This window comes from Micromonospora sp. NPDC049139 (assembly GCF_055586845.1).
In genome coordinates this window covers 1-56,447 of record NZ_JBVJHK010000019.1, presented here as the reverse complement: position 1 = coordinate 56,447, position 56,447 = coordinate 1, and the positions used below count along the sequence as shown (strand labels likewise).

At 75.0% G+C, this 56,447-nt stretch carries 50 protein-coding genes and 1 pseudogene (1 of these 51 running past the window's edge); 33 read left to right on the top strand and 18 right to left on the bottom strand.

Annotation, left to right across the window (positions count from 1 at the left end; all coding sequences use genetic code 11):
- The 3 genes from ACZ6Q9_RS26825 to ACZ6Q9_RS26815 form a co-directional block, all read left to right on the top strand.
- Window positions 1-516, top strand: partial view of a TlpA family protein disulfide reductase gene (locus ACZ6Q9_RS26825; protein ID WP_393457997.1) — the 3' portion only. It extends 111 nt beyond the left edge of the window; only the last 516 of its 627 coding nucleotides appear in the window; its start codon lies off the left edge, out of view; its stop codon occupies window positions 514-516.
- Between the two features lie 91 nt (window positions 517-607).
- Window positions 608-1,300: an NUDIX hydrolase gene (locus ACZ6Q9_RS26820; protein ID WP_357696116.1), complete on the top strand. Its 693-nt coding sequence runs from the start codon at window positions 608-610 to the stop codon at window positions 1,298-1,300.
- Window positions 1,301-1,363: 63 nt separating this feature from the next.
- Window positions 1,364-2,542: a MarP family serine protease gene (locus ACZ6Q9_RS26815; protein WP_350709467.1), complete on the top strand. Its 1,179-nt coding sequence runs from the start codon at window positions 1,364-1,366 to the stop codon at window positions 2,540-2,542.
- Between the two features lie 248 nt (window positions 2,543-2,790).
- On the opposite strand, the gene ACZ6Q9_RS26810 is transcribed toward ACZ6Q9_RS26815, so the two are convergent.
- From ACZ6Q9_RS26810 to eccCa, 3 genes are all read right to left on the bottom strand, one after another.
- Window positions 2,791-3,525 (bottom strand): phosphatase PAP2 family protein, encoded by a 735-nt coding sequence (locus ACZ6Q9_RS26810; RefSeq protein WP_393458000.1) that lies wholly within the window; start codon window positions 3,523-3,525, stop codon window positions 2,791-2,793.
- Between the two features lie 151 nt (window positions 3,526-3,676).
- A complete protein-coding gene (gene mycP / locus ACZ6Q9_RS26805; protein ID WP_393458003.1) occupies window positions 3,677-5,059 on the bottom strand; it encodes a type VII secretion-associated serine protease mycosin in 1,383 nt (460 codons plus the stop codon).
- 88 nt (window positions 5,060-5,147) lie between these two features.
- Window positions 5,148-9,092, bottom strand: a complete 3,945-nt coding sequence (eccCa, locus tag ACZ6Q9_RS26800; RefSeq protein WP_393458006.1) for a type VII secretion protein EccCa — start codon at window positions 9,090-9,092, stop codon at window positions 5,148-5,150.
- Window positions 9,093-9,193: 101 nt separating this feature from the next.
- Here eccCa and eccD point away from each other — a divergent pair, with 101 nt between their 5' ends.
- Complete coding sequence (eccD, locus tag ACZ6Q9_RS26795; protein ID WP_396830110.1) at window positions 9,194-10,594, top strand: type VII secretion integral membrane protein EccD; 1,401 nt, start codon at window positions 9,194-9,196, stop codon at window positions 10,592-10,594.
- Window positions 10,595-10,628: 34 nt separating this feature from the next.
- Here eccD and ACZ6Q9_RS26790 read toward each other — a convergent pair whose 3' ends face one another.
- The gene (locus ACZ6Q9_RS26790) at window positions 10,629-11,135 is read right to left on the bottom strand and encodes an inorganic diphosphatase (protein WP_393268398.1); all 507 of its coding nucleotides are present in this window, start codon (window positions 11,133-11,135) and stop codon (window positions 10,629-10,631) included.
- Between the two features lie 481 nt (window positions 11,136-11,616).
- On the opposite strand from ACZ6Q9_RS26790, the gene dacB reads away from it, so the two are divergent.
- From dacB to tilS, 3 genes are all read left to right on the top strand, one after another.
- The gene (gene dacB, locus ACZ6Q9_RS26785) at window positions 11,617-13,044 is read left to right on the top strand and encodes a D-alanyl-D-alanine carboxypeptidase/D-alanyl-D-alanine endopeptidase (protein ID WP_396830126.1); all 1,428 of its coding nucleotides are present in this window, start codon (window positions 11,617-11,619) and stop codon (window positions 13,042-13,044) included.
- An 83-nt stretch (window positions 13,045-13,127) separates the two neighbouring features.
- The gene (locus ACZ6Q9_RS26780) at window positions 13,128-14,198 is read left to right on the top strand and encodes a zinc-dependent metalloprotease (protein WP_393268395.1); all 1,071 of its coding nucleotides are present in this window, start codon (window positions 13,128-13,130) and stop codon (window positions 14,196-14,198) included.
- Window positions 14,199-14,207: 9 nt separating this feature from the next.
- Window positions 14,208-15,200, top strand: a complete 993-nt coding sequence (gene tilS / locus ACZ6Q9_RS26775; protein ID WP_393458015.1) for a tRNA lysidine(34) synthetase TilS — start codon at window positions 14,208-14,210, stop codon at window positions 15,198-15,200.
- A 43-nt stretch (window positions 15,201-15,243) separates the two neighbouring features.
- Here tilS and ACZ6Q9_RS26770 read toward each other — a convergent pair whose 3' ends face one another.
- Entirely contained in the window at window positions 15,244-16,203 is a 960-nt protein-coding gene (locus ACZ6Q9_RS26770; RefSeq protein WP_396830111.1) for a GlxA family transcriptional regulator, read from the bottom strand.
- Between the two features lie 42 nt (window positions 16,204-16,245).
- Between ACZ6Q9_RS26770 and ACZ6Q9_RS26765 the strand changes: the two genes are divergently transcribed.
- From ACZ6Q9_RS26765 to folE, 4 genes are all read left to right on the top strand, one after another.
- Complete coding sequence (locus ACZ6Q9_RS26765; protein ID WP_393268594.1) at window positions 16,246-16,491, top strand: hypothetical protein; 246 nt, start codon at window positions 16,246-16,248, stop codon at window positions 16,489-16,491.
- 100 nt (window positions 16,492-16,591) lie between these two features.
- Window positions 16,592-17,167 (top strand): hypoxanthine phosphoribosyltransferase, encoded by a 576-nt coding sequence (gene hpt / locus ACZ6Q9_RS26760; RefSeq protein ID WP_357456518.1) that lies wholly within the window; start codon window positions 16,592-16,594, stop codon window positions 17,165-17,167.
- A gap of 434 nt (window positions 17,168-17,601) precedes the next feature.
- On the top strand, window positions 17,602-19,632 hold the full coding sequence (ftsH, locus tag ACZ6Q9_RS26755) for an ATP-dependent zinc metalloprotease FtsH (RefSeq protein ID WP_396830113.1): 2,031 nt from the start codon (window positions 17,602-17,604) through the stop codon (window positions 19,630-19,632).
- A 38-nt stretch (window positions 19,633-19,670) separates the two neighbouring features.
- Window positions 19,671-20,336: a GTP cyclohydrolase I FolE gene (gene folE, locus ACZ6Q9_RS26750; protein ID WP_393268581.1), complete on the top strand. Its 666-nt coding sequence runs from the start codon at window positions 19,671-19,673 to the stop codon at window positions 20,334-20,336.
- Window positions 20,337-20,466: 130 nt separating this feature from the next.
- Here the strand turns inward: folE and ACZ6Q9_RS26745 are convergent, their stop codons facing one another.
- Window positions 20,467-21,231 carry a hypothetical protein gene (locus tag ACZ6Q9_RS26745; protein WP_396830114.1) on the bottom strand — a complete coding sequence of 255 codons (765 nt, stop codon included), beginning with the start codon at window positions 21,229-21,231 and terminating at the stop codon, window positions 20,467-20,469.
- Window positions 21,228-23,786: an FtsK/SpoIIIE domain-containing protein gene (locus ACZ6Q9_RS26740; protein ID WP_396830115.1), complete on the bottom strand. Its 2,559-nt coding sequence runs from the start codon at window positions 23,784-23,786 to the stop codon at window positions 21,228-21,230. The genes ACZ6Q9_RS26745 and ACZ6Q9_RS26740 overlap by 4 nt, the downstream gene beginning before the upstream one ends.
- Window positions 23,787-23,981: 195 nt before the next feature.
- On the opposite strand from ACZ6Q9_RS26740, the gene ACZ6Q9_RS26735 reads away from it, so the two are divergent.
- Entirely contained in the window at window positions 23,982-24,536 is a 555-nt protein-coding gene (locus tag ACZ6Q9_RS26735) for a hypothetical protein (protein ID WP_393458099.1), read from the top strand.
- A gap of 4 nt (window positions 24,537-24,540) precedes the next feature.
- Here the strand turns inward: ACZ6Q9_RS26735 and ACZ6Q9_RS26730 are convergent, their stop codons facing one another.
- The 7 genes and pseudogenes from ACZ6Q9_RS26730 to ACZ6Q9_RS26700 form a co-directional block, all read right to left on the bottom strand.
- Window positions 24,541-25,143: a hypothetical protein gene (locus ACZ6Q9_RS26730; protein WP_393458029.1), complete on the bottom strand. Its 603-nt coding sequence runs from the start codon at window positions 25,141-25,143 to the stop codon at window positions 24,541-24,543.
- Window positions 25,144-25,156: 13 nt separating this feature from the next.
- The gene (locus ACZ6Q9_RS26725) at window positions 25,157-26,326 is read right to left on the bottom strand and encodes a M23 family metallopeptidase (protein WP_393458032.1); all 1,170 of its coding nucleotides are present in this window, start codon (window positions 26,324-26,326) and stop codon (window positions 25,157-25,159) included.
- Window positions 26,323-26,880, bottom strand: a complete 558-nt coding sequence (locus ACZ6Q9_RS26720) for a hypothetical protein (RefSeq protein ID WP_393458035.1) — start codon at window positions 26,878-26,880, stop codon at window positions 26,323-26,325. Before ACZ6Q9_RS26720 ends, ACZ6Q9_RS26725 begins: the two co-directional genes overlap by 4 nt.
- Window positions 26,877-28,814, bottom strand: a complete 1,938-nt coding sequence (locus ACZ6Q9_RS26715) for an MFS transporter (RefSeq protein ID WP_393458038.1) — start codon at window positions 28,812-28,814, stop codon at window positions 26,877-26,879. Before ACZ6Q9_RS26715 ends, ACZ6Q9_RS26720 begins: the two co-directional genes overlap by 4 nt.
- Before the next feature lies 1 nt (window position 28,815).
- Window positions 28,816-32,211, bottom strand: a pseudogene (locus ACZ6Q9_RS26710) (ATP-binding protein).
- Between the two features lie 49 nt (window positions 32,212-32,260).
- A complete protein-coding gene (locus tag ACZ6Q9_RS26705; protein ID WP_088976442.1) occupies window positions 32,261-32,623 on the bottom strand; it encodes a hypothetical protein in 363 nt (120 codons plus the stop codon).
- A gap of 13 nt (window positions 32,624-32,636) precedes the next feature.
- A complete protein-coding gene (locus ACZ6Q9_RS26700; RefSeq protein ID WP_121401588.1) occupies window positions 32,637-32,951 on the bottom strand; it encodes a hypothetical protein in 315 nt (104 codons plus the stop codon).
- A gap of 343 nt (window positions 32,952-33,294) precedes the next feature.
- On the opposite strand from ACZ6Q9_RS26700, the gene folP reads away from it, so the two are divergent.
- The 7 genes from folP (at window position 33,295) to ACZ6Q9_RS26665 (ending at window position 37,964) form a co-directional block, all read left to right on the top strand.
- The gene (gene folP, locus ACZ6Q9_RS26695; protein WP_396830116.1) at window positions 33,295-34,215 is read left to right on the top strand and encodes a dihydropteroate synthase; all 921 of its coding nucleotides are present in this window, start codon (window positions 33,295-33,297) and stop codon (window positions 34,213-34,215) included.
- The gene (folB, locus tag ACZ6Q9_RS26690) at window positions 34,212-34,577 is read left to right on the top strand and encodes a dihydroneopterin aldolase (protein ID WP_357703493.1); all 366 of its coding nucleotides are present in this window, start codon (window positions 34,212-34,214) and stop codon (window positions 34,575-34,577) included. The genes folP and folB overlap by 4 nt, the downstream gene beginning before the upstream one ends.
- Window positions 34,574-35,098 carry a 2-amino-4-hydroxy-6-hydroxymethyldihydropteridine diphosphokinase gene (folK, locus tag ACZ6Q9_RS26685; RefSeq protein WP_393458044.1) on the top strand — a complete coding sequence of 175 codons (525 nt, stop codon included), beginning with the start codon at window positions 34,574-34,576 and terminating at the stop codon, window positions 35,096-35,098. Before folB ends, folK begins: the two co-directional genes overlap by 4 nt.
- Window positions 35,099-35,117: 19 nt before the next feature.
- Window positions 35,118-35,660, top strand: coding sequence for a DUF3180 domain-containing protein (locus ACZ6Q9_RS26680; protein WP_357703488.1), 543 nt, complete (start codon window positions 35,118-35,120; stop codon window positions 35,658-35,660).
- A gap of 119 nt (window positions 35,661-35,779) precedes the next feature.
- On the top strand, window positions 35,780-36,994 hold the full coding sequence (locus ACZ6Q9_RS26675; RefSeq protein WP_393458047.1) for an ABC transporter permease: 1,215 nt from the start codon (window positions 35,780-35,782) through the stop codon (window positions 36,992-36,994).
- A gap of 97 nt (window positions 36,995-37,091) precedes the next feature.
- On the top strand, window positions 37,092-37,406 hold the full coding sequence (locus ACZ6Q9_RS26670; protein WP_393268358.1) for a hypothetical protein: 315 nt from the start codon (window positions 37,092-37,094) through the stop codon (window positions 37,404-37,406).
- A 60-nt stretch (window positions 37,407-37,466) separates the two neighbouring features.
- The gene (locus tag ACZ6Q9_RS26665; RefSeq protein ID WP_396830117.1) at window positions 37,467-37,964 is read left to right on the top strand and encodes a hypothetical protein; all 498 of its coding nucleotides are present in this window, start codon (window positions 37,467-37,469) and stop codon (window positions 37,962-37,964) included.
- 70 nt (window positions 37,965-38,034) lie between these two features.
- Here ACZ6Q9_RS26665 and ACZ6Q9_RS26660 read toward each other — a convergent pair whose 3' ends face one another.
- The gene (locus ACZ6Q9_RS26660) at window positions 38,035-39,036 is read right to left on the bottom strand and encodes an ABC transporter ATP-binding protein (RefSeq protein WP_393268353.1); all 1,002 of its coding nucleotides are present in this window, start codon (window positions 39,034-39,036) and stop codon (window positions 38,035-38,037) included.
- A gap of 2 nt (window positions 39,037-39,038) precedes the next feature.
- Between ACZ6Q9_RS26660 and ACZ6Q9_RS26655 the strand changes: the two genes are divergently transcribed.
- From ACZ6Q9_RS26655 to ACZ6Q9_RS26640, 4 genes are all read left to right on the top strand, one after another.
- Window positions 39,039-39,725: an ABC transporter permease gene (locus ACZ6Q9_RS26655; RefSeq protein ID WP_393268350.1), complete on the top strand. Its 687-nt coding sequence runs from the start codon at window positions 39,039-39,041 to the stop codon at window positions 39,723-39,725.
- A 55-nt stretch (window positions 39,726-39,780) separates the two neighbouring features.
- Entirely contained in the window at window positions 39,781-40,503 is a 723-nt protein-coding gene (locus ACZ6Q9_RS26650) for an ABC transporter permease (RefSeq protein ID WP_357703475.1), read from the top strand.
- Window positions 40,504-40,783: 280 nt separating this feature from the next.
- Entirely contained in the window at window positions 40,784-41,788 is a 1,005-nt protein-coding gene (locus tag ACZ6Q9_RS26645; RefSeq protein WP_393268347.1) for a glycine betaine ABC transporter substrate-binding protein, read from the top strand.
- A 114-nt stretch (window positions 41,789-41,902) separates the two neighbouring features.
- On the top strand, window positions 41,903-43,576 hold the full coding sequence (locus tag ACZ6Q9_RS26640; protein ID WP_396830118.1) for a hypothetical protein: 1,674 nt from the start codon (window positions 41,903-41,905) through the stop codon (window positions 43,574-43,576).
- A gap of 22 nt (window positions 43,577-43,598) precedes the next feature.
- Here the strand turns inward: ACZ6Q9_RS26640 and ACZ6Q9_RS26635 are convergent, their stop codons facing one another.
- A complete protein-coding gene (locus tag ACZ6Q9_RS26635) occupies window positions 43,599-44,786 on the bottom strand; it encodes an NADH-quinone oxidoreductase subunit D (protein ID WP_393268343.1) in 1,188 nt (395 codons plus the stop codon).
- The gene (locus tag ACZ6Q9_RS26630) at window positions 44,783-45,946 is read right to left on the bottom strand and encodes an SAM-dependent methyltransferase (RefSeq protein ID WP_466021440.1); all 1,164 of its coding nucleotides are present in this window, start codon (window positions 45,944-45,946) and stop codon (window positions 44,783-44,785) included. Before ACZ6Q9_RS26630 ends, ACZ6Q9_RS26635 begins: the two co-directional genes overlap by 4 nt.
- Before the next feature lie 213 nt (window positions 45,947-46,159).
- On the opposite strand from ACZ6Q9_RS26630, the gene ACZ6Q9_RS26625 reads away from it, so the two are divergent.
- From ACZ6Q9_RS26625 to ACZ6Q9_RS26595, 7 genes are all read left to right on the top strand, one after another.
- Window positions 46,160-47,137: a Rossmann-like and DUF2520 domain-containing protein gene (locus ACZ6Q9_RS26625; RefSeq protein ID WP_396830121.1), complete on the top strand. Its 978-nt coding sequence runs from the start codon at window positions 46,160-46,162 to the stop codon at window positions 47,135-47,137.
- A gap of 29 nt (window positions 47,138-47,166) precedes the next feature.
- Window positions 47,167-48,015: a pantoate--beta-alanine ligase gene (panC, locus tag ACZ6Q9_RS26620; protein ID WP_357703458.1), complete on the top strand. Its 849-nt coding sequence runs from the start codon at window positions 47,167-47,169 to the stop codon at window positions 48,013-48,015.
- 36 nt (window positions 48,016-48,051) lie between these two features.
- Window positions 48,052-48,474, top strand: coding sequence for an aspartate 1-decarboxylase (gene panD / locus ACZ6Q9_RS26615; protein ID WP_396830122.1), 423 nt, complete (start codon window positions 48,052-48,054; stop codon window positions 48,472-48,474).
- 210 nt (window positions 48,475-48,684) lie between these two features.
- Entirely contained in the window at window positions 48,685-49,578 is an 894-nt protein-coding gene (locus ACZ6Q9_RS26610; protein WP_396830123.1) for a septum formation family protein, read from the top strand.
- A 90-nt stretch (window positions 49,579-49,668) separates the two neighbouring features.
- Window positions 49,669-51,363: an L-aspartate oxidase gene (locus ACZ6Q9_RS26605; protein ID WP_396830124.1), complete on the top strand. Its 1,695-nt coding sequence runs from the start codon at window positions 49,669-49,671 to the stop codon at window positions 51,361-51,363.
- Window positions 51,360-52,256, top strand: a complete 897-nt coding sequence (nadC, locus tag ACZ6Q9_RS26600; protein ID WP_393458074.1) for a carboxylating nicotinate-nucleotide diphosphorylase — start codon at window positions 51,360-51,362, stop codon at window positions 52,254-52,256. Before ACZ6Q9_RS26605 ends, nadC begins: the two co-directional genes overlap by 4 nt.
- Window positions 52,257-52,288: 32 nt before the next feature.
- Complete coding sequence (locus ACZ6Q9_RS26595) at window positions 52,289-53,047, top strand: type III pantothenate kinase (RefSeq protein ID WP_350709398.1); 759 nt, start codon at window positions 52,289-52,291, stop codon at window positions 53,045-53,047.
- 53 nt (window positions 53,048-53,100) lie between these two features.
- On the opposite strand, the gene ACZ6Q9_RS26590 is transcribed toward ACZ6Q9_RS26595, so the two are convergent.
- On the bottom strand, window positions 53,101-53,841 hold the full coding sequence (locus ACZ6Q9_RS26590) for a class I SAM-dependent methyltransferase (RefSeq protein WP_393458077.1): 741 nt from the start codon (window positions 53,839-53,841) through the stop codon (window positions 53,101-53,103).
- 91 nt (window positions 53,842-53,932) lie between these two features.
- On the opposite strand from ACZ6Q9_RS26590, the gene lysS reads away from it, so the two are divergent.
- The 3 genes from lysS to ACZ6Q9_RS26575 form a co-directional block, all read left to right on the top strand.
- Complete coding sequence (gene lysS / locus ACZ6Q9_RS26585) at window positions 53,933-55,441, top strand: lysine--tRNA ligase (RefSeq protein ID WP_393268321.1); 1,509 nt, start codon at window positions 53,933-53,935, stop codon at window positions 55,439-55,441.
- A 110-nt stretch (window positions 55,442-55,551) separates the two neighbouring features.
- The gene (locus tag ACZ6Q9_RS26580; protein WP_342672168.1) at window positions 55,552-55,902 is read left to right on the top strand and encodes a histone-like nucleoid-structuring protein Lsr2; all 351 of its coding nucleotides are present in this window, start codon (window positions 55,552-55,554) and stop codon (window positions 55,900-55,902) included.
- Window positions 55,903-56,353: 451 nt separating this feature from the next.
- On the top strand, window positions 56,354-56,447 hold a 94-nt coding region (locus tag ACZ6Q9_RS26575; RefSeq protein ID WP_425454139.1), incomplete at its 3' end, for a Clp protease N-terminal domain-containing protein.

Genomic DNA, 56,447 nt, shown 5'->3' with positions numbered 1-56,447 from the left:
GCCGCGAACCGGCCGTCGCCGTTCCAGGACTGCTCGGCGCTCGGCAGCCCGCCCGCGTCCGGCGCCCCGGCGTCGGCGTCGGGGGGCGCGGGGCAGGCACTGCCCGACCTGACCCTGGACTGCTTCACCGGCGGCGCGCCGGTCGCCCTCCGGGAGCTGCGCGGCCCGGCCGTGGTCAACGTCTGGGCCTCCTGGTGCCCGCCCTGCCGCGACGAGCTGCCCGCCTTCCAGCGGCTCAGCGACCGGGCCGCCGGCCAGCTCCGGGTGATCGGGGTGAACAGCGGGGACAGCCGCGAGGGCGCCCAGGCCATCGGCGAGGACTTCGGGGTCCGTTTCCCGGTGCTGGTCGACCGGGGCGAGCGGCTGAAGCAGGAGCTGCGGCGCAAGGCCATCCCCCTGACCGTCTTCGTCGACGGGCAGGGCAACGTCCGGCACGTCGACTCCTCCGGCACGCTCGACGACGCCCGCCTGGCGGAACTGGTCCGGCAGCACCTCGGCCTGGCGGTGTCGGCGTGAGCCGCGGGCGGGCAGGTGTCGGCGTGAGCCGCCGGTGGGCAGGTGCGGGCGTGCGTCGCCGGTGGGCGCGGTGGGGCGCGGAGGTGTCGGCGTGAGCCGACAGCCGCCGGGCTGGCTCGACCCGCTGCTCGCCCGGCTGGGCAGCGCGCGCAGCGAGGACTTCACCAGGCTGGCCACCCCGGAGACCGGCGGGCGGGAGAGCGCCGTGCTGGTGCTGCTCGGCGAGGAGCCCGGCGCCGGCCCGGACGTGCTGATCCTCCAGCGGGCGGCCACCCTGCGCAACCACGCCGGCCAGCCGGCCTTCCCCGGCGGCGCGGCCGACCCGGAGGACGCGGACGCCCCGGCGACCGCGCTGCGCGAGGCCAACGAGGAGGTCGGCCTCGACCCGGCCAGCGTCACCGTCCTGGCCGAGCTGCCGAAGCTCTGGATCCCGGTCAGCGACTTCGTGGTCACCCCCGTGCTCGCCTGGTGGCACGCCCCGCACCCGGTGCACCCCCGGGAGCCGGCCGAGGTGGCGCACGTGGCCCGGCTGCCGGTCAGCGAGCTGGTCGACCCGGAGAACCGGATGCGCGTACGCCACCCGAGCGGCTGGATCGGCCCGGCGTTCTCGGCGCGCGGGATGCTCGTCTGGGGCTTCACCGCCGGGGTCCTGGCCGCCCTGCTGGAGATGGGCGGCTGGGCCCGCCCGTGGCCGCGCGACCGGGTCGTCGACCTGCCGCCGACCGGGGCCACCCCGGCGCCCTCGGCCGGCACGGACGCGGTGGACGAGACTCCGGTGCGCTGAACGGACGGTCACCTTCCGCACGCGATGGTCATTCCGCGGGCCGGGTGCCCGTACGCTTGACGCGTGTCCGCCGTGGATCTCGTACTGCTGCTGCTCATGCTCGTGTTCGCGATCAGCGGATACCGCCAGGGCTTCGTCATCGGGGTGCTGTCGTTCAGCGGCTTCTTCCTGGGCGCGCTGGTGGGTCTCCAGGTCGGGCCGCTGCTGGCGCAGCAGTTCGTCGACAGCGGCACCCGCGTGCTGATCTCCCTGGTGGCGGTCTTCGGGCTCGCGGTGGTCGGCCAGGCGCTCGCCGGCTGGGTTGGTTCCCACCTGCGCAAGGTGATCACCAGCGACGTGGGCAGGCGGGCCGACGACGTCGGCGGGGCGTTCGTCTCGCTCTTCGCCGTGCTGCTGGTCGCCTGGCTCGTCGCGGTGCCGCTGGGCTCGTCGTCGCTGCCCTGGCTGGCCTCCTCGGTCCGCAACAGCGCGCTGCTCACCGTCGTGGACCGGGTCCTGCCGGACCAGGCGCAGCAGCTCTCCACGGCGCTGCGGGACACCGTCGACACCAACGGCTTCCCCGACGTCTTCGGCGACCTGGCGCCCACCCGCGCCCGGCAGGTGTCCCCGCCCGACCCGGCGCTCGCCGGCTCGCAGGTGGTGGTCAACAGCCAGCGGTCGGTCGTCAAGGTGCTCGGCTCCGCCCCGAGCTGCTCGCGCCGCATCGAGGGCTCCGGCTTCGTCTACGCGGACGACCGGGTCATGACCAACGCGCACGTCGTCGCCGGCACCCGCTCCACCGTCGTCGAGCTGAACGGCGACCGGTACGACAGCAAGGTGGTCGTCTACGACCCCGACCGGGACCTGGCCGTGCTGCACGTGCCCGGGCTGCCCGGCCCCTCGATGCGCTTCGCCGCCGGCAACGCGGGTAGCGGCGCGGACGCCATCGTCCTGGGCTTCCCGCTCGACGGGCCGTACAACGCCCAGTCGGCGCGGGTCCGGGACGTCGACCGGATCACCGGGCCGGACATCTACTCCGCCGGCAACGTGACCCGGGAGATCTACACGATCCGGGCCCTCGTGCAGAGCGGCAACTCCGGCGGCCCGCTGGTCTCGTCGAACGGGCTGGTCCTCGGGGTGATCTTCGCGGCGGCGGCCGACGACCCGAACACCGGGTTCGCGGTGACCGCGGCCGAGGCCCGCCCGGTCGCCCTGGCCGGCGCCGAGCGCACCCGCGCCGTCGGCACCGGCGAGTGCACCTGACCCTGCCCGCCGGGTCGCGGGGGCGACGGGAGGCAGTCGCGTGCTCTCCCGGTCGGCGTCGGCGCGGAGACCCGTCAGCGCGGTGCCACACCGCCCATACCGCCCGCCGGCCCGGGTTCCGACGACGGTCCCGGGCGCCCGGCGCGCGCCGGCCCAGGTCCTGACGGCCGTTCCCGGCGGTCGGCGCCCGATGGGCCGGGCTCTGCCGGCCGCCCCGGGCCGTCCGTGCCCGGCGGGCGCTGCCCGCGTCAGGACGGGCGGCTGGGCGGGGTGGCCCGCCAGACGGTGAGGGCGGCGGCGGTCGCGGCGACCACGGCCACGCCGAGGAGCCAGCCGGCCAGCACGTCGCTGGTCCAGTGCACGCCGAGAGCGACCCGGCTGAAGCCGGTCACCAGGGCGAGCAGCAGCGCGGCCGCGACCACCACCCGGCGGGCGACCGGCCCGGCGTGCGGGAGGAACACCACCAGCAGCACCCCGGCGGCCAGGGCGGCGTTGAGCGCGTGCCCCGACGGGAAGGCCAGGCCGGGCGCCTGGGCCACCGGGTCGGGCAGGTCGGGCCGCGACCGGCCGAAGAGCAGCTTGAGCAGCGGGCTGAGCAGGCCGCCCACCGTCATCGTGACGGCGACCCAGACCGCCAGTTGCCGGGCCCCCCGCCGCACCAGCCAGAGGACCAGGACCAGTGCGCCGACACGCAGCGGCATCGGGGCGAACACGTCGGTCCAGAGGGACATCAGGCGTACCCAGGCCGGGTGGTCGGCGGCGTAGCCGGCCAGCGCGTCGGTCGCCGCCGTGTCCAGCCGGCGCAGCGGGGGCCAGTCTCCCCGGACCAGGAGCGCCAGCAGCGTGAACGGCACCACCACCAGGAACGCGGCCCCGACGGCGAGGGTGAGCCGCAGGCCGCGGGAGTGGTCCGGGTGCAGGCGGCGGCTGCGCCACGAGGGTCGCGGCGGCGCGGCGAGGGTACGCGGGCCCGGCGTGCTCATGACATCCGTTCTACCCGGTACCCGGGCCGGCCAGACGCGGACCGGGCAGTCGGATCGCCCTCGCCGTGCGGGTGCTGGTCGGGTCGGCCCGGCCGCCGCCCCAACCCGCCGGCTCGGGCTGCCAACTCGCCCGCCGGCTCGGATCGCCGGCTCAGCTCGCGGGCGGGCGGCGCTCCACCCGGGCCGGGCGAGGCGGGGCGGCCGGTGGAGTCCACTGGCGGAACCGGCGCGCCATCAACGCCGCCCCGGTGAGCAGGGCGACGAAGAGGGCGGCCCCGGTCCAGAGCCGCTCCGGCGTGGCCTCCTCGTGCGTGCCCGCCGGCTGCGCCGCCCAGCGGGTCTGCCCACGCGGCACGGTGAGGCCGAGCCGGTCGCTGCCGGCCCCGGAGACGTCGGCCTGCGCCGAGCCGGGCGCGGGACCGAACCCGACCACGCCCGGCGAGGACTGGTCGTCGAGCGGGTTGCGGCCCACCGGGGTCACCTCGGCGTCCAGCGCGGCGACCGGGTCGACCAGGCCGTACCCGAAGCGGTCGTCCCGACCGGTCGGGCCGATGTCGCGGGCGGTGGTCAGCAGCCGGTTCACCACGTCGCCGGCGGAGAGCTGCGGGTAGCGGGCCCGCACCAGCGCGGCGGTGGCGGCGACCAGCGGCGCCGCGAAGCTCGTGCCCTGCACGCGCCAGTAGCCGCCGGGGCGGGCCCCGACCAGGCTGGTGGCCGGGGCGGCGAGCGCCGTGGCCCGCCCCGTGATCGACCCGGACCAGAGGTTGTCGCTGTCGCGATCCAGCCCGGCGACCGCGATCACGCCGGGCTCCCGGGCCGGGTACCAGACCTCTGAGCTGGACGAGGTGGCCACGTTGCCGGTGCAGGCGATCACCACCACGTCCCGGGCGAAGGCGTAGTCGATCGCGGCGGCCAGGGCGGCGCTGTCGCCGCTGCCGCCGAGGGACAGGTTGATCACCTGGGCGCCGTTGTCCACGGCCCAGCGCACACCCTTGGCGACGATCATCGCGTCGTCGTAGCGGTTCTCGGCGTCGAGGACGCGGACCGGAAGGATCCGGGCGTCGGGCGCGAGGCCCACCGCGCCGCGCTTGTCGTCGTTCCGCCCGGCGATCAGCCCGGCCACGGTCGTGCCGTGGCCGACCGGGTCGGGCTCGTCGGCGGAGCCCCCGGGGTCGACCAGGTCGAGGCCGGGCAGCACCTGGCCGGCCAGGTCGGGGTGGGAGGCGTCCACCCCGGAGTCGATCACCGCGACGGTGACCCCGCGCCCGGTCGAGCTGCGCCAGGCCGCCTTCGCCTGCAACGCGTCGAGCTGCCACTGCTCGTCGCGGATCTGGTCGGGGCGGCTCTGGCTGTCGGTGGGCGCGAGCGGCACCGGGACGGCGGCGACCGGCTGGGCGGCGGCGACCGGTCGGGGGGCGGCGTCGGCCGGGGTGACCGGACCGGCAACCGAGGCGACGGCAGCCGCCACCCCGAGCAACGCGCGTCCGGCGATCCGCCGGCCCGCCGGCGGACAGCTGTGCCGCACCGTGGTCACATCCTCAAGCCGTTCATCCCAGACGCAAACATGACGATCGGAGATTACCGGTTCCCCGCGGCCTTGCGGGGCGATCCGGGGACACCCGTCATGGCGACGGCAGATACGCCAGTTGGACCAGCCGTACGCCCTCGCGCCGGGTGACGAGCCGGCCGCGCCCCGGGGGCAGCGGCCCGGGCCGGACCGGACCGACCAGCGCCCCCTCGTCCGGGCTGCCCGCCATCACCAGCCCGGCCGTGGACAGCTCGCGGAGACGCTGCACGATCGGCTCGTACTGGGCCCGGCCGGCGCCGCCGGAGCGTCGGACGAGCACCAGGTGCAGCCCGACGTCCCGGGCGTGCGGCAGGTGCTCCTCCAGCGCGCGCAGCGGGTTGGCCGGCCCGCCGGCCACGAGGTCGTAGTCGTCCACGAGCACGAACAGCTCCGGCCCGGACCACCACGACCGCTCCCGCAGTTGCGCGGGAGTGACCTCCGGCCCGGGAGCCCGGCCGTGCATGTAGCCGGCGGCCGAATCGATCAGCTCGGTGGTGTGCGCCGCGGCGGAGCCGTACCCGATCAGGTGCGGGGCCTCGGTGAGGTCCGACAGGCTGCGCCGGTAGTCGACCAGGATCACCCGGGCCTGCTCGGGGGTGAACCGGGTGATGATCGAGGTGGCCAGCGCGCGCAGGAACGACGACTTGCCGCACTCGGCGTCGCCGAAGACCACGAAGTGCGGCTCGGTGGCGAAGTCCAGCACCACCGGGCGCAGGTCCGCCTCGGCGATCCCGACCGGGATGCGCAGGCCGGTGGTCGAGGTCAGGTCCAGCTCGGCGTACGGGAGCACCGGCGGCAGCAGCCGCACCGGGGGCGCGGCCGGCCCCGTCCAGCTCCCGGCGACCCGCTTGACGAGATCGGTGGTGTCCCCGCCGGAGGCGGCCAGCAGTGGCAGCGCGGTGAGGAAGTGCAGGCTCTCCGCGGTGACGCCCCGGCCGGGGGTCTTCTCCGGCACGTTCGCCGCCGCCCGGCGGGCCACCAGCGAGTCGGACGGGTCGCCGAGGCGCAGCTCCAGCCGGGAACCGAAGAGGTCCCGGATCGCCGGCCGGAAGTCCAGCCAGCGCACCGCCGTCGCCACCACGTGCACCCCGTACGACAGGCCCCGGGTGGCCAGGTCGGTGACGAGCGGCTCCAGGTCGTCGTACTCGCCGCGCAGGGTGGTCCAGCCGTCCACCACCAGGAACACGTCGCCGAACGGGTCGGCGCCGGCCGCCGCGGCCCGCCGCTGCCGCCAGGCGGCCATCGACTCCACGCCCAGCTCGGCGAAGCGGCGTTCCCGGTCGACCAGCAGGGTGGCGATCTCGCCGACCGTACGCCGGACGGCCGTCGGGTCGGCGCGGCCGGTGACGCCCCCGACGTGCGGCAGGTCGCGCAGCGCGGCCAGCCCGCCGCCGCCGAAGTCGAGGCAGTAGACCTGCACCTCGGCCGGGGTGTGGGTGAGCGCCAGCGCGCAGATCAGCGTGCGCAGCGCCGTCGACTTGCCGCTCTGCGGCCCGCCGACGACCGCGACGTGCCCGGCGGCGCCCTCCAGCGACAACCAGAGCAGGTCGCGGCGCTGCTCGAAGGGCTTGTCGACCACCGCCACCGGCACCTGCAACGCGCCGTGCAGCTCCGGGTTGCCGAAGGCGAGCCCGCGCGCCGGGTCGGCGGCGACCGGCCCGAGCAGCTCGTCCAGCGCCGGCGCCCGCCCGAGCGGGGGCAGCCAGACCTGGTGCGCGGGCGGGCCCTGGCCGGCCAACCGGTCGACCATCAGCTCCAGCAGGCTCCCGGTCTCGCCCTCGTCGGCCGAGGCGGGCAGGGCGGGCGGCCCGACCGGCTCCGGTTTCGGCACGAGGTGCGTGGAGAAGGCGAGCAGGCGCGGGGCTCCCGCGCCGCCCGCGCCCGGTGCCGCGCCGCGCCGGCGGAGCGCCCCGGAGACGTACGCGGCCTTGAACCGCACCAGCGGCTCGGTGCCGAAGCGCAGGTAGCCGTGCCCGGGGGAGCGGGGCAGCTCGTGCGCGTCCGGCACGCCGAGCACCGTCCGGGACTCCAGCGCGGAGAAGGTCCGCAACCCGATCCGGTACGACAGGTGGGTGTCCAGCCCGCGCAGCCGCCCCTCCTCCAGCCGCTGCGAGGCCAGCAGCAGGTGCACGCCGAGTGACCGGCCCAGCCGGCCGATCTGCACGAAGAGGTCGATGAAGTCGGGCTTGGCCGAGAGCAGCTCGGAGAACTCGTCGCAGATCAGCAGCAGCGACGGCAGCGGGGCGAGCGGGGTGCCGGCGGCGCGGGCGCGTTCGTAGTCGCGCAGGCTGGCGAAGTTGCCGGCCCGGCGCAGCAGCTCCTGGCGCCGCACCAGCTCGCCGTTGATCGCGTCGACCATCCGGTCGACCAGCGGGAGCGCGTCGGCCAGGTTGGTGATCACCGCGGCGGTGTGCGGGAGCCGGTCGAAGGAGGCGAACGTGGCGCCGCCCTTGAAGTCGATCAGCACGAAGTTGAGCTGCTCCGAGCTGTGCGTGGCGGCCAGCCCGAGCACCAGCGTGCGCAGCAGCTCCGACTTGCCGGAGCCGGTCGCCCCGATCAGCAGGCCGTGCGGCCCCATCCCGTCCTGCGCCGACTCCTTGAGGTCCAGCTCGATGGCGCCGCCGTCGGCGCCCACCCCGATCGGCACCCGCAGCCGCTCCCGGGCGGAGCGGGGCGCCCAGCCCTGCTCGGCGGTGAAGCCCTCCGGGTCGCCCAGACCGAGCAGCTCGGGCAGGCCCGGCTCGGCGCCCGGCGGGGCGTCCGGGCCGCGTACGGCGGTGGCCAGCCGCAGCGGGGCCAGCCGCCGGGCGATCGCCTCGGCGTCGACCGGGTCGAGCCGGTCGGCCGTGCCCACCTCGGCGTGCCCCTCGGCCGAGTGGGAGTGCAGCCGGCCGTGGCGCAGCTCCAGCAGCAGCGCGAACCGGTCGAGCAGGCGCGGCGGCGGGGTGTCCAGGTCGATCACCGTAACCGCGTCGATGCCGCCGTCCCCGGTCAGGTCGGTGGCGCCGGTCAGGTCGCCCCCGTCGAGCACCACCACCACGTGCGGGCCGTCGGTGGCGGGCCCGGCCGGGCTGAACCGGGACCGGCTGGCCAGCACCTCGTCGAGCAGCCGTTCCAACTCGGCTGCGGCGCTGGTGACCAGCCGCACCGGGCCGAGGGCGTCGGTGCGGGTGGGGTGGTGGGCGTGCGGCAGCCACTTGACCCACTCCCAGGCGGCCCGCCGCTCCGGCCCGGCGCAGACCGCGACGAGCAGCTCGTCCGGGGCGTGGAAGACCGCGAGCTGGGCGAGCATCGCCCGGGCCAACGCCTGGCCGGCCGACCCGTCGCCCGGACCGCCGGTGGCGTCCCGGACGAAGACCCGGGCGAAGCTGCGCAGCGAGAGTGCCACCGGCAGGTCGGGCACCACGGAGTACGCGTCCAGGAACCGGCGCAGCGCGCCCGCCGTCATCGGCTCCAGTTCCTCGAGCGGGCGGGTGACCGGCGGGACCAGCGGGGTCGCGAGGGTCTGCGGGCCGACGGCGACCCGGACCACCGCGAAGTCCGGGTCGGCGGGGCGCCGTTCCCAGACCCGGTGGCTGTCGACGGTCGACCAGAGCCGGCCGGGATCCGGGTGCCGGTAGTAGAGCCCGGCGCGCTGCTGCCCGGCGGTGTGCCGGACCCGACGCCGCAGCGCCGTCAGGTGCCGCAGGTACTCCCGCCGGGCGGCCATCATCTCGGACTTCTTCGGCATGCCGGAGGCGCTGCCCCACGAGGTCACCAGCATGGCCAGCGAGGAGAGCCCGAACATGCCCCCGACCACGTACGAGTACGCCCCGCCGCCGCGACCGAACATCATCGCCATCGCCACCGTGCCGCCGAGCATCGGCAGCACCATCAGCAGCTGCTGCCAGCGCCCGCCGGTGACGGCGGGGATCTCCGGCGGCGCGTCCACCGGCAGCTCGCCGACCGGGATCTCCGGTGCCGGACGTCGGGGTGGCCGCTTGATGACGACAGTGGACACTCGACCTCCTGACAGCGCTCGGTGACCCGAGCCCGACACATGGTAGGTAAAGTCCTGTCGTCCGCGCAGCCAACAATCCCGTTCGATATGGAGACCGGTCGATGACAATCGGGTTGGCCCGGGTCACCATCAGCGCCCCCCAGCGGCGGGTCGACGTCGCCCTGCCCGAGCAGGTGCCCCTGGCCGAGCTGCTGCCCGAGGTGCTGCGGCACGCCGGCGAGGGCCTCGCCGACGACGGCGAGCGGCACGGCGGCTGGGTGCTGCGGCGCACCGACGGCGTGGTGCTCGCCACCGCGCAGGCGCTGCTGCCGCAGGGCGTCCGCGACGGGGAGGTGCTACACCTCGTGCCGGCCCGCGCGCAGTGGCCCGAGCTGGAGTACGACGACGTGGTCGAGGCGATCGCCGACGGGGCCCGGCGGCGCGGCGGCGCGTGGTCGCCCGCCGCCACCCGGGCCGCCGCCCTGGCCGGGGCGGCCGTGCCGCTGGCCGTCGGGCTGCTCGCCCTGGCGGCCGGCGGGCCCGGGCACCGGGCCGGCTGGCCGGCCGCCGCCGTGGTGGCGCTGCTGCTCACCCTCGCCGGGGTGGTGGCGTCCCGCGCCCACGGGGACGCCTCGACCGGCGCGACGCTCGGCGGCTACGCCCTGCCGTACGCGGCCCTTGCGGGCGCCCTGGCGGTCAGCTCCGGCGACCCGGTCGGGCCGGTCGCCGGCCTGCGCTGGCTCGGGGCACCCGAGCTGCTGGCCGGCTCGGTGGCGCTGCTGCTGGTGTCGGTGCTCGGGCTGGTCGGCATCGCCACCCGGCTCCGGGTCTTCGTGGCCGGCGCCACCGCGGGGTCCGCCGGCGCGCTGGCGGCGCTCGGCGGCCTGCTGCTCAGCCCGGCCGGGACGGCGGCGGTCCTGCTCTGCGTGCTGGTCTTCGCCGTGGGCGCGGTCCCGCTGCTGGCCATCCGGCTCGGCAAGGTGCCGCTGCCCCCGATCACCCTGCCGACCGGCGAGCCGGGCGACGCCGACCGGGCCCGGGACCTGCCCGACCGGGACCGCGTCTACGCGGCGGTCGCCCGCACCGAGGAGATGCTCACCGGGATGCTGCTCGGGCACGCCGTGCTGGCGGTGTCCGCCGCGCTGGTCCTCGGCCTCTCCGGCGGGCTGGCCGGCCGGCTGCTGGTGGCGGTCGCCGCGACCGTGCTGCTGCTCCGCTCCCGGCTGTTCGTGGCGCTGCGCCACCGGGTGCCGACCGTGGTCGCCGGCCTCGCCGGGTACGCCGTGCTGGGCGCCGTCCTCGCCGAGCGCTCCGGTCCGGCCGGTCGGCTCGCGCTGGTCGTCGCCGGGCTGGCGCTGGCCCTGCTGGCGGTGGCCGCCGGCACCACGTACGCCCGCCGTCCGGTCTCCCCGTACGTCGGTCGGGTCGCCGACCTGACCGACACCGCCCTGGTGGTCTCCGTGGTGCCGGTCGCCTGCGCGGTGCTCGACCTGTACGAACGGGCCCGGGGGCTGCTCGGCTGAGCGGCCCCCGGGCCCGTCGACGTCCGGTTCCGGGTCAGTGCGTGGACTCGCCGCGCTCCTCGGCCTCCCTGGCGCGCCGGTACGACGCCGCGATCTCCGCCTCGGCCTCCTGCCGGCCGACCCAGGTGGCGCCCTCGACCGACTTGCCCGGCTCGAGGTCCTTGTAGACCTCGAAGAAGTGCTGGATCTCCAGCCGGTCGAACTCGCCGAGGTGGTGGATGTCGCGCAGGTGCTCCTGGCGCGGGTCCTCGTAGGGAACGCAGAGGACCTTGTCGTCGCCGCCCTTCTCGTCCGTCATCCGGAACATGCCGATGGTGCGGCACCGGATCAGGCAGCCCGGGAAGGTGGGCTCGGGCACCAGCACGAGCGCGTCCAGCGGGTCGCCGTCCTCGCCCAGGGTGCCCTCGATGAAGCCGTAGTCCGCCGGGTACTGCGTGGAGGTGAAGAGCGTGCGGTCCAGCCGGATCCGGCCGGTCGCGTGGTCGACCTCGTACTTGTTGCGGTGACCCTTCGGGATCTCAACCGTCACGTCGAAATCCATCTGCACGCTCCCTCGTTTGCCCACGCTGGCTAACGGAAACCAGCGGCACGCCGCTCCCGTCGGGTTAATGCCCACCCGCCGGCTCCGGCCGCCGCATAGTGTTCGGACCGAAGTAGTGTCACCCAAGCAGATTTCGCGGGGGGAGGAGGGGGTCGTGGGGAGGGAAGATTCACACTACCGCCCGGAGGCCGGTGCTGGACGGGGGACCGGGCGATCTGCTTCCGGCGGGGCCACCGGGCGGTTCCCGGTGCCCGACGCCCACCTTCCCCGCACGCCCGGGTCCCCCGGCGACGCCGGCCCGGCCGCGTTCGGCCCGCCGCCCCGGGCTCCCGGTGACGCCGGCCCGGCCGCGTACGGCCCGCCGCCCGGGCCGACCGACCTCTGGGCCGCCGCCGCGACCCGCCCCGTCGGCGGACCGCCCGGCCCGGGCGTCCCGCCCCCGGCCGCGCCCCCGGCGTCCGGCCCGGCGCGCCGCCGGGTCCTGCCCGTCGCGCTGGCCGCGGTGCTCGTGCTCGTGCTCGCCGCCGTCGGGATCGCCGTGGTCCGGCCGGGCCCCGTCGCCGAGTGGCTGGGCGACGAGCCGGCCGACCGGAGGGCGGCGCAGGCGGCGGAGCCGGCGCCCGTGGCGGTGCTGTCCGGCGCGGACGCGAACGCCCCGCTGCCCACCCCCGAGAAGGTACGCGCCGCGCTCGCCCCGCTGGTGGACGTGCCCGCGCTCGGCGACCGGGTCAACGTCTCGGTGGCCGACGTGGTCACCGGCCAGCCGCTCTTCGGCCAGGGCGAGGACGACGGCACCGTGCCCGCCTCGGTGACCAAGCTGGTGACCGGCGTGACGGTGCTCGCCGCGCGCGGCCCCGCGTACCGCATCCCGACCAGGGCGGTGGCCGGCCCGAACCCCGGCGAGGTGGTGCTCGTCGGCGGCGGCGACCCGACGCTGGCGGTCGACAAGAAGGGCTTCTACGCCGGGGCGGCGCGCCTGGACGACCTCGCCGCCCAGGTGCGCACGGCGCTCGGCGGCACGGAGCCGACGAAGGTGACGGTCGACTCGTCGCTCTACTCCGGCCCCGTCCACGAGCCGGGGTGGGACGAGGACATCCCCACCGGCGGTTACGGCGGCGCGATCACCGCGCTGATGACCGACGGCGCCCGCAGCGACGTGCCGCGCGCCAAGAAGGACGACGCTGCCGGCAACCACTGGGCCGAGCGGGCGACGCAGCCCGACCTCGCGGCCGGCCGGGCCTTCGCCCGGCTGCTCGGCGTGCCGGCCGACACGGTGAAGCGCGGCACCGCTCCCGCCGCGGACGGCGGCGCCGCCACCGGCACGCCCGGGCCCGGCGCCGAGCTGGGCAAGGTGGAGTCGCTGCCGATGGTCCGGCTGGTCGACATCATGATCAGCGACAGCGACAACATCATCGCCGAGGCGCTGGCCCGTCAGGTCGCGCTGGCTCGCAACGAGCCCGCCTCCTTCGAGGGCGCCGGTGCGGCGATGGACGCGGTGGCGGGGGAGCTGGGCCTGCCGGCCGACGAGCTGTCCCTCGCCGACGGCAGCGGGCTGTCGCGCAGCAACCGGATCAGCCCCTCACTGCTCACCGACCTGATCACGCTCGCCGGCGACGGCAGCCGCCCCGAACTGGCCGCGATCTTCGGCGGCCTGCCCGTGGCCGACTGGTCGGGCACCCTCGCCGACCGGTACGGCACGGCGGCGACGAAGGCCGGCGCCGGGGTGGTCCGGGCCAAGACCGGCACCCTGACCAAGGTGCACGCGATCGCCGGCGTGGTCAGCACCGCCGACGGGCGGCTGCTCACCTTCGCGGTGCTCACCGACGCGGTGCCGCCGGACGGCCTGGAGGCCGCCCGGGTGGCGCTGGACCGGATCGGCGCCGCCCTGGCCGGCTGCGGCTGCCGCTGACCGGACAGGGCAGGGCGCGACCGGCGTCGATCACGCCGCCGCGAGCCCGGGCCGGGGTGTCCCGGCGCGGGTACGGTGGGTGCATGGCGCAGTTCGTGGACTGGGATCTGGCCGCCGCGACCGCGGGGGCACTGGGCAAGTCGGGCCCCCGGGTGTCGTACGCCGAGGCCACCGACGTCGTCGGCGACCTGCGGCGGCTGACCGACGAGGCGGCGGGGCACGTCGCCGACTACACGGGGCTGCGCTCGCAGGTGTCGCACCCGCCGGTGCGGGTGGTGGACCGCCGGGACTGGGCGGCCGCCAACATCGCCGGGCTGCGCGAGGTGATCACGCCGCTGGTCGGCCGGCTCACGAAGGACAAGCAGCCCGGCCCGCTGACCGAGGCGATCGGCTCCCGGCTGACCGGCGTGCAGGCCGGCACCGTGCTGGCGTACCTCTCCGGCCGGGTCCTCGGCCAGTACGAGGTGTTCTCCGCCGACCCCGGGCAGTTGCTGCTGGTCGCGCCGAACATCGTCGAGGTGGAGCGGAAGCTGGAGGCCGATCCCCGCGACTTCCGGCTCTGGGTCTGCCTGCACGAGGTGACCCACCGGACCCAGTTCACCGCCGTGCCCTGGATGCGGGCGTACTTCCTCAGCGAGGTGCAGGCCTTCGTGGACGCGTCGTCGAGCGGCGGCGAGCACCTGCTGGAGCGGCTGCGCCGGGGCGTGGCCACCCTCGCCGACGCGGTGAAGGACCCGGAGAGCCGCACCAGCGTGTTGGACATCGTGCAGACCCCGGCGCAGCGGGCTGTGCTGGACCGGCTCACCGCGCTGATGACCCTGCTGGAGGGGCACGCCGAGTTCGTCATGGACGGCGTCGGCCCGGAGGTGATCCCGAGCGTCGAGCGGATCCGGGCGGGCTTCAACCGGCGCCGGGAGGCCGGCAACCCGCTGGAGAAGGCCATCCGGCGGCTGCTCGGCGTGGAGGTCAAGATGCGCCAGTACGCCGAGGGCCGCAAGTTCGTGCACGGGGTGGTCGACCGGGTCGGCATGGACGGCTTCAACAAGATCTTCGGTTCGCCGCTCACCCTGCCCCGGCTGGAGGAACTGGGTGACCCGGACGCCTGGGTGGCCCGGGTACACGGGCCGGTCGGCCCGGTCCAGGCCACGGGCTGACCGTACGCCGTGGCCGCGCTCGCCCCGCCGGTGGCCGCGATCCGGGTGGCGGTTCGCCGCGCACTGGCCGACCTGCCGCCCGGGGGCCCGGTGCTGGTCGCCTGCTCGGGTGGGGCGGACTCGCTCGCGCTGGCCGCCGCGACCGCGTTCGTGGCGCCCCGGCTGGGTCGCGCCGCCGGCCTGGTGACGGTCGACCACGGCCTCCAGGAGGGCTCGGCGCAGCGGGCCGCGGCGGTGGCGGCGTGGGCCCGCGAGATCGGCCTGGCGCCGGTCGAGTCGGTGCGGGTCGACGTCGCCGGGCGACCGGGCGGGCCCGAGGCGGCCGCCCGCGAGGCCCGCTACCGGGCGCTCGCCGAGTCGGCCGGCCGGTACGGGGCGGCGGCGGTGCTCACCGGGCACACCCGCGACGACCAGGCGGAGACCGTGCTGCTCGCGCTCGCCCGCGGGGCCGGCCCGCGCGGCCTGGCCGGGATGCCAGCCCGGCGGGACCTCGACGGGGTGCCCCTGCTGCGCCCGCTGCTGGAGGTCGGCCGGGAACAGACCCGCAAGGCGTGTGCGGTGCTCGGGCTGAGCCCATGGGAGGACCCGCACAACGCCGACCCCTCGTACGCCCGCGCCCGGGTGCGGGCCGACGTGCTGCCCGCCCTGGTCCGCGCGCTCGGGCCGGGGGTGCTGGACAACCTGGCCCGGACGGCCCGGCTGGTGGCGGCGGACAACGCCGTCCTCGACGAGTTGGCCGTCGCCGCGCTGGCCGACGTCCGCCACCCCGACGGGGGGCTCTCGGTGGGTGCCCTGGCCACCCTGTCGCCGGCGGTGCGCGGCCGGGTGCTGCACGCCTGGGCCCGGGAGCTGGGCGCCCCGCCCACCGCCCTGTCGCACCGGCACGTGGCCGCGCTGGAAACGCTGGTCACCGGCTGGCGGGGGCAGGGGGCGGCGTACCTGCCGGGCGGGCTGCGGGTGGTCCGCCGCGACGGCCGGCTCACCCCCGTCGTCCCCCGCTGACGGGTGTGTCACCGCAGCGCGGCTGGACCGGGGGAGGGGCGGCTCAGACCCCGACGCGGTCGCGGAAGGTGGCCCGGTAGGTCTGCGGCGTGGCGCCGACGCGGCGGGTGAAGTGGTGCCGCAGCGCCGCCGCGTCGCCGAAGCCGGCCCGGTCGGCGACCGCCTCCACGCTGAGCCGGGTCTCCTCCAGCAGCCGGCGGGCCAGCAGCACCCGCTGGTTGGTCAGCCAGTCGTGTGGCGTGGTGCCTGTCTCGGCCCGGAACCGCCGGGCGAACGTGCGCGGGGCCATCCCGGCCCGGACGGCCAACTCGTCCACGGTCACCGGCCGGTCCAGGTGTCCCATCAGCCACTCCAGCACCGGCTCCAGGGTGGGTGCCTCGGGGGTCCTCGGAATGGGGGCCTCGACGTACTGGGACTGCCCGCCGTCGCGGTGCGGGGGGACCACCATCCGGCGGGCCAGCCGGGTGGCCGTCGCCGAGCCGTGCTCCTGGCGGACCAGGTGCAGGCAGGCGTCGATGCCGGCCGCCGTGCCGGCGCTGGTGATGAGGCGGTCGTCCTGCACGTAGAGCGAGTTGCACCGGACCTTCGCCGTCGGGTGGCGGCGTTGCAGCTCGTCGACGTACCGCCAGTGGGTGGTGCACTCCCGGCCGTCGAGCAGGCCGGCCTCGCCCAGCACGAACGCTCCGGAGCAGACGCTGAACACGTACGCCCCGCGGGCGGCGGCCCGGCGCAGCGCATCGAGCACCGGGGCCGGCACCGTGGAGCCGTGCTCGTGGGCCGGCACGGCGACCAGGTCCGCGTCCTCCGCCGGCCCGAGGTCCGCGTGTGGGGTCAGCTGGAAGCCCGACGTGGTGCGGACCGGCCCGCCGTCGGGGCTGCACACGTGGAACCGGTAGCCGGGGAACCCGTCGGCGGTGCGGTCGGTGCCGAAGACCTCGGCGAGGACGCCGAGCTCGAACGGGGCGACCCGGTCCAGGGCGAGGACGGCGACCGAGCGGAGCATGTGACGAGGGTAACCGCGCGGGTGGCAGGAAATCGAGGGGGAGTGGCATTCCTGCCGCTGTCCGGCCTGTGGTGCTCGGCGCAGACTGGGTGTAGTCCGGTGCGCACCGGCGGCGAAACCGACAGCAACCGTGCGAAAGCGAGCGCCGCCATGGAGTTCCTGTTCTTCCTCTTCTTCTTCCTTCTCCTCGCCGTGGCCTCGGCTGCCGGCCTCACCGCCGACAGCCGGGACTCGGCCGACTGGAAGCCGACCGACGACGGCCGCCGCTGGCGGTCGCGTACCTGCTGAGGTGATTGGTGACCTTCGCGCACTTCATCCCGTGCGGGACCGCTCCAAAAGGGGCGGCCCCGCCGACGGAGGCCATCCGGCGTACGGCAGGCTAGGAGCCATGGCTGACGGCTCCTGGTACGACGCCGACATCGACCACGTGATCATCTCCGAGGCGCAGATCCGCGAGAAGACCGCGGAACTCGCCAAGCAGGTCTCGGCGGACTACGCCGACGTCGATGACGGGCTCCTGCTGGTCTGCGTGCTCAAGGGCGCGGTGATGTTCATGGCCGACTTCGCCCGGGCGCTGGGCCGCAACGGGCCGCCCGCCGAGCTGGACTTCATGGCCATCTCCTCCTACGGCCAGGGCACCACCTCCTCCGGCGTGGTCCGCATCCTCAAGGACCTGGACCGGGACATCGCCGGCCGGCACGTGGTCGTCGTCGAGGACATCGTCGACTCCGGCCTGACCCTCTCCTGGCTCCTGCGCTACCTGGAGTCCCGCTCGGCGGCCAGCGTCGAGGTCGTCGCGCTGTTCCGCAAGCCGGACGCGGTCAAGGTGCCGGTGCCGGTGAAGTACGTCGGCTTCGACATCCCCACCGAGTTCGTCGTCGGCTACGGCCTCGACTTCGACGAGCGCTACCGCGAGCTGCCGTACGTCGGCGTACTCAAGCCCGAGGTCTACGCCCGGGCCTGAGCCCCTCTCGCATCGGCGTCCATCGAGCGGACGTTCAGCGGGCTCTCAGCCAGTCGGACTACGGTATAGGTCGGTGGCGTGGAGGCATCCTCCACGCCCGACCCTCGAACCGCAGGACCGGGCGACCGGGCGGTCGGGCGGCCGGGCGCGGGGCTCCCGTCACGTCGGCTGGACCCGGTTCGCCCGACGCGCAGCTGCTGGGCTCGCGAGCTCGCTCCGCGCGCGCACGATGTTCCGTTCGTGCGCGACTGCGGGGCTCGCAAGCTCACTCCTCGCGCACACGGTGTACCGTCGAATGACCGCGGCGCGGCAAACTTCGCGCCTCGGGGTCGAGTCGGCCCGCACGGCGGCTCGGGCCGCCGCAGGCGGCGACACCATCAGACGGACAGGACGTCGATCAGGAGGATGCGGGCGCCTCGGCGCTCGACAACAGCATGGAACGTACGCGTTTCTTCCGCCGACCGGTGGTCTGGATCATCCTGGTCATCCTCGGCGCCGTTGTGCTCAGTCAACTGTTCACCGCTGGTCCCAGCTACCACCGGGTGGACACTTCCGTTGCGCTCGACCAGCTCAACACCGGCAAGCCCGCGATCAAGAAGGTCGTCTTCCAGGACAAGGAACAGACGATCCAGCTCGACCTGGCCGAGAAGACCAAGTTCGGTGACACCACCACCGACCGGATCGAGGCGCAGTTCCCCTACGAGGTCGGCGACGAGGTCTGGAACGAGGTCCTCGAGGCCAAGGCCAACAACCGGGTCACCGGGCCGGCCGACGCCAAGGTGTCGTCCGACAGCATCTGGGTGAGCCTGCTGGTCAACCTGCTCCCGATCGCCCTGCTGGTGCTCCTGCTGCTCTTCTTCATGTCGCAGATGCAGGGCGGCGGCTCCCGGGTGCTCAACTTCGGCAAGTCCAAGGCGAAGATGATCACCAAGGACACGCCGAAGACCACGTTCGCGGACGTGGCCGGCGCCGAGGAGGCCGTCGAGGAGCTGCACGAGATCAAGGACTTCCTGCAGAATCCGGCGAAGTACCAGGCCCTGGGCGCCAAGATCCCGAAGGGCGTGCTGCTCTTCGGCCCGCCCGGCACGGGTAAGACGCTGCTGGCCCGCGCCGTCGCCGGCGAGGCCGGGGTGCCGTTCTACTCGATCTCCGGCTCCGACTTCGTCGAGATGTTCGTCGGTGTCGGCGCGAGCCGGGTCCGCGACCTCTTCGAGCAGGCCAAGGCGAACGCCCCGGCGATCGTCTTCGTCGACGAGATCGACGCCGTCGGCCGGCACCGCGGCGCCGGCATGGGCGGCGGCCACGACGAGCGCGAGCAGACCCTCAACCAGCTGCTGGTCGAGATGGACGGCTTCGACACCAAGGGCGGGGTCATCCTGATCGCCGCCACCAACCGGCCGGACATCCTCGACCCGGCGCTGCTGCGCCCGGGCCGCTTCGACCGGCAGATCCCGGTGGACGCCCCTGACATGGAGGGCCGCAAGGCGATCCTGCGGGTGCACGCCAAGGGCAAGCCGTTCACCCCCGACGTCGACCTCGACTCGGTGGCCCGGCGCACCCCGGGCTTCAGCGGCGCCGACCTGGCCAACGTCATCAACGAGGCCGCGCTGCTCACGGCCCGCAAGGACCAGCGGGCGATCAGCAACGACTCCCTGGAGGAGTCGATCGACCGGGTGATCGCCGGTCCGCAGCGCCGGACCCGGGTGATGAGCGACCAGGAGAAGAAGATCACCGCGTACCACGAGGGTGGGCACGCGCTGGTCGCCTGGGCGCTGCCGCACGCCGCGCCGGTGCACAAGGTGACGATCCTGTCCCGCGGCCGGTCGCTGGGCCACACCCTGGTGCTCCCCACCGAGGACAAGTACACCCAGACCCGCGCCGAGATGGTCGACACCCTGGCGTACGCGCTGGGTGGCCGGGCCGCCGAGGAACTGGTCTTCCACGAGCCGACCACCGGCGCCGGCAACGACATCGAGAAGGCCACCCAGCTGGCCCGCGCGATGATCACGCAGTACGGCATGAGCTCCAAGCTCGGCGCGATCAAGTACGGCACCAGCGGCGACGAGCCGTTCCTCGGCCGCAACATGGGCCACGAGCGGGACTACTCCGACGCCGTCGCCGCCGAGATCGACGGCGAGATGCGGGCGCTGATCGAGCTGGCCCACGACGAGGCCTGGGAGATCCTGGTGGAATACCGGGACGTCCTGGACAACATCGTGCTGGAGCTGATGGAGAAGGAGACCCTCTCCACCGCCGACATGGCCCGGATCTGCGCCCGGGTGGCCAAGCGGCCGCCGATGGCGCCGTACAACGGCTTCGGCAAGCGCCAGCCCTCCACCGAGCCGCCGGTGCTCACGCCGGCCGAGAAGGAGGCGCTCAAGGTGCAGGCCCAGGCCGACGGCGCACAGGCGACGGTCGGCGGCACCACCTCGACCAGCTCGAACAACTCGGACGGTCCGCACTGAGCACCGACCCGACGGCCAGTTCCCGGGACGACCGGGGACTGGCCGTCTCCGCGACCGAGCCCGATGGCGACGACGGCCTCGACTACGTGGCCGCACGCCTGATCAGCGGCAAGCTCACCGGCCGACCCGTCGAGGACACCGTGGACCTCGGGCGGATCGAGAAGGCGGTCCGCGAGATCCTCATCGCCGTCGGGGAGGACCCGGACCGCGACGGGCTCCAGCAGACCCCGGCCCGGGTGGCCCGCGCGTACGCCGAGCTCTTCGCCGGCCTGCGGGTCGACCCGGCCCAGGTACTCAGCACCACCTTCGAGGCCAACCACCAGGAGCTGGTGCTGGTCCGGGACATCGACGTGATGAGCCTGTGCGAGCACCACCTGCTGCCGTTCCGGGGCAGCGCCCACATCGGCTACATCCCGGGGCCGGACGGCCGGATCACCGGCCTGTCCAAGCTGGCCCGACTGGTCGAGGTCTTCGCCCGGCGGCCGCAGGTCCAGGAGCGGCTCACCTCGCAGATCGCCGACCTGCTGATGGAGCGGCTCGCGCCGCGCGGCGTGGTGGTGGTGCTCGAGTGCGAGCACATGTGCATGGCGATGCGTGGCATCCAGAAGTCGGGTGCCCAGACCATCACCTCGGCCGTGCGGGGCACGCTCCAGCACGACGCCAAGTCGCGGGCCGAGGCGATGGCGCTGATCATCCCCCGCTGACCGCGACCGACCCGACCGGCCGGTCGACCGCACTCCGGGTCGGCCGGCCGCTCGCGTGTCCGGACGCCGCGCGGCGGCTCCGCTCGGCCGGCCAACAACTTGCCTATCCGGGCCCGCGCGGCGGCTCCGCTCAGCCGGCCAGCATCGCGAGCAGCAGGCCCGCGCTGACCAGCACCGCCGGGACCAGGCACACCAGCGCGCCGAGCCGGGCCGTCCGGTCCACCCGGTCACCCTCCCCGGCCGGGAAGAGCCGCCCGACGCCGAGCCAGCCCGCCGCGAACGCCACCGCCGGCATCGGCAGCCCGCAGAGCAGCGCCGCCACGCTCGCCGCCCCGGGACCGGTCGCCACGAACAGCGCCACCTGGATCAGCGGCACCAGCAGCGCCAGCGGCGCGTACAGCAGCAGGTTGCGCGGGCGCGCCGGCCAGGCGGCCAGGCGGGGCAGGCCGCGCGCGGCCAGCGTGGCGTCCGCGGCGTCCGCGCGGCCCCGGGCGGCGCGGAGCGCGGACAGCACCGCGGCCGGCCCGCCCGCCATCGACCGGGCCGCCTCGGTCAGCTCAGGCGGCGTCGGGACCAGCGAGATCGGTGGTACGCCCCGCTCGCGCAGCCGGGTCTCCTGCGCCGCGAGCCGGGTGCGGACGGCGGTCAGCTCCTCGCGGGCAGCCTGCACCGACCGGGCCTGCTCACCGGCAGCGGTGGCCGCGTCCCGGCGTACCCCGTCGAGCTGCCGGGCGGCGGCGAGGTAGTCGGTCCACGCGGCGGACACCGGGTCGCCGCCCGCGACGGCCCCCGGCGGCGCCGCCGCCTCGGGCCCACCCGGCGGCGGCCCGGCGGCGGACCGCTGGCGTCCCGGCCCGGCGTGCGCCGGCCTGCTCCGCGCCCCGCTGCGGGTCATGTCGGCTCTCCCTGCTCCGCGAAGGGAACCAGCACCGTGCCCTGCTCGCCCGGCCCGTCCCAGAGCACCGCCCGGCCAGGGCGGGGCCGCCACTCCACCGGCCGGCCGAAGACCGACGCGAGCTGGGCGCCGGGCAGGTCCACCACCGCCACCGCCGCGAGCTTGTCGACCTCGCCGTCGGGCTCAAGCAGCGCCGCGAAGGACGGCGCCGTGCGCCAGTGGCCGAGCAGGTGCCGCCCGGCGGGCGGGCCCTCCCGCAACAGCGCGCGCAGCCGCTCCGGGGGCAACTGCTCCGGCGACAACACATCCAGGCCGAAGACCACCAGGTACGCCGGCTCGGCGGCGTCCACGGCGGCGAGCAGGCCGGCGGCGTCCACCGTCTCGACCGGGTGCCGCCCGGCCAGCTCGGCCGCCAGCGCGTCGGCCAGCGGGCGGCAGTCGTCGCCCGGCGCGGCGAGCACGAAGCGGGCCGTCCCCGGCGCGTGGTGGGCGGCGGTGCTGCGCGCCGCCGTGGCCAGCAGCCGGGCCGCCTCCGGGCCGGGGCCGAGGACAGCCAGGTTGCGCCCCGGGGCCGGCCCCAGCGGCACCGCGACCGTGCTCCGGGGCACGTCCACGGCCCGGCCCAGCAGGGCGGCGGGGCCGGACGCCCGCCCGGCCAGCGCGGCCCGGTGCCGCGGATCGTTACGCAGCAGCGGGCGGGCGTAACCGGCGAAGACCACCGGTGGGGCGGACCCCTCCGGTCGCGCCGACCAGAGCCGCTGCCGCAGCTCCCCGACCGTGTCGGGATGGTCCTGCGGGTCCGGGAAGCGGACCATCCGCTCGTGCCCCCGGATGGCGCCCCGGGGCCCGCCGAGCCCGCCCGCGGTGTTCACCACCGCGCTGCCCACCGGCAGCCCCGCCGCCGAGTCGTTGGTCGGCTCCAGCACCGCGCCCCCGCCGGGCAGCGCCACCCGCACCGGGAACTGCCCCAACACCGAGTCGCGGTCCGTACGCGAGCCCAACCCCAGGTCGCCCTCGCCGGCCAGCACCAGGTGCACCCCGTACGCGCGCCCCGTGCGGGCCAACGTGTCCAGCCGGGCGGCGGCGTCCACGGCCAGCCGGTCCCGCTCGGCGAAGAGCAGCGGAAGATTGTCCAGCACGCAGACGATCCGGGGCATCGCGCGGTGCTGCCGCAGCTCGGCGAAGCGCTGCCCGCCCGCCCGGCTGCCGGCCTCCTCGCGGCGGCGCACCTCCGCTGTCAGCTCGTCGAGCAGGCTCAGCACGTACTCCCGGTCGGCCGCCATCGCCGCGGCCCGGACCTGCGGGATCCACGACCGGTCCCGCTCGGTCTGGAGGAACTCCACGAAGGACTCGGCGTCGGCGAGGTCCACCAGGTAGAGGGCCAGCTCCTCGGGACCGTACCGGGCGGCCAGACCGAGCAGCGCCGTGGTGAGGAAGGTGGACCGGCCCGCGCCGGAGCGGCCGCTGACCAGCCAGTGCGGGGTCAGCTCGGTGAACCCGAGCGACACCGCCCGCCCGCCCGCGTCGCCGACGGTCGTCGCGAGCCCGTCGGCCGCGGTCGCCGCCCACAACTCCCCGTCGGGCGGCGGCAGCAGGTCCGTCAGGGCCAGCCGGGAACCCGCCTCCACCTGCGCGGCCAACCGGCGACACACCGCGTCGACGAGGTCGCCGGGCGGATCCGCCTCGACGAAGACCGGCGAGTTCAACCCGCCCGGAGGCTCCGCGCCGGGGCCCGCGAACGACCCGCCCGGCGGATCCCCCAGCAGCGCGTACGCGTTGCGGATCGCCAGCGTGGTCGCCTGCGGCAGCGGGGCACGATCGGCGTACGGGCCCGCCGGGGGCCAGCCGGCCACCACGAGGTGCAGCCCGGCGGACCGGCCCTGCTCGGCCAGCGCTTCCACCCGGGCCAGGTCGGTGGGGCCCGTCAGGTCGGGCAGTGCCGCGATCACCAGCAGCAGTGTCCGGTCGTGCCGGCGACGCCCGCTCGCCCCCGGGGCCACCCACTGTTCGGCCTCGGTGAGCACGGCCCGCAGGCCCGCGACGTCCACCGCCGGGGGCGGCAGCAGGCCCGCGTCGGCGAGCGCCGCGAACGGCTCCAGCGTCGCACCCGTCGCGTCCACCGCGCGGACCAGCAGCGCCCCGGCCGGGGTCGCCGCCAGCAGCCGCAGCAGTACGGCCCGGAGCAGCCCCGCCACCCGGGGATCCCGGGCGTCGGCGTCCACGGCGAGATGCCCCGTGCCGAGCAGCGGCACCAGTGCTGGGAAGCGCGCGTCGTCCAGCGGCGCCGCCGTGCCGACCCGGACGAAGGCGGGCGGCCCCTCGCCAGCGGGTGCGGTCGGGACGACCGCCTCCAGGGGAGCGCCCGCCCAGCCGGGGGCCAGCACCGCCGCCGCGGACCGGAGGCGGTCGGCCAGCTCGTACTGGCGGTGCTGGTCGGCGGGAACGGGACGGGTGTCGTCGAGGATGCCGGCGGCGGCGGTCGCGGTGGCCGCGGCCTGCCGGTGCAGTGCGGCGGCGCGGTTCGTCCGTGCCTTCGGACCGGTCACCGCGTCCACCCCCTCTGTCCGAGGTTGGCAACCCCTCCCCGCGCAGAGACGGTAACCCAGCCGGAGCGGCTCGTCCGGGATGCGCGGCGGCGCTGCGCCGGTGTTGTCGTGGATCTCACCAATGGGGAGTGGTCCGTCACGATCCGCTGCATCTGGGGCATTGGGTCTCCGGCGCCCAGCCGCTAGCCTCAGAGGGTGGAATCAGTGCAGCCCCCCGCCGGTTCCCAGGTCTCCCGCGTACCGGCGCAACGGCCCCCCTCCGACTACCTGGCGCCGCCGTCGCCGGCCCCGGCGCCGCAGCGGCCGAGGCGACGGGCGCGCACTGTGCTCACGGTCGTCGCGAGCATCCTCGCGGCGCTCTGCCTCGGCGGCGTGGCCGCCGGATACGTCCTCTACAACCGCGCGGCCGCCCCCGACCGTGGATCTCCAGACGTCGCGGTGGTCGCCTACCTGCAGGCTGCGCTCGTTTCGCGGGACCAGAATCGCGCGCTGCTCTTCACCTGCGATGGTCATCTCAGGGCAATTGAGGACCTACGCGCTCAAGTCGAACGACGCGAACAGGAGTTGGGCTCCAGCTTCTCCATTAACATTGAGAACGTCGTTGTCTCGATGAACGGCTCGTCGGCAGCCACCGTCACGGCGGTCATCCGCCGTACCGCCTCGGTGGATGGGGTACAGCAGAGCCTCACCGATCGTTGGCGCTTCGAAGTCCAGGATAGGGAGGGCTGGCGAGTCTGTTCCGGAGCGCTGACGAGCTGAGTCATTACTCGATCCACAGCAGGTGGACCGGGACCTCCAGTGTGGTCGGTGACTGGCCCCGCCAGGCCCAGCGGTACCACTCCACTTCAGGCGTGACCCGCACGCAGATGTCCCCGTCGGCGCCCGAGTAGGTTTCGGTGACCGCCCGCAGGTCCCGGTGCTCGACAGACTCCACGACGTGTACGACCCGGCGGCCGGTGACGGCGTCCGCCTCGAAGACCGGGGTCGGCCCACGGTGAGCCGGGGCGTCCAGGGAGACGAGACGGACGCCCGCCTCGCGGTCCACCGACGTGTCCGGCCGCCGGCTCCCCACCGTCTCCACCCAGACCCGCTCCACCGGAACCAGCGGCGCGAACACCTCCACCTGGTCGGACTCCGCCCGGTACCACTCGTGCTCGGGGATCACGGGGACGTAGGTACGGCTGCCCTGCACCACCCGCTCGTCGGCCCGCAGGTCACCGCGCCAGCCGAGCCCGGGCAGGCCGACCAGGACCCGCCGCCCGCGCAGCTCGACCCGCCCGGTGGCCGGCACGATCTCGATCGGCCGGGGCGGTCGGGGGGCCCAGTCGGGCTGTCCGGCGAACGGGTCGGGGAGCGGCTCGTTCATGACGGCTGGCGCCTCACGCCGCGCCCTTGAGCGGCGCACCCCGCGACCGCATGAACGGCGCCGGGTCGATCGCGCCACGGCTGCTGCGATCCTCATCCTTGTGCACCTCGAAGTGCAGGTGCGGGCCGGAGGAGTTGCCGCTGCTGCCCACCTCGCCGATGACCTCGCCGGCTTTGACGGTCTGGCCGACGGAGACCCGGGGCTTGCTCAGCATGTGGCAGTAGCGGGTGATGAACCCGCCAGCGTGCAGGACGTCGACGAACCAGCCGCAGCCGCCCTTGTCCGGCCAACCGTCGGCGTCGCAGCTGAGCCGTCCGCGATTGTCCGGGTCGCAACGGGAGACCAGGACGCGGCCGGTGGCGGCGACCCGGATCAGGGTGCCCTTCGGGGCGGCGATGTCGACCCCGTTGTGCCCGGGCCGCCTCGCCGTGCGGAAGCCCGACCCGACGCCGCCCGGGATGGGCGCCGTCCAACCCGAGGCGGCGATCTCCCCACCGGCGGCGCGGTCACACGCCTGCTTCCCGCCGACGAGCACGGTCCGGGCCGCCCCACCGGCCAGGGCGTTGACGATCTGCGAGGCGACTTCCTCGTGCTTGGCGTAGGCGTCCGGGAAGGCGCTGATCTGCACCGCCTGGGCGGCCCGCGTCAGCGGCATCCGCTCCCAGCTGGGTACCTTGACTAGCTTCTCGTAGAACTTCCGGGCGGCGTACTCGGGCGTCATCCGCTGGGCGACGCTGCCCCAGCTGGCCCGCTGCTGGAAGAGGCCGACAGAGTCGTGGTCTGCTCCGATGCCTTCGTGGGGTAGGTTTCCGGACTCGGCGACGGTTCGGTTTGCAAGATTCAGAAGTCGTGACTCCTGCATCGCAGTCGCCACGGCGATCACCCAGCCGCGTGGCGGCACCTTCATCTCCTGCCCCACCTTGATGATCCGGGCAGCGTTGCGCAGCTGACGCTCGCCGTACTGCGACATCCGAGGCAGGTCGCCAGTTACCTTGACCTGGAAATTCTCGGTGCAGTCCTGGTTCGCCAGCGTCATACCGCTATCGGCGTCTCCACCTAGCTCTGTGAGGAAGAAGGCGCCGGCGCCGCCGGTGCAGCAGAGGAGGGCGAACGTCGCGGTCAGCGCGGCGGCCAGGGCGCCGAGCCGGAGCTGTCGAGGGCGCGGTCGGGTCTCGTCGCTCATGCCTGCTCCCAGTCCACCGCGTCCACCAGCCACCGCCCGTCGGGCGCCACCAGTTCGAGGCGGAGCCGGCCCGTGTCGAGCGGAACCACCACCTCGACGAAGTTCTCGGTCCGGGACCGGAGCGTGACGTCACCGTTGACATGGCCGGCCGGCACCCTGGACGGGTCGGCGCCCGCCAGTTTCTCGGTCAGCGCCGGAGTCGACAGGGGGCGCAGCCCCTCCTGCCACTGGTCCGCCGTGACGCCCGGCTTGCCCAGCCACGCCGCGACGAAGCGCTCGGCGATCTCCTCCGGCGTCGGCTCACCCGCGCGCGTGACCGGAGAGGGGGGAGCGCCCGTCGAGAACGCCCCGTCGTCACCGGCGGTCGGGGCGACCGTGGTGATGGGTCGGCTCGGACGGTTGCTGAGCCCGCCCGTCGGGTCGCCGGGACCGGAGACCAGCCGGGCCGCCCCGATGACCCCGAACACGACCACGGCGAGAGCGAGCGCGATGCCGAACCGGGACCGCAACACCCGGGTGACGAGGAATTCGACGGCCCGACGCACCGCACTCACCGTGCCTCGGAGCGGATCCGCGGCGCGGGCCGTGCCGGCTCACGCTCGGCCGAGCCCGGACGGTAGATGACGAATGACGGGTTCTCGTCGGGCACGTCGGGCTCGGTCCAGGCGGCTGGCTGGCGCCGACGAGGCCGGGGCGCGACCGGGCGGGGAGCCTCCCGTTCCGCGGTCTCTGGTGCCTCGGCGGCCGACTCGCGGCCGTCCGGCCGCTGCCGCTCCTGGTCGCCACTCGTGCGGGCGTGCGACGGGTCCTCCCGGCGGGCCTCCGGCCGCAGGGTGCTCTTCTCCGCCACGACGGCGCGACGCCGGCCCATCGCCGGCTCGGCCGTACCACCGGGCTCCGCCACGTCGAGCCGGGCGGCCGTGCGCATGTCCCGGAAGAAGCGCCGGTGCCAGGAGCCGGCCGAACTGACCGCCTCGCTGCTGTCCTTGCCGCCGAGCTGCGTGATCCGGCGGTAGGGACGCAGGAGTAGCCAGCCAACCACACCACAGAGCCAGACCAGCACCACCTGGAGCCAGCCCGGCAGCGTCGGCGTGCTCATGATCAGGTCCACCGCGAAGAGGTAGATGGCGGCGCCGGTGCCGAAGATGGCGATGTTGAAGACGGCGGCGACCACCGCGTTTCCCAGCCGGCGCAGCCCGGCGCTGGCCGGTCGCAGCAGGCCCACCGTGCCGAGGATCGGCGCGGCGATCACCGCCCAGCGGAAGATCAGGAAGCCCAGCAACACCAGCAACGAGGCGGTCAGGTCGAACATCGCGAAGAGCACGGCGGCGAGCACCGCGATGAACCCGGCCCCGACGCGGTCCATGTCCCGGACCCCTTGGAGGTACTCGTACGCCTCCGGGTCCTCCTCCTTGATCTGCTCCGCCACCTTCATCCACTGCTGCTGCTTCGCCTCGATCGTCGCTTGGCGAGTCGCCGGGTTTGCGCGGATCGACTGGATCTCGCCCCACGTCAACGACCGTGCGTCGTACAGCGCCGGACCGTATTTCTTGGCGGTCTCGCTGTCGGCTGATCCCAGAACGCCCCGCAGCCAGTTCCGGTACAGCATGGATTCGGTGGCGGTGTCGCTGGCCCGGACGGCGGGCGGGCGCTTGTCCTCGCAGCGTTTCGGATCGGGATCTATGCACCGGCCCGGCGCAGGTTCCTTCGCCTGTGGCCCGACAGCATCGTGCACCACACCCAGCGTGGTGACGAGGGTGCCGTCGGCGATGTTCGCCGACTTGACGGGCCAGGCGGCCAGGGCGGTCACCGCCACCATCACCAGCAGCGCCCAGCCCGCCGTGGTCATCGCGTTGCTCATGTCGGACTGGCGGGAGCGCCAGAGCAGGTAGAGACCGACCACGCAGAGCGTGACGATGCCGAAGACGCTGAACACCTTCTGGTAGACGGCCTTGGTCGCCTGGTCCACCAGCGGGTCCGCCCAGCCCCACATCGAGCGCGGGTCCCAAGCACGCTCGCGCAGCGCGTTCGAGGCACCGACCACCGCAGTAGCGACCATGAACTCGCCGTTGGCGACAGTCGTGGTGAACTTGTAGTCCGGGTGGAGCACCGTTGACGCGCAGCCGATGTCGTATGTGGTGTAGCTGTATCCGGCATATCCGTAGAGGCTGTATCGGCCGGTGACGCCGCCCGATGCGGACTCCGGTGGTGAACTGGCGAACCAGCCAGCCAGACCCGCGTCAGGCGCCCCTGGCGTCGGTGGTTCAAGGCACTCCGCCCGTGCTGCTGACACATCCTTGAGCTTGGCGACGCAGGCGCGGAAGTCGGCCTGCCACTCCGGAGTGGTGCAGAGGTCTGCCGAAGCCTGGGCGGTCAGCGGTGCCGGGGCGGCCGCGGCGGCGCCGAGGGCCGGCCAGCCGATCGTTGCCCCGGCTAGTACGCCGAGTGCGAGAAGGAACGCCGCCAGCCGTGCCCGGGCCCCGGCCATGTCACGCCTCCAGATCCGGCAGGACGGCCGGCAGTACCCCGGCGGCCGCGGCGATCGCGGCGGGAGTGGTGTCGAGGTGGTCCAGCAGCCCGTCGACGTACGAGACGTCGACCCGGACCTTCTGCACCCGACCGTCGACGTCCCGCATGACGAACTCGCGGAAGCCGAGCCGGGTGGCGGAGGTCGCGTCGGCGGTGGAGAGCGAGGCGAGGGTGGCCTCGTAGCCGTCGTCGACCGGCACCCGCAGCAGGCGCAGCGCTTCCGAGGCGATCTCCGCGTCCTCGGCGATCCGGCCGACGAAGACGGTCGAGACCAGGTTCTGCACGTCGAGGCCGAGGATGTCGCGCGGGTTCTGCGAGGCCACCAGCGCGGCGAGGTTCCACTTGCGGGAGTCGCGGGCGAGCCGGACCAGGAAGGAGCGGCCGGAGCGCCACCCCTCCATGAAGTGCGCCTCGTCTAGGCCGACGAGCTTGCGGGACGACATCGACCCGCCGTAGCAGCGGCGTACGGCCAGCCGGTGCGCGGTGTGCAGCATCGGCAGGGCGAGCGCCTCCTCGGCCGACCAGTACTCCCGCTCGATCTTCAGGTCGGGCAGCCGCAGCCCGGCCATGGTGATCACGGTGAGCGCCGCGTCCGCGCCGAGCAGCCCCTCCGGCGGCCGGCCGAAGAAGAGCATGGCCAGCGGCATCTCGGCGGTGTCCAGCAGCAGGTTGGCCAGTTCCCTGCCGGCGTCGTCGTCGAGTTGGCTGAGGCAGGCGACCACGTCGTCCAGGGTGGAGGTCTCCTCCGCCGGCACCTGGCGAACGGCGTGCCGGAACAGGGTGGCGGTGGACGCCTCGCGGGCCACCTGCGGCGGCACCAGCATCATGCAGATGTCCTGGACGAGCATCCGCCGCTCGGCGCGGGCGTTGGAGACGGCGATCTCGAACTCCCGGTCGCCCGCCGCCCCGCTGCCGAACTCGGTGCGCAGCGGGGTCGGGATCAGCGAGTACGGCGCCAGGGTGCCGTGCTCGGAGCCGGTCAGGTTCAGCACCCGCGAGTACGGCCGCAGCTCGGGCATGGCGCACAGCCGGGCCAGCGGGCCGGACGGGTCGAGCAGCGTCACCTGGACGCCGCGCCGGGCCGCGAGGTAGCCGAGGGCGCCGAGCAGGGTGGACTTGCCGCCGCCCGGTTCGGCGACGAAGACGGCGAGGCCGGAGCGTTCGCGCACCTCCATCGGGAAGTGCAGGTCGAGGAAGACGGGCCGGCGGCAGGTGCCCGCCGTTCGCCCGATCAGGTCGCCGCGCCGGTCGCCGACCGTGGAGGCGGCCTGCGGGAGGGCGGCGGCGAGCAGGTTGACCGGCATCCGCCGGACGTAGCCGGTGTTGGCGATCGGCTCGCCGGGGATGAACTCGCGGGCCAGCCAGTCCTGGTTCTTCGGGTGTTGCAGCGAGATGCGCAGCTCCCGGGAGTAGAGCTGGATCAGCCGCCGGGCTCGCTCCAGGCACTCCTCGCGGGTCCGCCCGCCGACGGCGATCCGGTGCCAGCCGTGCGCCCGGGCGGAGTCGACCGGCAGGCCGGTCGTCATCTCGTCGCCGATCACCAGGGCCCGCTTGGCCAGCCGCTCCAGCTCGGGCGGGGCGTCGATGCCGTGTTCGGCGTAGTCGAGCTGCTGGGAGCGGATCATCCGGAGCCGGTGCTCGAGGTTACGGAAGGAGTCGCCGGAGCCGAGGATGTCGACCCGGGTGGAGAGCTCCATCGGCCAGGGCAGCCGCTCGTGGAAGTGCAGCCACGGCTCGTGCCGCTCGGGGATCTCCAGCGGTTCCATCCGGCCCACCGCCAGCACGGCGACGTGCCGCTCCTCGCCGGTCATGCGGTTGACCAGCTTGACGGTGGAACCGTACGGGGTGCGGTAGCGCTCCACCTGCTCTGTGAGGGCGAGCAGGTCGCCGCGTTCCCACCGGCCGTCGGTGATCGGGGAGAGCCGGCCGGGGGGCGCCATGCAGAGCGCCACGGAGCGGTAGAGCAGCCATTCCAACTCCTGCGCGGTGACTCGTCGTCCGCGCATGCCGAACGCGCCCAGCACCTCGTCGAACTGCTCGACGGTGCGCCCGAGCTTGCGGCGCTCGCCCTCGGCCACGCCGCGACCGAAGGTGCGCAGCAGGCGTTCGGTGAGCGAGTCGCCGAGGGAGCGGCGGGCGAAGGTGACGCCGAGGTAGGTCTGCCCCTCGGCGTGGTTGACCGAGAGCAGGTGCCGCTGCGCGGCCACCAGGTGGTCGGCCCAGCCGGCGGTGCCCGGGACGTCGGGCAGCGGGGACCGGGTGTGCGTGTCGATGGTGCGGGCCCACTCGTCGGCCGGAAAGGGCCGGGTGGTGCGCCGCAGGTGCAGCCGGAAGCCGGCCAGGCCGGCGTACTGCTCGGAGATCGCCGAGAGCAGCGCCTCCCGCTCCGCGTCCGGCCGGAACGCCCAGCGCACCTCCGGCAGCCAGTACCAGGCGGTGACGGTGTTCGGGGTGAAGGTGAGGTGGCCGGCGATCTCGGTGATGGCCAGCTCGACCGCCGGGTCCCGGTCGCCGAACTTGATCTTCGGCGGCTTGACGCGGACCGGCTTGGTGGGCTGGTCGCGCCGGCCGGCGGAGCGCTGGCGCGGCGGCGTCACGTCCCGCCCCGTGCGCTCCGGCAGCCGCTCCCCGGCCCGCCGCGACGGCCGCTCCGGGGGCGCCGGGTCGAGTGGCGCCGGTGGGGGCGGCGGGGCCACGCCGGCCGCCGCCTCGTCCGCCGGTGGGCGGAGCGTCGGCAGCCGGTCCCCGGGCTGGTGCGGCACCCGGACCGCCCGGGCCGGCGGCTCGTGGGCGACCGCGGGGGGCTCGTACGCGACCGCCGGGGGCTCGTACGCGACGGCGGATGGCTCGTACGCGACGACCGGCTGCTCGTACGCGACGGCCGGGGGTTCGTCGTCGGCGTCCGCCGGCGGCGGTTCCACCGCGGGTGCCCGGTCGGCTGTCCCGGTGGAACGGGCGGGCGGCCGGGCGGCGCGCGGCGGGGCCGGGGCGGCGGCCGGGGCCGGCTCGACGGCGGCCGGCTGCTGCGGGATGGCCGCGTGCTCCCGCCCGCCGACCCGAGGCGGCGTGGCGGGCCGCGTGCCGGGGCGCGCCCCTCCGAACAGGTCGAGGAAGGGCGAGTCGATGTCGGCGCTGTCGGCCGGTGGCCCCGGGTCGACCGGCGGCGTCCGGCGCTGCACCGGGCGGGGCGCCTGGAAGACGCCGACGCCGCCGTGCCCGGGGGTGGTCACGAGGGCCGGGTCGAGGGCGACCTCGTCCCGCTCGGGCTCGTCCGGGTAGTCGAACGACCGCGCACGGTTACCGTGCGGGGCGACCGGACGCCCGGCCGGGGAACCCGGCGTGGAAGAGCGACTCATGCGACCGCCTCACCCGCGTCGTGCGACTGCCTGATCGGCGTACGCCCGGTCATGCCAGTTCCTCCCGGATCCTGATCCGGCTGCCGACCAGGCGGGGGTCCCGCTGCTCGGCGGCCGGCTCCCGGGTCCGCCGCCAGTCGGTCAGCGCGGTGCGGATCACCATGCGCGCCGGCCGGTCCGGGTCGACGTACCGGAAGATGAACGAGGTGGTCACGATGGCCAGCGCGATCTCCCAGGCCGGGAAGAGCTCGACCTGCAGCGTGAACAACCAGTGGATGAACATGTAGAGGGGGACGAGCAGCATGAACAGCCCGTACTGGGCGTAGGGCAGGTGGACCGGAAGGGTGTAGCCGGGCGGCCCGAGGTAGACCAGGCGAGCCCGGTAGATGTCGTCGTCGGTGCGCAGCCGCATGTCGTGCCCGCGCCTATTCGAAGATCAGGTCGATCAGGTAGTCGCCGATGAAGAAGAGTGTGGCGGCTCCGGCGATGAAGGCGAGCCCGACGATCGCGATGGCCGAGCTGGTCAGCACCTTGGAGATCTCGCCCCGGCTGGCCCGCCCGATGAAGATGACGCCCAGCACGGCCAGCAGGATCGGAGCGATCTTGCTGGCGAAGAACGTGACGACACCCTCGGTGTCGATGCCCTTGGGCGCGGGCTCGGCGAGTGGAGTCGACGCCAGGGCGGAGAGCGTGTGGGCGGCGGCGGACGTCGCCGTCTCCATCAGCTCGATGGCGATCACTGGAACCTCCCCAAGTCGCGGCCGGCGGCGCCGCGGTGGTGCAGTAGGCATGCCTGGCGGGAACGGTGCTCACTAGCCGCAGCGTCGACGACCCTGCGTTCGTTACCCACCACGGAGGGTGGTGAGCTTTGGGCGGATTTTCCCGCTTCGGCCCTCCCTCCAGGCTTCGCCATCTCGATGCCGGGCAATTCCAAAGCGTACGGGCAGGCCCTCAATGCGACAAGCCGCGAAGAGTCTGCCCGATCCGACCCGGACGACCGATCGTACACCCGTTCGAATGCGCATGTCACCGCCCTCGACCCGGCCCGCCCGGGGTGCTCCGGCCGACCGGTACCGTCTAGTCGTGACCGATCTGGTACGGGCCTCGGCCCCGGTGGTGATGGGCGTTCTCAACGTCACGCCCGACTCGTTCTCCGACGGCGGACGGTACGCCGACCTCGACGCCGCCGTCGGACACGGCGTGCGGCTGCGGGCCGACGGCGCCCACCTGGTGGACGTGGGCGGGGAGTCCACCCGGCCCGGCTCCGACCGGGTCGACGCCGAGACCGAGACGGCCCGGGTGCTGCCGGTCGTCCGGGAGCTGGCCGCCGCCGGCGTGCCGATCAGCATCGACACCACCCGCGCGCGGGTCGCCGAGGCGGCCCTCGCCGCCGGCGCGGCGGTGGTCAACGACGTCTCCGGCGGCCTCGCCGACCCCGACATGGCCCGGGTGGTCCGGGACGCCGGCTGCCCCTGGGTGCTGATGCACTGGCGCGGCCACGCCCGCGAGATGGGCGAGCTGGCCCGTTACACCGACGTGGTCGCCGACGTCCGCGCCGAGCTGGGCCGGCGTGTCGACGAGGCGCTGCGGGCCGGTGTCGCCGCCGACCACATCGTGATCGACCCGGGGCTCGGCTTCGCCAAGACGGCCGCGCACAACTGGGAGCTGAGCGCCCGCCTGCCCGAGCTGCTGGAGCTGGGCTTCCCGCTGCTCTTCGCGTCCAGCCGAAAGGCGTACCTGGGTCGGCTGCTGGCCGGCCCCGACGACGCCCCCCGCCCCACGGACGGCCGGGACGCGGCCACCGTCGCCACCAGCCTGCTCGCGGTGGCGGCCGGCGCCTGGGGCGTCCGTGTGCACGACGTCCGCGCCACCGCGGACGCGCTCGCCGTCTGGCGGGCCACCGGCGCGCCCCGCCTGACGCCCCCGACCACCAGCGCGGCCCGCCCGGCCCGCGCGGGCGCCGGCCGGGCGGGCGGCACCGCCGACCACGGAGGAGACCGATGACCGACCGCATCCAACTGACCGGCCTGCGGGCGCACGGCCGGCACGGGGTGTACGACTTCGAACGCGCCCAGGGGCAGGACTTCGTCGTCGACGCCGTGCTGGAGATGGACCTGGCCCCGGCGGCGCGCTCCGACGAGGTGGGCGACACCGTCCACTACGGCGAACTGGCCGAGCGGCTGGTCGCCGTCGTCACCGGCGAGCCGGTCAACCTGATCGAGACGCTCGCCGACCGGCTGCTGACCGTCTGCCTGGCCGACCCCAGGGTCGAGGTCGCCACGGTCACCGTGCACAAGCCGGAGGCGCCCGTCCCGCACGCCTTCACCGACGTGGCCGTCACCATGACCCGGCGGCGCGGCCGGTGACCCGGGCCGTCCTCTCCCTCGGCAGCAACCTCGGCGACCGGCTGGCGCACCTGCGCTCCGCCGTGTCGGCCTTCGGCGACGACGTCCTCCTGGTCTCCGGCGTCTACGAGACTCCACCGTGGGGGGACCAGGACCAGCCCGCGTACCTCAACGCGGTGCTGCTCGCCGAGGACCCGGCCGCGACGCCGCGCGACTGGCTGGAGCGGGCCCGGGCGGCGGAGCGCGCCGCGGGCCGGACCCGCGACCCGCGGCGGCGCTTCGGGCCGCGCACCCTGGACGTCGACGTCATCGCCGTCTGGGCCGACGACGAGCCGGTGGTCAGCGACGACCCGGAGCTGACCCTGCCGCACCCCCGGGCGCACCTGCGGGCGTTCGTGCTGCGGCCGTGGATCGACATCCAGCCGTACGGGCGGCTGCCCGGGCACGGTTGGCTGACGGACCTGCTCAACACCGGCCCGGCCGCCGCCGACGCCCTGGATCTGCGCCCCCGGCCGGATCTGGCGATAGAGTCGACGGCATGACCCAGTGGAGCCGGCCGGCATGACGCAGGCGCGATCCCCACGCCCGGGCGGGACGGGTCCGGACCGGTTCCGGATGGGCCCCACCCGGATCTCCACCCTGGTGGTGGCCGGCCTCGGCGCCGCCGCGGTGGCCTGGCTGCTGATCAGCACCCTCTACTACGACTACCTGCCCGACCTGCCGTGGCTGCCGGTGGTCACCCTGGCCGCGCTCGCCGTGCTGGAGGGGTACGCCGCGGTCAACACCCGGGGGCGGATCGAGCGCCGGCCGGGCCGCGACCCGGTCAACCCGCTGCTGGTCGCCCGGTTCGTGGTGCTGGCCAAGGCGTCCTCGCTGGCCGGTGCGATCTTCGCCGGCTTCTACGCCGGGCTGACCGGCTGGCTCTTCGTGGAGCGTACGGACGCCGCGATGGACGACCGGCCGGTCGCCGGCGCCGGCCTGCTCGCCGGGTTGGCCCTGGTGGCGGCGGCGCTCTGGCTGGAGCGCTCCTGCCGCGTCCCCGAGCAGGAGGACGACGAGGACCGCGAGCCCGGCGACCGGGAGAACCGCCCCGGCCCGCGCTGATTCGGGGGGTTACGCCCGGCCTCCCGCACGGGTAGCGTGCCTGCGACCGGAGAGCAACGGCCGCCCCGGCCCGCCCGCGCGTCGGACCTGGACGAGCGGCCACGTGGGAGGCGGCGGCTATGGGGTACGACGAACCGGGGCGCGACGCGTCCACCGAGCCGTCGTCCGGCATCCCGGCCGCCGTCCTGGAGAACGTCTTCGACGACCCCGCGCACGGGGAACCCGGCCGGGACCGGTTCGCGGTCCACGTCGTCTGGGAGTTGCTGCTCCTCGTCACGCTGGGCGTCGGGACGTTCCTGCTCTGGCGGGAGAACCCGGACGCGCTGCGCGGCGCCGGGCTGCGCTCGCTGCTGCTGGACGCGGTCGTGCTCGGGCTGCTGGCGCTGGCCGCCGGGCTGAGCCTGCGTACCGCCGCGGTGAACCTGGCGGTGGGCCCGGTGGCGGTCGCCGCCGCGCTGCACATGGCCGAGCAGGGCGACCGGGGCGTCACGGCGGCTGCCGGGCCGGCCCTGGCGGTCGCCGCGCTGGGCGGGCTCGCCCTGGCGCTGGCCGTGGTGGTGCTGCACGTCCCCGGCTGGGCCGCCAGCCTCGCCGGTGCGGCGGGGGTCGTCGTGTACATCGAGCAGCGCTCCGCGCCGGTCCTCCCGCAGGGTGACTACGACCCGGGGCGCGGCGCGCTGCACCTCTTCGCCGGGCTCGCGGCCGTCGTCGTGCTCGGCGGCTTGTTGGGGGCGGTGCGGGCGGTCCGCCGGCTGGTCGGCCGCTTCCGCCCCGTCGTCGACCCGGCCCGCCGTCGCGGCGTGGTGGCGGCGGTGGTCGTCTCCGGCGCGCTCGTCTGCTCGACCGTGCTGGCCGCCCTCGCCGGCATGCTCACCGCCACCCGCGCCGCCGGGCCGGTCGCGCCCGACGCCGGGCTGGATTGGACGGTGCTGGCGGTCGGCGTGGCGCTGCTCGCCGGCACCAGCGCCTACGGCCGGCGGGGCGGCGTGTTAGGCACCCTGCTGGCGGTGTGCCTGGTCGCGGTCTTCGTCGCGTACGCGCAGGCCAGGGGCTGGACGGTGAGCCGGTGGGCGGTCGGCGCGGCGGCGCTCGGCGTGGGGCTGCTGGTAACCCGCCTGGTCGAGGCGTACGGGCGGCCGGCGGTCGGCGCGGCGGCGGAACCGGTCCCGGTCGGGGACGGCCGGATCGGCACGGGTTGGGCGGCGCCCCGGCCCGACCCGGTCGGCGACTGGCCGCCCGCCCTGCCGGCGCAGTCCACCGAGAGCCCGGCGGACCCCTGGAGCGTGCCGCGGTGGGAGAGCGGGCGCCGCCGGTGGGAGAGCGACGACCGCTGAGCGGCCACCCCCTGACCGGCCGCGGGGCGGGCCGGCGGTGTCGGCCGGTGTCGCGTCCACCCTGCCGGCGGTGATCTCGGCGGTTAGGCTCGTCGGCATGACCGACACACCATCGACCTCCGCCGGCCCGTCGTTCGAGGAGCTCGACGCGCTGTCCACTGAGGAGCTGCGGGAGCGGGCCTTCGCGGTCGCCCGGGAGCGCCGCGACGTGGGCTTCTTCTGGTCGGTGCTGCGGCACCTGCCGAACGCGGACGAGGCCGCCGTCCTGGACGGCGCGCCCAACTCGGTGGGGCCGACGATCGACGAGGCCGCGGCGCTGTGGCGGGAGCTGACCGGGCACGGCTACGAGGAGTCGGCGCCGCTGCTGCGGGCCGCCTTCATCGACTACCTGATGACGCACCCGCGAAGGTGACGGTGGCCGACGGGCTCCGGCAGGTTTGCTCCCCGAGGTCCGCCGGGAACTGATCCGATCATGGCGCTCACCAACCCGCCGCGGGCCGGCGGCCGCTACGGGACGGCGGCGGGCACCGGCGCGCTCGCCGCGTTCCTGCTGGTCGCGGTCTGCGGCAGCCCGGCGTACGTCGGCTGGGCCGCCGGCACCGACCCCACCTCCGCCGGCGGCTGGTTCCTGCAACTGCTCGCCTGGCCGGCCTGGCGGCTCGACGGCGGCGATGCCTCCGGCGGCCTGCTCGTCGCGAACCTGCGGGCCGTCCTGCTGGTGATCCTCGCGGTGGTCTTCCTCTACCTGCTGCCCGCCACGCAGGTGGCCCGGGTACAGGGGTCGGCGAGCCAGTTCTTCTCCGGCTGGGCCGCCTACGTCCTGGCCGGCGGCTTCGCCTCGCTGCTCGCCGCCTTCCTCGGCCCCGATCCGGCGCTGCTCACCGCCATCCAGTCGGCCGGCACCGGCGCGACGTACGGCTTCCTCTCCGGCTGGATCGTCGGCACGGCCAGCCTCGGCGGCCGGGCCTGACCCGCCGGCCCGCGATCCCCCCGTCGTCCGACCTGGCCCCGCTGCCCGCGACCCTTCCCGGCCGGGCCGGTCACCGGTCGGGCCGGCCCAGTTCGAGCAGTCGCGTCCGGCTGAGCACGCCCACCGGCCGCCCCTCGTCGGTCACCACCACCCGATCGGCGGCCGAGGTCAGCAGTGCCCCCAGCGCGTCGTACGCCGAGCCGCCCCGCGACACCGTCGGCAGCTCGGCCACCCCGGTCGTCGGCAGCGGTTCGACGGCCGCGCCGGTCAGCGGGGTGACCGCCAGCCGGCGGATGCCCCGGTCGGTGCCGACGAACTCGCGGACGAAGGGCGTGGCGGGCGCCCCGAGCACGGCGGCCGGGGTGTCGTACTGCTCCAGGCGACCGCCCTGGGAGAGCACCGCGATCCGGTCGCCCAGCCGGACCGCCTCGTCGAGGTCGTGGGTGACCAGCACGATCGTCTTGCGCACCTCGGCCTGCAACCGCAGGAACTCCTCCTGCAACCGGGTCCGGGCGATCGGGTCGACGGCCGAGAACGGCTCGTCCATCAGCAGCACCACCGGGTCGGCGGCGAGGGCCCTCGCCACCCCGACCCGCTGCCGCTGGCCGCCGGAGAGCTCGTGCGGGTAGCGGCGGCCGAACGTCGCCGGGTCGAGCCCCACCAGCTCCAGCAGCTCGTCGACCCGGCGGCGGCTGCGCTCGCGGGGCCAGCCGAGCAGCCGGGGCACGGTGGCGACGTTGGCGCTGACCGTCTGGTGCGGGAAGAGCCCGACGTTCTGGATCACGTAGCCGATCCGGCGGCGCAGCCGGACCGGGTCCACCCGGGTGACGTCCTCGCCGTCGAGCAGGATGCGGCCACCGGTCGGCTCGATCAGCCGGTTGACCATCCGCAGCACCGTCGACTTGCCGCAGCCCGACGGTCCGATGAGCACCACCAGCTCGCCGGCGGCGATGTCGAGGCTCAGCTCGCGTACGGCCTCGGTGCCGTCCGGGTAGCGCTTGTGGATGCCCTCCAGCGCGATGGACGCCGCACGCGGCCCGCCGTGATCCGTGGTTGCCGGGGTAACGTCCACACATGTCCTTCCGCCTGAGCTACCGGGCCGACCCGGGTAACCCGTGGTTCTCCTGGCAGTACGTGCGGGACAACTCTGACACGATCCTCGCCGCCGTGCGGGAGCACGCCTCGCTGACGGTGCGCGCGGTGCTGATCGCCGCCCTGGTCGCCGTGCCGCTGGCCGTGGCCGCGTACTGGTTCCGCTCGCTGGCCGGGCCGGTGCTGGCCGTCACCGGGGTGCTCTACACGGTGCCGTCGCTGGCGCTGTTCGCGTTCATCGCGCCCTACCTGGGCATCGGGGCGGTGACGGCGCTGAGTGTGGTGGTCCTCTACGCGCTGCTGGTGATCGTCCGCAACGCCCTCGCCGGGCTCAACCAGGTGCCTCCCGAGGTGCGTGAGGCGGCCGAGGGGATGGGGTACGGCCGCTGGGGCCGGCTGGTCCGGGTCGAGCTGCCGCTGGCCCTGCCGGGCATCCTCACCGGCCTGCGGCTGGCCACGGTCTCCACGGTGGCCCTGGTGACCGTGGGCGTGGTGATCGGGCGGGGCGGCCTCGGGCAGTTGATCTTCGCTGGCTTCCAGAACAACTTCTACAAGGCGCAGATCATGACGGGGACGCTGCTCTGCGTCCTGCTCGCCCTGGTGCTCGACCTGATCCTGGCCGGCGTGGGCCGGCTGCTGACCCCCTGGCTGCGGAGCAGGGCGGCGTGAGCGCTCGGAACGCCGCGCGGCGCGGTCCCGCGGTCGCGAACGGAGGGCGGGCCCGATGAACCCCGTCGAGGCGGCGCTGGTCTGGCTCAACGACCCGCTGAACTGGACCAATCCGGGCGGGATCCTGGAGCGGCTCGGCGAGCACCTGTCGATGTCGGCGGCGGCGGTGGCGCTGGGCTGCCTGATCGCCTGGCCGATCGGGCTCTGGCTCGGGCACACGGGTCGGGGCGGGGGCCTGGTGGTGCTGGTGTCGAACGTCACGCTCGCCGTGCCGACGCTGGCCCTGCTCACCATCCTGCCGCTGACCTTCCTCGGCTTCGGCCAGCCGTCGGTGGTGGTCGCGCTGGCCGTCTTCGCGGTGCCGCCGCTGCTGGCCAACGCGTACACGGGGGTGCGGCAGGTCGATCCGGAGGCCCGGGACGCGGCGCGCGGCATGGGCTTCTCCGGGTGGCAGTTGCTGCGCCGGGTCGAGCTGCCGCTGGCGGTGCCCTACCTGGCGGCCGGATTCCGCACGGCGGCGGTGCAGGTGGTGGCGACCGCCGCGCTGGCCTCCTTCGTCAACGGCGGCGGTCTCGGGCAGATCATCCGCGCCGGGTTCGGGCTGGACATCGCCGCCGGCGGCGGCCAGATCCTCGCCGGCGGCGTGCTGGTGGCCGGGCTCGCCGTCCTGGTCGAGCTGGTGCTGGCCCTGGTCGAGCGGCTGGTCACCCCCCGCCCGCTGCGGGCCACCCGCCGCCGGGCCCGCCGCCGCGCGGCGGACGCGCTGGCCGGCGGCTGAGCTCCGGTCCGCCCCGCGCGGGACGCCACACCCGGGAGTGCCCGCCGACGCGCGCTGCCGCTCACCGACGCCCGCTGTTCGATGGCTGTCGACGGGTGACGATCCGGTGACAAACCTTTCCTCGGGTTGTCGGACCCGTGTGGAAGATGTTGGGTGGAAAATCGCGGGCGGCCGGAAAGGGGGCCGCCCGACGGACACAGCGGGCGGCCGGAGAGGGATCGCCCGTCGGACACGCGGCCGGCCCGGACGGGTCGCGCCGGGACACGGAAGGCGGGCACTGATGCGCGCACGTACACGACTGGCGGTCGGTGCGGTGGGAGCCCTCGCTGCGGCGGGGCTGCTGACCGGATGCGGCGACGCCGGCTCCTCCGGCACGGACGCCCCGGAGCAGGCGGCCTCCGGGGCCGGCTGCGCCCCGGTCGCCGGTGACCAGCTCGTCGTCCTCGACGACGACAAGAAGCTCCAGAACACCGACAACGTCATCCCGGCGGTCAACGCCAAGGCGGCCAACCCGCAGCTGCTCGCGGCGCTGGACAAGGTCTCGGTGGCGCTCGACACGCCGAAGCTGATCCAGCTCAACAAGGCCGTCGACGTGGACCGCAAGACGGCGCAGAAGGCGGCCGAGGAGTTCGCCGCGGCCAACGGCGTCACCACGGGCATCGCCAAGGGGCCCGGCGGTCAGATCGTGATCGGCGCGGCCAACTTCACGGAGAACGAGATCCTGGCCGAGCTCTACAAGATCGCGCTGACCGCCGCCGGCTACGAGGCCAAGGTGCAGCAGATCGGCAACCGCGAGCTCTACGAGCCGGCCCTGGAGCGGGGCGAGATCCAGGTGGTCCCCGAGTACGCGGCGACCATGGCCGAGTTCCTCAACACCAAGGCCAACGGCAAGGACGCCCAGCCGGTGTCCTCGCCCGAGCTGGAGAAGACCGTCGCCGCGCTCAAGGCCGCCGGTGACAAGGTGGGCCTCGTCTTCGGCACGCCCGCCGCCGCCCAGGACCAGAACGCCTTCGCCGTGACGAAGACCTTCGCCGACAAGTACGGCGTCCGCACGCTCTCGGACCTGGCGGCCAAGTGCTCGGGCCAGGCCACCGTGCTGGCCGGGCCGCCGGAGTGCCCGCAGCGGCCGAAGTGCGGGGCCGGGCTGGTCCAGGTCTACGACTTCAAGGCCGGCTCGTTCAGCTCGCTGGACCAGGGCGGCCCGCAGACCAAGAACGCCCTGAAGACCGGCGCCGCCAGCGTGGGCCTGGTCTTCTCCTCGGACGGCGCGCTGGCGTCCAGCTGATTCCCAGCCGGTCGCCGGCGGCCCCGCGCCGCCGGCGACCGGCTGCGCCGTCCCGTCCCGCCGGGCCTCTCCAGCCGTTCCCAGGCGGGGGAACTCTCGGTAGGCTGCGGACCCATGCCAGCCCCGGTCGCCCCCGCCGACAAGCGCAACCCACCGCTGCTCACCGTGCTCTTCTGGATCGGCGTCGCGCTGGCGCCGGTGGCGGCGCTGATCCTGCTCGTCGCCGACGGCAACGGTCCGCTGCGGTTCGCCGCCGTGCTCGCCATCCTGGCCGTGGTCCTGATCGGCCTGTCGATCGCGTTGCGCGCCGACGGCGCCGGCCCGGCCCGGCCCGAGGAGCTGCTGGACGAGATGGAGCAGCTCCGCCACGAGCTGCGCGGGGAGATCGTGGCGGCCGCCCAGCGTGGCAACCAGGCGCTCGACCAGGCCCAGCGGGCCCAGGAGGCGGTCGCCGCGCTACGCCGGCGGCTGGACGCCAGCAGCGCCGCGCTGGGCGGAATCGACGACCAGGCCGATGCCGGCCGGACCCCGGGATCCGCCGACGACGGGTTCTCTGGCCGGGGGCGGGCGCCGGGCCAGGACGATCCGGCGCCCCGCTGGGGACGCGCCGACCGGGACGACGAGGAGCCCGCCCGCCGGCCCCAGCCGGGCCCGCGCGCCGAGCGGCCGGCGGCCCAGGCCGGGGCGTACGGCGCGGACCGGCCCACCGGCGGCTCGGCCGGCGGGTACGGCGGGGACCGGCCCGCCACCACCGGGTCCGCCGGGGTGTACGGCGGGGACCGACCCGCCGGCGGAGCGGCCGGGGTGTACGGGGCGGCCCGGCCGGCGGAGCCCGAGAGCCAGCCCGCCGCGCGCCCGCTCGGGGTGGTGCGGCACACCGAGACCGTGCACGTCACCACCCGGCACACCATCGTGGACGGTGGCGCGTCCGTGCCCGGCGACCCCGGCACCGGGTACGGCGGCGGGTACGCGGGACGGTGGTCACCGCCGCCGGAGGAGCGGCCGTGGTCCGGCGAGTCGGACGACCGGTCCCGGGCCGGTCACGGCGACCCGGCGGACCGGCCCCGGCGCGACGACGACCGTTCCCGGCGGAACGACGACCGGTCGTGGGCGACGGCCGGCGCGCCCCGGGACGACGACCGGTCGCGGTCGCGCGACGGGGGCGAGTGGTCCGGGCAGGGGACCGACCACGAGCGGCCGGGCCGACGGGACGAACGCGGGCAGCGGCAGGAGCGCGGGCAGCAGTGGGACGACCGGGGCTGGGACGGCACGGGCGGGCCGGCGGCCTGGGCCGCTCCGGCCGAGCAGCCGGGGCGGGGCCGGCCGCACCAGCCCGACGAGGCGGGACCGGAGCGCGGTGAGTACTGGTCGCAGCTGCGCGCCGGTGACCGGTGGGCGGCCGTGCGGGACGACGACCGGGGCCGGGAACTGCGGGTCGGGGAGCGGCGTGCCGAGGTGCACGCGGACGCCACCGGCACCGAGTACCGGGTCGCGGACCGCTGGGCGACGGTCCGCCGGGACGAGCCGCGTCGGGAACGGGCGGACGACGGATGGCGGGGCGGCTGGGCGGAGCCGGGGGACGCGCCGGCGCTGCCGGCCGGCGGGGTGCCGGTGCCCGAGGAGTGGCGCCCGCCCCGCCAGCGCGGGCACCAGCCCGAGGCCCACCGCACCCGCCAGCCGGAGCCCGAGCCGGAGCGGTACGGCCGGCGGCAGGAGCGCTACGGCTACCCGCCGCAGGACGACGTCCCCCGCGCGGGCGGCTCGCGTTCGGCCGACCGCTGGCGCTGACCGGCGACCGGGGCGGCGCGGGTCACTTGTCGATGTCGCCGACCACGAAGAACATCGAGCCGAGGATGGCGATCAGGTCCGACACCAGGCAGCCGGGGAGCAGGGTGGCCAGCGCCTGCACGTTCGCGTACGACGCGGTGCGCAGCTTGAGCCGCCACGGCGTCTTCTCGCCGCGCGAGACCAGGTAGTAGCCGTTGATGCCGAGCGGGTTCTCGGTCCAGGCGTAGGTGTGGCCCTCCGGCGCCTTGAGCACCTTCGGCAGCCGGGTGTTGACCGGCCCGGTGAGCCGGTCCACCCGGTCCAGGCACTGCTCGGCGAGGTCGAGCGAGGCGTACACCTGGTCGAGCAGCACCTCGAAGCGGGCGTGGCAGTCCCCGGCGGTCTTCGTCACCACCGGCACGTCCAGCTGGTCGTAGGCCAGGTAGGGCTCGTCGCGGCGCAGGTCGAGGTCGAGGCCGGAGGCCCGGGCGACCGGCCCGGACGCGCCGAACGCGGCGGCGTCCGCCGCCGTGAGCACGCCGACGCCGACCGTGCGGGCCAGGAAGATCTCGTTGCGCCGGATCAGGTTGTCCAGGTCCGGCATGCGTCCGCGGACCTCCGCGATGGCGGCCCGCGCCCGGCCGGTCCAGCCGGACGGCACCTCCTCCTTGAGGCCGCCCACCCGGTTGAACATGTAGTGGATCCGGCCGCCGGAGACCTCCTCCATCACGGCCTGGATCGTCTCCCGCTCGCGGAACGCGTAGAACATCGGCGTGATCGCGCCGATCTCCAGCGGGTAGGAGCCGAGGAACATCAGGTGGTTGAGCACCCGGTTCAGCTCCGCGAGGGCCATCCGCAGCCAGGTGGCCCGTTCCGGCACCTCCATGCCCATCAGCCGCTCTACGGCGAGCACCACGCCCAGCTCGTTGGAGAAGGCCGAGAGCCAGTCGTGCCGGTTGGCCAGCACGATGATCTGCCGGTAGTCGCGGACCTCGAAGAGCTTCTCCGCGCCCCGGTGCATGTAGCCGACGATCGGCTCGCAGGCCACCACGCGTTCGCCGTCGAGCACCAGCCTCAGCCGGAGCACGCCGTGGGTGGAGGGGTGCTGCGGCCCGATGTTGAGCACCATGTCGGTGCCGAGCTGCTCCCCGCCGGTGCCCGCCACCAGGCCCGCTCCGGTGCCGACGGTCAGCTCGCGGAGGTCGCCGGCGTCCGTGGTCATGTCCGTCATCGTGCCATGAACCGCGCGGGGTCGACGCCGACCGGTTGCCGCAGCCACCAGTGCCCGCCCAGCCCGGCCGGGTCGGTCAGCTCCGCCACGGCCGAGGCGGCGGCGAGCGCCCGCACGTAACCGACCGGGTCGCTGGCGGCCAGGCTCAGCACCGGTCGCCCGCCGTCGGCCCCGAGCGCCCGCAGCGCCTCCCGCTGCGACACCAGGTCGTACGCGCACCGGGCGACCCGCTCACCGGCGGAGGCGACGGAGTCGACGGCGACGTGTGCGGTGACGTCGCGGGTCCCGTCGGGCACCGGCGGCACCTGCCGCCCAGCCCGGTACCCGGTCAACGTCCCGTCCACGGGCCGGCCGCCTCGCAGGTGTCCGTAGTCCACGGCCAACGCCAGCCCCCGGTCGACGTGGCGCACGGCGTCCGCCCATGCCTCGTCGCGGGTCCGGCCGATCTCGGCGCGCACCCCGGTGGGGGGTTCCGGGCGGCCCGACCCGCTCCGGGCGGTCAGGCTTGATCCCTCCGCGGGTCGGGCCGCCCGGAACCCCGACCCGGTCGGGCCGATCCCGTCCGCTCCGACCGCTGACACCGGCCACCACCGGGCCAGCCAGTCCGCGTCGGCGGGTTCGACCGGGTCACCGATGGTCTCCGCACCGGTGGTGGGGTCGACCAGCAGGTAGCGCCAGCCGTCGGTGGTGTGCACCGCCACGTCGAGCGGCACGTTGTCCAGCCACTCGGTAGCCACCAGCAGCCCGGTGATCCCGTCGGGGATCTCGTCCAGCCAGTCGATCCCGCCCGGCAGGTCGGCCGGTCGGGGCGCCTTCTCGACGGCGGTGAGGCGTACCCGGGAGGCGAGCGGAACAGGCGTGGAGGGCGCGGGACCGGCGGACGCCGGGCCGGGCGAGAGCGAGGGCCGGGCAACCCCCAGTGCGGAGGAGAGCTGGCGCAGCAGCTCACCCCGGCCCGCTCCCACGTCGACGACGGAGAGGACAGCGGGGTGGCCGAGGGCGGCGTCGACCTGCTCGACGAGCCGCAGCAGCGCGGCGGCGAAGGCGGGGGACGCGTGCACGCTGGTGCGGAAGTGGTCGGCCGGGCCGGAGCCGGCGACGAAGAACCCGCCCGGCCCGTAGAGCGCCCGGTCCATGGCGTCCCGCCAGCGGACCGGCATCAGTTCATCCCTCGTCCCGCGTGGACGACCAGATCTCGTCCGCCACGACCCGCTTCGTCACAGGCGGCACTGTAGCCGCAGCCGGCCGCCCGCGCCGCCGGGAACGCCCCGCGCACCGCCCGGTGAAGGTTTTCACAGACCCTGTTTCGGCTCCGTCACGGCGGCGCATACTTGCGATCGACCGGTACCCCCTCCGAGGACTGGATCGTTGCCATGAGCGCACCGCTGCGCCCGCAGGCGGCCACCCCGCCTACGGCCGCCGTACCGTCGGGCGGCGCCACATCCGGCGCCCCGCTCTCCTTCCCGCGCACGCTCACCGTCGGCGTCGTCGGCGCCGGCCGGGTCGGCGCGGCGCTGGGCGCCGCGCTCGTCGCCGCCGGCCACCGGGTGGCCGCCGCCTCCGGCGGCTCCGGTGCCTCCCGGGCCCGGCTGGCGCTGCTGCTGCCCCGGGTGCCCCGCCGCTCCGCCGCCGCCGTGGCCCGCGCGGCCACCGACCTGCTGCTGGTCGCCGTGCCGGACGACGCGCTCGCCGGGGTCGTCACCGACCTGGCCGACAGCGGCGCGCTGCGTCCCGGCCAGGTCGTGGCGCACGTCTCGGGCGCGCACGGATTGGCCGTGCTCGCCCCCGCCGCCGCGGCGGGCGCCCGGCCGCTCGCCCTGCACCCCGCCATGACCTTCACCGGTACGCCGGACGACCTCGCCCGGCTGGCCGGCATCTCGTACGGCGTGACGGCCCCGGTGGAGCTGCGCCCCCTGGCCGCCCGGCTGGTCGCCGACCTCGGTGGCGTGCCGGAGTGGGTTGGCGAGGCCGACCGGCCGCTCTACCACGCGGCGCTGGCGCACGGCGCCAACCACCTGGTGACCCTGGTCAACGAGGCGGCCGACCGGCTGCGCGACGCCGGGGTGGCCCAGCCGGAGAAGGTGCTCGCCCCGCTGCTGCGGGCCGCCCTGGAGAACGCGCTGCGCCTCGGCGACGACGCGCTGACCGGGCCGGTGTCCCGGGGCGACGCCGGCACGGTCGAGCGGCACCTGGCCCGGCTCGCCGCCACCGCACCCGAGTCGGTCCCGCCCTACCTGGCCCTGGCCCGGCGTACGGCCGACCGGGCCATCACCGCCGGCCGGCTCCGCCCGGTCGACGCGGAGTCGCTGCTCGGCGTGCTGGCCGGGCCCCGGCGGGAGGTGGCCGCGTGAACGGGCCGACGGTGGACGGAGGGGGCCGCGTGACGGAGTTGGTGCACACCCGCGCCGAGCTGGCCGCGGCGCGGGACGGGCTCAAGGGCACCGTCGGCGTCGTGATGACCATGGGCGCCCTGCACTCCGGGCACGAGACGCTGCTGCGGGCGGCCCGGGAGCGGGCTGACCACGTGCTCGTCACGATCTTCGTCAACCCGCTCCAGTTCGGGCCGAACGAGGACTTCGACCGTTACCCGCGCACCCTCGACGCCGACCTGGAGATCTGCCGGCGGGCGGGTGCCGACGTGGTGTTCGCCCCGTCGGTGGCGGACATGTACCCGGACGGCCAGCCCCGCGTCCGGGTCAACCCGGGCCCGCTCGGCGAGGACCTGGAGGGGCAGAGCCGCCCCGGGTTCTTCCACGGGGTGCTGACGGTGGTGCTGAAGCTGCTTCAGCTCACCCGCCCCGACCTGGCGTTCTTCGGCGAGAAGGACTACCAGCAGCTCACCCTGGTGCGGCGGATGGCCCGGGATCTCGACGTGCCGGTCGAGGTCGTCGGCGTGCCCACCGTACGGGAGCCCGACGGGCTCGCCCTGTCCAGCCGCAACCGCTACCTCTCCCCGGCCGAGCGGGAGACCGCGTTGAGCCTGTCGGCGGCGCTGCGGGCCGGTGCCGAGGCCGCCGACGCGGGCGGTGACGCGGGGGCCGTGCTCGCCGCCGCGCACGCCGCCTTCGGCGCCGGTACGCCCGGTGCGCGGCTCGACTACCTGGTGCTCACCGACCCGGACCTGGAGCCGGGGCCGGTGTCCGGTCCGGCACGGCTGCTCGTCGCCGCCTGGGTCGGCGGCACCCGGCTGATCGACAACGCGGCGATCCGGCTCGCCCCCCGTTCCTGAACCCGACCCCCACCAGTTTCCGCGAAAGGCATCCCGATGCTGCGCACCATGCTCAAGTCGAAGATCCACCGGGCCACGGTGACCCAGGCCGACCTGCACTACGTCGGCTCGGTGACCGTCGACGAGGACCTGCTCGACGCCGCCGACCTGATCCCCGGCGAGCAGGTGGCGATCGTGGACATCACCAACGGGGCCCGGTTGGAGACGTACGTGATCCCGGGCGAGCGGGGCAGCGGCGTGATCGGCATCAACGGTGCCGCCGCCCATCTGGTGCACCCGGGTGACCTGGTCATCCTCATCTCGTACGGGCAGATGGACGACGCCGAGTCCCGGGCCTATCGGCCGAGGGTCGTGCACGTCGACGCCGACAACCGCATCGTCGACCTGAACGCCGACCCCACCACCGCCGCCCCCGGCACCGCCGGCACCCCGATCCCCAACCCCTACGCCGCCGTCTGACCCGCCGGCCCCGCCCGCCCCGTCCGTTCCCCGCGATCTTGCACTTGCGGCCCGCCTTTTGTCACCACAAGTCCTGTTTGCCCGGGCGGTAACTGCAAGATCGCGGCATAGTGGGGGTGAGTGGGAGCGCAAACGCGGTCTGTCACCGGAGGGCAGCGGTGGGTAGTCTGGGTGCCCGTCGGAGAGACGCGGTGGCTGGGGGAGGCCGCGATGCGCCGTTCGATGACCACCCTGCTCGCCGCCGTGAGCGCGGCAGTCCTCCTGGTCGGCTGCGCCGGCTCCGCCGGGCCGGACGGTGACCTGACCGACGACTGGGCGGCCCTGCCCGCGCCCGGCTCGTTCACCCCGGCCGCCGGCGTCTGCCAGGCCGCCGACTTCACCGACGTGGTGACCCTGGCGGCGTACGCGCCGGTGGACTGCGCCGCGCCGCACCGGGTCGAGACCGTGCACGTGGGCGCCTTCCCGGCCGAGCGGGCCACCCCGCCGCCGGGCGGCTCGGCCGAGCTGCGAGGCGCGTTCGCCGACTGCGACGCCCGCGCCACCGGGCACGTCGGCGACGACTGGCGGGCCGGGCGGCTCCGGCTGGCGGTGGCCCTGCCGTCCGGGCCCGGCTGGGCGGCCGGCTCCCGCTGGTACCGGTGCGACCTGACCGAGGTGAGCACCGTCGAGGCCGCCGCCACGGTGGTCACCCGCTCCGGCAGCCTGCGGGACGCGCTGCGCGGGCCGTCGCCGCTGCGGCTGGGCTGCCAGCAGACCAGGGCCGGCGGCGGGTCGGTGCGGACGCTGCTCCCCGTCGACTGCGCCACCCGGCACGACGCCGAGTTCGTCGGGGTGTGGCGGGCGCCGGACCGCCCGTACCCGACCCGGGCCGCCGACTGGGCCCCGCTCTATGCCGGCTGCCGCTCCGTGTTGGGTCGCTACGTGGGGGTGCCCGACGACGCGGACCTGCGCTTTCGCAGCGGGGTGGTGGTGCGACCGCCGGGGGCGGGGCGCTGGCGCGTCGGCGACCGCGGCGTCCGCTGCTACCTGTGGCTCGACGACCGTACGGTGACCGGCTCCCTGAGGGGCGCGGGCCCGGCCGCCCTGCCGGTCCGGACGAGGTAGGCCCCCCACCCGGCCACCGGACGCGATGGCCCAAACCACTCGTCCCGCCCCCGCCGCCCCCCGCGAGGGACCTTCGGGTTGACTGTGGGCATGGACCTTCCGACCGTGGACCTGCCGGCGCTGCCCCGACTGCTGGCCGCCCCCGCGCCCGGCTGGGTGGAGACCACCGACGTGATCGTGGTCGGCTCCGGGGTGGCGGGGCTCACCGCCGCGCTGCACCTGCGGGAGGCGGGCCTGCACGTCACCGTGGTCACGAAGGTCAACATCGACGAGGGTTCGACCCGCTGGGCGCAGGGCGGCATCGCCGCCGTGCTCGATCCGCACGACACCCCGGCCGCGCACGCCTCCGACACGGAGATCGCCGGCGTCGGGCTCTGCGACCCGGCGGCGGTGCGGGTGCTGGTCGAGGAGGGCCCGACCCGGCTGCGCGAGCTGATGCGGATCGGAGCGGAGTTCGACCGCAACCCGGACGGCTCGCTGATGCTCACCCGCGAGGGCGGGCACCGGGCGGACCGGATCGTGCACGCCGGCGGCGACGCCACCGGGGCCGAGGTCCAGCGGGCCCTGCACGCCGCCGTCCGCCGCGACCCGTGGATCCGGCTGGTCGAGCACGCCCTGGTGCTGGACCTGCTGCGCGCGCCCGGAGACGGCCCGGGTGGGCTCGGCGCGGCCTGCGGCATCACCCTGCACGTGCTCGGCGAGGGCAGCGAGGACGGGGTGGGCGCCATCCTGGCCCGGGCGGTCGTCCTGGCCACCGGCGGGATGGGCCAGATCTACGCGGCCACCACCAACCCGGCCGTCTCGACCGGGGACGGGGTGGCGCTGGCGATGCGCGCCGGCGCGGCGGTCACCGACGTGGAGTTCGTCCAGTTCCACCCGACCGCGCTGATCACCCCGGCCGGTGCGGGTGCGCCGGGCGCCGGGCACGCCCAGCAGCCGCTCGTCTCCGAGGCCCTGCGCGGCGAGGGCGCCCACCTGGTCGACGGCGACGGCAAGCGGTTCATGGTCGGGCAGCACGAGCTGGCCGAGCTGGCGCCCCGGGACGTGGTGGCCAAGGGCATCCACCGGGTGCTGCTGGCCACCGGCGCGGACCACGTCTTCCTCGACGCCCGGCACCTGGGCGGCGACTTCCTGGCCCGGCGCTTCCCGACCATCGTCGCGTCCTGCCTGGCCATCGGGGTCGACCCGGCGGCCGACCTGATCCCGGTGGCCCCGGCCGCCCACTACGCCTCCGGCGGCGTCCGCACCGACCTGCGCGGTCGCACCTCCATCCCCGGCCTGTACGCCTGCGGCGAGGTCGCCTGCACGGGCGTGCACGGCGCGAACCGGCTGGCCAGCAACTCCCTGCTGGAGGGGCTGGTGTTCTCCCGGCGGATCGCCGAGGACGTCGCTGTCGGGCTGCCGGAGCAGGCCCAGCCGGCGTCGACCGGCGCCTGGGTCGGCGGCGAGGGCTGGGTGGTGCCGGCCGAGGTGACGCCGACCATGCAACGGGCGATGACCCGGGGCGCGGGCGTGCTCCGCTCGGCGCAGACCCTCGCGGGGACCGCCGACGCGCTGACCGGGCTCGGCGCGGGCCGGGGCCGGCCCCGGACGGCCGACTGGGAGGCGACGAACCTGATCACCGTGGCGTCGGCGCTGGTCGCCGCCGCGTACGCCCGCCGGGAGACCCGGGGCTGCCACTGGCGGGAGGACTTCCCGACGGCCGACGAGCGGTGGCTCGGCCACCTCGTCGGCGCGGTCGGGGCGCAGGGCCGGATGACGTCTCAGTGGGAGGGGAATCGATGACGGAGTCGACGGAGCGGGCGTTGCGGGACGCCGGCCTGGACCCGGCGCAGGTGCGGCGGGTGATCGGGAACGCGCTCGCCGAGGACCTGGGGCCCGACTTCCTCGACGTCACGAGCGTCGCCACCATCCCCGCAGGGCAGACCGACACGGCCGACCTGGTGGCCCGCGCCGACGGCGTGGTGGCCGGGTTGGCCGTGGCGGCGGCCGTGTTCGAGTTGGTCGGCGAGGTGACCGGTGCCGGCCGTACGGTCGAGGTGTCGCTGGTGGCCCACGACGGCGCGCGGGTGGCGCGCGGCGACGTGCTGGCCACGGTGACCGGCCCGACCCGGCTGCTGCTCACCGCCGAGCGGACGGCGCTCAACCTGCTCTGCCGGATGTCCGGGGTGGCCACCCACACCCGGGCCTGGGCGGACGCGCTGGCCGGCACCAAGGCGATGGTGCTGGACACCCGCAAGACCACCCCGGGCCTGCGCGCCCTGGAGAAGTACGCGGTCCGCGCCGGCGGCGGCACGAACAAGCGGATGGGCCTGCACGACGTCGCCATGATCAAGGACAACCACAAGCTGGCGGCGGGCGGGATCACGGCGGCCTTCCGTCGGGTCCGGGAGACGTTCCCGGACGTGCCGGTGCAGGTCGAGGTGGACACGGTGGCCGAGGCGGTGGAGGCCGTCGAGGCCGGAGCGGAGTTCCTGCTGCTGGACAACATGACCCCGGAGATGCTCACCGAGGTGGTTGCCGCCGTGGGGGACCGGGCGGAGCTGGAGGCGACCGGCGGGCTGACCCTCGACGTCGCGGCGCGGTACGCGGCGACCGGCGTCGACTTCCTGTCGGTGGGCGCGCTGACCCACTCCTCGCCGATCCTTGACATCGCCATGGACCTGCGCACCGAGTGAGCCGGCGGCCGGTCGTTGTCTAGGCTTCGTGCGTGCTGCTCTGCATCGACATCGGAAACACCAACACCGTGCTGGCGACCTTCGACGGCGACAAGCTGGTGCACTCCTGGCGGATCAAGACCGATGCGCGGTCGACGGCGGACGAGCTGGGCCTGAAGTTCCGGGGCCTGCTCGCCGGGGACGCGGTTGAGATCACCGGGGTGGCGGCCTGCTCCACCGTGCCGGCCGCGCTGCGCTCGCTGCGCACCATGCTGTCCCGCTACTACGCCGACCTGCCGAGCGTGATCGTCGAGCCCGGGGTGCGCACCGGTGTGCAGCTCGCCATCGACAACCCGAAGGAGGTGGGCGCCGACCGGGTGGTGAACACCCTGGCCGCGTACACCCTCTACGGCGGGCCGTCGATCGTGGTGGACTTCGGCACCACCACCAACTTCGACGTGATCAGCGACCGGGGCGAGTTCCTCGGCGGCGCCTTCGCGCCGGGCATCGAGATCTCCTTCGACGCGCTCGCCGCCCGAGCCGCCCAGCTGCGCAAGGTGGAGGCCACCCGGCCCCGCTCGGTGATCGGCAAGAACACCGTCGAGTGCCTCCAGTCCGGCCTCTACTTCGGCTTCGCCGGCCAGGTCGACCGGATCGTCGAGCGGATGACCGAGGAGCTGGGCGAGGTGCGGGCCGTCATCGCCACCGGCGGGCTCGCCGGCCTGGTGATCAACGAGTGCCGCACGATCACCCACCACGAGCCGATGATCACCCTGATCGGCCTGCGGATGGTCTACGACCGCAACGTCTGACCCCGCCGGCCCCGGTCCCGGGCCGCCGCCGGGGCCGGGCGCCGCCGCCGGCCTCAGCGCCGCCGGGCGCGGCAGACGAGGGTGCGGTACGGCAGGTCGAAGCGCTCCCGCCCGGCCAGGTCGGGGTGGGTGTCCAGCAGGTCGCGCAGTTCCCGGTCGAGGTCCCGCCGCCGTTCCGGGTCGGCCGTCAGGTAGTACGAGCGGGTCCGGACCATCCCGACCAGCTCGTCCGGGGTGAGCGTGGTGCGGTGCGCGAAAACGGCCTGCTCGGCCGGCGCGAACGCCGGTCCGAAGTCGCCGACCCGGCTGGCCAGGTCGTCGGCGCTGCCGCCCATTCGGGCGATCTTCGTCAGCTCCGCCACCCAGCCGGTCCGCTCGTCCCGCAGGTTCCAGATCGGCGCGAGGACGCCACCGGGCCGGAGCAGCCGGGCGATCTCGGCGTGCGCCCGCTCCCGGTCGAACCAGTGGTACGCCTGCCCCGCCAGCACCGCGTCGGCCGCGCCGTCCGGCAGCGGCACCGACTCGGCGCTGCCCGCCACGGCCGTGGTGCCCGGGGTGACGGCGTCCAGGCGGGCCCGCATCCCGGGGTCCGGCTCGACGGGCACCACCTCGTGTCCGAGGGCGAGCACCCCGCGGGTGAGGATGCCGGTCCCGGCGCCCAGGTCGACGACGCGGGCGGGCGCGCCCAGCCCGTCGAGCGCCCAGCGCACCGCCTCCTCCGGATAGCGGGGCCGGAACCGGTCGTAATCGCCCGCCGCCGCACCGAACGACAGGGCGTGAGTGGGGTCGGTCATGGCGGGCAGGTTATCCCGTAACGCCTCCCTGGCGCCTTGAGTACGCTCGGGGCCTGACCCCGCCCGAAATCTCCTTCTGAGGAAGCGTGCCGTGACCGAGCAGACTCCCGTGCCAGTCGATCCCGCCGACGACCTTCCCGAGCAGATGAAGGTCCGCCGGGAGAAGCGGGACCGGATGCTCGCCGAGGGCGTCGAGCCGTACCCGGTCGGATTTCCCCGGACCAGCACGCTGGCCGAGATCCGCGAGAAGTACGCCGAGCTGCCCACCGACACCGCCACCGGCGACCGCGCCTCGGTCACCGGCCGGGTGATCTTCGTACGCAACACCGGCAAGCTCTGCTTCGCCACCCTCAGGGACGGCGACGGCACCGAGTTGCAGGCGATGCTCTCGCTGGACCGGGTCGGCGCCGAGCGGCTGGACGACTGGAAGCGCCTCGTCGATCTCGGCGACCACGTCGGGGTGACCGGCGAGGTGATCACCAGCCGCCGGGGTGAGCTGTCCGTGTTGGCCGACGAGTGGGCGGTCACGGCGAAGGCGCTGCGCCCGCTGCCGGTGGCGCACAAGCCGCTGAGCGAGGAGGCGCGGGTCCGGCAGCGCTACGTCGACCTGGTCGTCCGGCCGCAGGCGCGCCAGATGGTGCGCACCCGGGCCGCGACCGTCCGCAGCCTGCGCGACTCGCTGCACGACCGGGACTTCATCGAGGTGGAGACCCCGATGCTGCAGTTGCTGCACGGCGGCGCGGCGGCCCGGCCATTCGTGACCCACAGCAATGCGCTGAGCACCGACCTGTATCTGCGAATCGCGCCGGAACTGTTTCTCAAGCGGGCCGTCGTCGGCGGCGTCGACCGGGTCTTCGAGATCAACCGCAACTTCCGCAATGAGGGCATCGACTCCTCGCACTCCCCGGAGTTCGCGATGCTCGAGGCATACCAGGCGTACGGCGACTACGACACGATGGCGGAGCTGACCCGCAATCTCGTGCAGCAGGCGGCGATCGCGGTCGCCGGCTCGACCGTGGTGACCCACGCCGACGGCCGGGAGTTCGATCTGGGCGGCGAGTGGCGCTCGGTGACCCTCTTCGGGGTGCTTTCCGAGGCGCTCGGCGAGGAGGTCACGGTACGCACCGAGCACGCCCGCCTCGTCGAGTACGCCGACAAGGTCGGATTGGCGGTCGACCCGAAGTGGGGGCCGGGCAAGCTGGCCGAGGAGCTGTTCGAGGAACTGGTCGTCCCCGGCCTCCAGGCACCCACCTTCGTCCGCGACTACCCGGAGGAGACCAGCCCGCTCACCCGGGCGCACCGCAGCGAGCCGGGGCTGGCCGAGAAGTGGGACCTCTACGTGCTCGGTTTCGAGCTGGGGACGGCGTACTCGGAGCTGGTGGATCCGGTGGTGCAGCGGGAGCGGCTGCTGGCCCAGGCGCAGCTCGCGGCCCGCGGCGACGACGAGGCGATGCGGCTGGACGAGGACTTTCTCCGGGCGATGGAGTACGGAATGCCGCCGGCCGGGGGTATGGGAATGGGAATCGACCGGCTCTTGATGGCGCTGACGGGCCTGGGAATTCGGGAAACCATCCTCTTCCCCCTGGTGCGGCCGGAGTAGTCGCGTACTCGCACCGGGTCGTTACCGCATCCTATTGACGCGACAAGCGTCGCACGGGTTATTGTGCTCTCAAGTTTGCAGGAGCACCCTGCTCGAAAGGAATGTGGGACGTGGCCAAGCAGATCATTCATAAGCTGGTCGATGACCTGGACGGCGGGGACGCTGACGAGACCGTCAAGTTCGCGCTCGACGGCGTTCAGTACGAGATCGACCTGTCGAGCTCGAACGCCGAGAAATTGCGTGACGTATTCGCTCCCTACATCGCCCACGGGACCAAGGTGGGCCGGGGCGGTGTCGTCGTGGGCGGCCGGGCCGCACGCGGCCGGGGCGGCGCCACCGCCGACCGGGAGCAGAACAAGGCGATCCGGGCCTGGGCCAAGAAGGCCGGCAAGGACATCTCCGACCGGGGCCGGATCCCGCAGGAGATCGTCGACGAGTACCACTCCAAGGCCGGTCACTGACCCGACCGCCGACGGGCGACAGACGCCGGGCCGGAGCACGACTCCGGGCCGGCGTCGCCGTATCCGCCCACGGGTGCGCCGGGACCGGGAAGAATTTCGCCCCGACGGAGGTTGTCCACAGCCGGTGGAGAACTTGTCCACAGCCTGTGGACGACTCCCGGGCGGCCCGGGTTCGGGGCCGCGCCGGTGCCGGCACCGGCCTGCGGACGCGGTCCGGCCGGTGCCCGAATTTCGCTCTGCGCGTACAGGCGGGGGTCGCGGAACACCCCCTGAGCGCGGACGGTTGAGTAAAACGACGCGTACGCGGCCTCTGGCGGGGACACACGACCTCAGCGGAGTCGGTCTGCGGCGATAGAGTAAGTAGGCACGGACGCCCGTCCCGGACGTCCGCGCACCGGCCCCGCCAAGATCTAGACCATCAAGGCGCACGGCACGTGAGGAGCACGAGGGCATGTTCGAGCGGTTCACCGACCGAGCGCGACGGGTTGTCGTCCTGGCCCAGGAAGAGGCCCGGATGCTCAACCACAACTACATCGGTACGGAGC

Excerpts from the sequence above, each read along its gene's own strand:
- ACZ6Q9_RS26705 (WP_088976442.1), bottom strand. The coding sequence starts at position 32,623 with ATGCGGCTGCGCACCGACGACGACATCTACCGGGCTCGCCTGGTCTAC.
- ACZ6Q9_RS26610 (WP_396830123.1), top strand. The coding sequence starts at position 48,685 with ATGCGCCGTTCGATGACCACCCTGCTCGCCGCCGTGAGCGCGGCAGTC.
- ACZ6Q9_RS26725 (WP_393458032.1), bottom strand. The coding sequence starts at position 26,326 with ATGAGCGACGAGACCCGACCGCGCCCTCGACAGCTCCGGCTCGGCGCC.
- ACZ6Q9_RS26790 (WP_393268398.1), bottom strand. The coding sequence starts at position 11,135 with ATGGATTTCGACGTGACGGTTGAGATCCCGAAGGGTCACCGCAACAAG.
- ACZ6Q9_RS26680 (WP_357703488.1), top strand. The coding sequence starts at position 35,118 with ATGACGCAGGCGCGATCCCCACGCCCGGGCGGGACGGGTCCGGACCGG.
- ftsH (WP_396830113.1), top strand. The coding sequence starts at position 17,602 with ATGGAACGTACGCGTTTCTTCCGCCGACCGGTGGTCTGGATCATCCTG.
- hpt (WP_357456518.1), top strand. The coding sequence starts at position 16,592 with ATGGCTGACGGCTCCTGGTACGACGCCGACATCGACCACGTGATCATC.
- eccD (WP_396830110.1), top strand. The coding sequence starts at position 9,194 with ATGACAATCGGGTTGGCCCGGGTCACCATCAGCGCCCCCCAGCGGCGG.
- ACZ6Q9_RS26780 (WP_393268395.1), top strand. The coding sequence starts at position 13,128 with ATGGCGCAGTTCGTGGACTGGGATCTGGCCGCCGCGACCGCGGGGGCA.
- ACZ6Q9_RS26675 (WP_393458047.1), top strand. The coding sequence starts at position 35,780 with ATGGGGTACGACGAACCGGGGCGCGACGCGTCCACCGAGCCGTCGTCC.
- ACZ6Q9_RS26635 (WP_393268343.1), bottom strand. The coding sequence starts at position 44,786 with ATGACGGACATGACCACGGACGCCGGCGACCTCCGCGAGCTGACCGTC.
- folB (WP_357703493.1), top strand. The coding sequence starts at position 34,212 with ATGACCGACCGCATCCAACTGACCGGCCTGCGGGCGCACGGCCGGCAC.
- ACZ6Q9_RS26650 (WP_357703475.1), top strand. The coding sequence starts at position 39,781 with ATGAACCCCGTCGAGGCGGCGCTGGTCTGGCTCAACGACCCGCTGAAC.
- ACZ6Q9_RS26590 (WP_393458077.1), bottom strand. The coding sequence starts at position 53,841 with ATGACCGACCCCACTCACGCCCTGTCGTTCGGTGCGGCGGCGGGCGAT.
- ACZ6Q9_RS26745 (WP_396830114.1), bottom strand. The coding sequence starts at position 21,231 with ATGACCCGCAGCGGGGCGCGGAGCAGGCCGGCGCACGCCGGGCCGGGA.
- ACZ6Q9_RS26625 (WP_396830121.1), top strand. The coding sequence starts at position 46,160 with ATGAGCGCACCGCTGCGCCCGCAGGCGGCCACCCCGCCTACGGCCGCC.
- ACZ6Q9_RS26645 (WP_393268347.1), top strand. The coding sequence starts at position 40,784 with ATGCGCGCACGTACACGACTGGCGGTCGGTGCGGTGGGAGCCCTCGCT.
- ACZ6Q9_RS26770 (WP_396830111.1), bottom strand. The coding sequence starts at position 16,203 with ATGCTCCGCTCGGTCGCCGTCCTCGCCCTGGACCGGGTCGCCCCGTTC.
- ACZ6Q9_RS26670 (WP_393268358.1), top strand. The coding sequence starts at position 37,092 with ATGACCGACACACCATCGACCTCCGCCGGCCCGTCGTTCGAGGAGCTC.
- ACZ6Q9_RS26630 (WP_466021440.1), bottom strand. The coding sequence starts at position 45,946 with ATGCCGGTCCGCTGGCGGGACGCCATGGACCGGGCGCTCTACGGGCCG.
- panD (WP_396830122.1), top strand. The coding sequence starts at position 48,052 with ATGCTGCGCACCATGCTCAAGTCGAAGATCCACCGGGCCACGGTGACC.
- nadC (WP_393458074.1), top strand. The coding sequence starts at position 51,360 with ATGACGGAGTCGACGGAGCGGGCGTTGCGGGACGCCGGCCTGGACCCG.
- ACZ6Q9_RS26730 (WP_393458029.1), bottom strand. The coding sequence starts at position 25,143 with ATGAACGAGCCGCTCCCCGACCCGTTCGCCGGACAGCCCGACTGGGCC.
- ACZ6Q9_RS26715 (WP_393458038.1), bottom strand. The coding sequence starts at position 28,814 with ATGGCCGGGGCCCGGGCACGGCTGGCGGCGTTCCTTCTCGCACTCGGC.
- ACZ6Q9_RS26665 (WP_396830117.1), top strand. The coding sequence starts at position 37,467 with ATGGCGCTCACCAACCCGCCGCGGGCCGGCGGCCGCTACGGGACGGCG.
- ACZ6Q9_RS26810 (WP_393458000.1), bottom strand. The coding sequence starts at position 3,525 with ATGAGCACGCCGGGCCCGCGTACCCTCGCCGCGCCGCCGCGACCCTCG.
- ACZ6Q9_RS26605 (WP_396830124.1), top strand. The coding sequence starts at position 49,669 with ATGGACCTTCCGACCGTGGACCTGCCGGCGCTGCCCCGACTGCTGGCC.
- ACZ6Q9_RS26640 (WP_396830118.1), top strand. The coding sequence starts at position 41,903 with ATGCCAGCCCCGGTCGCCCCCGCCGACAAGCGCAACCCACCGCTGCTC.
- ACZ6Q9_RS26655 (WP_393268350.1), top strand. The coding sequence starts at position 39,039 with ATGTCCTTCCGCCTGAGCTACCGGGCCGACCCGGGTAACCCGTGGTTC.